The sequence below is a fragment of the Mycobacterium intermedium genome (genome assembly GCF_002086275.1).
Taxonomy (GTDB): Bacteria; Actinomycetota; Actinomycetes; order Mycobacteriales; family Mycobacteriaceae; genus Mycobacterium; species Mycobacterium intermedium.
In genome coordinates this window covers 1-41,891 of record NZ_MVHT01000059.1, presented here as the reverse complement: position 1 = coordinate 41,891, position 41,891 = coordinate 1, and the positions used below count along the sequence as shown (strand labels likewise).

45 protein-coding genes and 1 pseudogene are annotated in these 41,891 nt (G+C 67.4%); 17 read left to right on the top strand and 29 right to left on the bottom strand.

Annotated elements, in window-relative coordinates:
• From BST27_RS32495 to fabH, 3 genes and pseudogenes are all read left to right on the top strand, one after another.
• Positions 1-559, top strand: a pseudogene (locus BST27_RS32495) (PE family protein); the annotation flags it as partial.
• 41 nt (positions 560-600) lie between these two features.
• Entirely contained in the window at positions 601-1,473 is an 873-nt protein-coding gene (locus BST27_RS19725) for a 1,4-dihydroxy-2-naphthoate polyprenyltransferase (RefSeq protein WP_069421146.1), read from the top strand.
• Between the two features lie 84 nt (positions 1,474-1,557).
• On the top strand, positions 1,558-2,574 hold the full coding sequence (gene fabH, locus BST27_RS19720) for a beta-ketoacyl-ACP synthase III (RefSeq protein WP_069421147.1): 1,017 nt from the start codon (positions 1,558-1,560) through the stop codon (positions 2,572-2,574).
• Between the two features lie 30 nt (positions 2,575-2,604).
• Here the strand turns inward: fabH and BST27_RS19715 are convergent, their stop codons facing one another.
• A complete protein-coding gene (locus BST27_RS19715) occupies positions 2,605-2,937 on the bottom strand; it encodes a DUF4229 domain-containing protein (protein ID WP_069421148.1) in 333 nt (110 codons plus the stop codon).
• A 56-nt stretch (positions 2,938-2,993) separates the two neighbouring features.
• On the opposite strand from BST27_RS19715, the gene BST27_RS31500 reads away from it, so the two are divergent.
• Entirely contained in the window at positions 2,994-3,155 is a 162-nt protein-coding gene (locus BST27_RS31500) for a hypothetical protein (RefSeq protein WP_139805254.1), read from the top strand.
• A gap of 17 nt (positions 3,156-3,172) precedes the next feature.
• On the opposite strand, the gene BST27_RS19710 is transcribed toward BST27_RS31500, so the two are convergent.
• The 7 genes from BST27_RS19710 to hemL all read right to left on the bottom strand — a co-directional run bounded on the left by BST27_RS19710 (position 3,173) and on the right by hemL (position 10,656).
• A complete protein-coding gene (locus BST27_RS19710; RefSeq protein ID WP_232007384.1) occupies positions 3,173-4,576 on the bottom strand; it encodes a MinD/ParA family ATP-binding protein in 1,404 nt (467 codons plus the stop codon).
• A 46-nt stretch (positions 4,577-4,622) separates the two neighbouring features.
• Entirely contained in the window at positions 4,623-5,600 is a 978-nt protein-coding gene (gene ccsB / locus BST27_RS19705; protein WP_069421149.1) for a c-type cytochrome biogenesis protein CcsB, read from the bottom strand.
• Positions 5,597-7,213: a cytochrome c biogenesis protein ResB gene (locus BST27_RS19700; protein WP_139805253.1), complete on the bottom strand. Its 1,617-nt coding sequence runs from the start codon at positions 7,211-7,213 to the stop codon at positions 5,597-5,599. The genes ccsB and BST27_RS19700 overlap by 4 nt, the downstream gene beginning before the upstream one ends.
• Positions 7,214-7,314: 101 nt before the next feature.
• Positions 7,315-8,109, bottom strand: coding sequence for a cytochrome c biogenesis CcdA family protein (locus BST27_RS19695; RefSeq protein WP_069421158.1), 795 nt, complete (start codon positions 8,107-8,109; stop codon positions 7,315-7,317).
• 5 nt (positions 8,110-8,114) lie between these two features.
• Entirely contained in the window at positions 8,115-8,726 is a 612-nt protein-coding gene (locus BST27_RS19690) for a TlpA disulfide reductase family protein (RefSeq protein WP_079219845.1), read from the bottom strand.
• A 2-nt stretch (positions 8,727-8,728) separates the two neighbouring features.
• Entirely contained in the window at positions 8,729-9,337 is a 609-nt protein-coding gene (locus BST27_RS19685) for a histidine phosphatase family protein (protein ID WP_069421903.1), read from the bottom strand.
• Positions 9,337-10,656 (bottom strand): glutamate-1-semialdehyde 2,1-aminomutase, encoded by a 1,320-nt coding sequence (gene hemL, locus BST27_RS19680; RefSeq protein WP_069421902.1) that lies wholly within the window; start codon positions 10,654-10,656, stop codon positions 9,337-9,339. The genes BST27_RS19685 and hemL overlap by 1 nt, the downstream gene beginning before the upstream one ends.
• A 58-nt stretch (positions 10,657-10,714) precedes the next feature.
• On the opposite strand from hemL, the gene BST27_RS33195 reads away from it, so the two are divergent.
• From BST27_RS33195 to BST27_RS19660, 5 genes are read left to right on the top strand one after another with little or no spacing between them, the layout of a single operon-like run.
• Complete coding sequence (locus BST27_RS33195) at positions 10,715-10,852, top strand: hypothetical protein (protein ID WP_211285314.1); 138 nt, start codon at positions 10,715-10,717, stop codon at positions 10,850-10,852.
• A 4-nt stretch (positions 10,853-10,856) separates the two neighbouring features.
• Positions 10,857-11,252: a nitroreductase family deazaflavin-dependent oxidoreductase gene (locus BST27_RS19675; RefSeq protein ID WP_069421901.1), complete on the top strand. Its 396-nt coding sequence runs from the start codon at positions 10,857-10,859 to the stop codon at positions 11,250-11,252.
• 17 nt (positions 11,253-11,269) lie between these two features.
• Positions 11,270-11,665 (top strand): nitroreductase family deazaflavin-dependent oxidoreductase, encoded by a 396-nt coding sequence (locus tag BST27_RS19670; RefSeq protein WP_069421900.1) that lies wholly within the window; start codon positions 11,270-11,272, stop codon positions 11,663-11,665.
• A gap of 4 nt (positions 11,666-11,669) precedes the next feature.
• On the top strand, positions 11,670-12,845 hold the full coding sequence (locus BST27_RS19665; RefSeq protein ID WP_069421899.1) for an enolase C-terminal domain-like protein: 1,176 nt from the start codon (positions 11,670-11,672) through the stop codon (positions 12,843-12,845).
• A gap of 9 nt (positions 12,846-12,854) precedes the next feature.
• A complete protein-coding gene (locus tag BST27_RS19660) occupies positions 12,855-13,778 on the top strand; it encodes a ketopantoate reductase family protein (protein ID WP_069421898.1) in 924 nt (307 codons plus the stop codon).
• On the opposite strand, the gene BST27_RS19655 is transcribed toward BST27_RS19660, so the two are convergent.
• Together BST27_RS19655 and BST27_RS19650 are read right to left on the bottom strand one after the other, a co-directional pair.
• A complete protein-coding gene (locus tag BST27_RS19655; RefSeq protein WP_079219846.1) occupies positions 13,779-15,161 on the bottom strand; it encodes an amino acid permease in 1,383 nt (460 codons plus the stop codon).
• Between the two features lie 28 nt (positions 15,162-15,189).
• Positions 15,190-16,332 (bottom strand): LLM class flavin-dependent oxidoreductase, encoded by a 1,143-nt coding sequence (locus tag BST27_RS19650; protein ID WP_069421897.1) that lies wholly within the window; start codon positions 16,330-16,332, stop codon positions 15,190-15,192.
• A 149-nt stretch (positions 16,333-16,481) separates the two neighbouring features.
• Here BST27_RS19650 and BST27_RS19645 point away from each other — a divergent pair, with 149 nt between their 5' ends.
• Together BST27_RS19645 and BST27_RS19640 are read left to right on the top strand one after the other, a co-directional pair.
• On the top strand, positions 16,482-17,351 hold the full coding sequence (locus BST27_RS19645) for an alpha/beta hydrolase (RefSeq protein WP_069421896.1): 870 nt from the start codon (positions 16,482-16,484) through the stop codon (positions 17,349-17,351).
• Between the two features lie 5 nt (positions 17,352-17,356).
• Positions 17,357-19,513 (top strand): acyltransferase family protein, encoded by a 2,157-nt coding sequence (locus BST27_RS19640; protein ID WP_197518199.1) that lies wholly within the window; start codon positions 17,357-17,359, stop codon positions 19,511-19,513.
• Positions 19,514-19,798: 285 nt separating this feature from the next.
• Here the strand turns inward: BST27_RS19640 and BST27_RS19635 are convergent, their stop codons facing one another.
• Together BST27_RS19635 and BST27_RS19630 are read right to left on the bottom strand one after the other, a co-directional pair.
• Positions 19,799-20,488 carry an Rv0518 family GDSL lipase gene (locus tag BST27_RS19635; protein WP_069421895.1) on the bottom strand — a complete coding sequence of 230 codons (690 nt, stop codon included), beginning with the start codon at positions 20,486-20,488 and terminating at the stop codon, positions 19,799-19,801.
• Positions 20,489-20,580: 92 nt separating this feature from the next.
• Positions 20,581-21,837, bottom strand: coding sequence for an acyltransferase family protein (locus BST27_RS19630; RefSeq protein ID WP_069421908.1), 1,257 nt, complete (start codon positions 21,835-21,837; stop codon positions 20,581-20,583).
• 290 nt (positions 21,838-22,127) lie between these two features.
• On the opposite strand from BST27_RS19630, the gene BST27_RS19625 reads away from it, so the two are divergent.
• Entirely contained in the window at positions 22,128-22,568 is a 441-nt protein-coding gene (locus BST27_RS19625) for an STAS domain-containing protein (RefSeq protein WP_069421907.1), read from the top strand.
• Here BST27_RS19625 and BST27_RS19620 read toward each other — a convergent pair.
• The 7 genes from BST27_RS19620 to BST27_RS19590 all read right to left on the bottom strand — a co-directional run bounded on the left by BST27_RS19620 (position 22,565) and on the right by BST27_RS19590 (position 28,824).
• Positions 22,565-22,810, bottom strand: coding sequence for a hypothetical protein (locus BST27_RS19620; protein ID WP_069421894.1), 246 nt, complete (start codon positions 22,808-22,810; stop codon positions 22,565-22,567). The two genes, BST27_RS19625 and BST27_RS19620, sit on opposite strands and share 4 nt — an antisense overlap.
• On the bottom strand, positions 22,807-23,379 hold the full coding sequence (locus tag BST27_RS19615) for a DUF3093 domain-containing protein (RefSeq protein WP_249025708.1): 573 nt from the start codon (positions 23,377-23,379) through the stop codon (positions 22,807-22,809). Before BST27_RS19615 ends, BST27_RS19620 begins: the two co-directional genes overlap by 4 nt.
• Positions 23,376-24,365 carry a porphobilinogen synthase gene (gene hemB / locus BST27_RS19610; protein ID WP_139805251.1) on the bottom strand — a complete coding sequence of 330 codons (990 nt, stop codon included), beginning with the start codon at positions 24,363-24,365 and terminating at the stop codon, positions 23,376-23,378. The genes BST27_RS19615 and hemB overlap by 4 nt, the downstream gene beginning before the upstream one ends.
• An 85-nt stretch (positions 24,366-24,450) precedes the next feature.
• A complete protein-coding gene (locus tag BST27_RS19605) occupies positions 24,451-26,112 on the bottom strand; it encodes a bifunctional uroporphyrinogen-III C-methyltransferase/uroporphyrinogen-III synthase (RefSeq protein WP_069421892.1) in 1,662 nt (553 codons plus the stop codon).
• Positions 26,113-26,134: 22 nt separating this feature from the next.
• Positions 26,135-27,082: a hydroxymethylbilane synthase gene (gene hemC / locus BST27_RS19600; protein ID WP_069421905.1), complete on the bottom strand. Its 948-nt coding sequence runs from the start codon at positions 27,080-27,082 to the stop codon at positions 26,135-26,137.
• Positions 27,083-27,091: 9 nt separating this feature from the next.
• Positions 27,092-28,462 (bottom strand): glutamyl-tRNA reductase, encoded by a 1,371-nt coding sequence (locus BST27_RS19595; RefSeq protein ID WP_069421891.1) that lies wholly within the window; start codon positions 28,460-28,462, stop codon positions 27,092-27,094.
• Positions 28,463-28,515: 53 nt separating this feature from the next.
• Positions 28,516-28,824 carry a glutaredoxin family protein gene (locus BST27_RS19590; protein WP_069421890.1) on the bottom strand — a complete coding sequence of 103 codons (309 nt, stop codon included), beginning with the start codon at positions 28,822-28,824 and terminating at the stop codon, positions 28,516-28,518.
• 143 nt (positions 28,825-28,967) lie between these two features.
• Here BST27_RS19590 and BST27_RS19585 point away from each other — a divergent pair, with 143 nt between their 5' ends.
• The 3 genes from BST27_RS19585 to BST27_RS19575 are packed head-to-tail and all read left to right on the top strand — an operon-like array spanning position 28,968 to position 31,369.
• Positions 28,968-29,873, top strand: coding sequence for an HAD family hydrolase (locus BST27_RS19585; protein WP_069421889.1), 906 nt, complete (start codon positions 28,968-28,970; stop codon positions 29,871-29,873).
• 43 nt (positions 29,874-29,916) lie between these two features.
• A complete protein-coding gene (locus BST27_RS19580; RefSeq protein WP_069421888.1) occupies positions 29,917-30,432 on the top strand; it encodes an FAS1-like dehydratase domain-containing protein in 516 nt (171 codons plus the stop codon).
• 10 nt (positions 30,433-30,442) lie between these two features.
• Positions 30,443-31,369, top strand: a complete 927-nt coding sequence (locus BST27_RS19575; RefSeq protein WP_069421887.1) for a cyclopropane mycolic acid synthase family methyltransferase — start codon at positions 30,443-30,445, stop codon at positions 31,367-31,369.
• A gap of 83 nt (positions 31,370-31,452) precedes the next feature.
• Here BST27_RS19575 and BST27_RS19570 read toward each other — a convergent pair whose 3' ends face one another.
• The 9 genes from BST27_RS19570 to BST27_RS19530 form a co-directional block, all read right to left on the bottom strand.
• Positions 31,453-32,529 (bottom strand): lysophospholipid acyltransferase family protein, encoded by a 1,077-nt coding sequence (locus BST27_RS19570; RefSeq protein ID WP_139805249.1) that lies wholly within the window; start codon positions 32,527-32,529, stop codon positions 31,453-31,455.
• Positions 32,526-33,659 (bottom strand): SDR family oxidoreductase, encoded by a 1,134-nt coding sequence (locus BST27_RS19565; RefSeq protein ID WP_069421885.1) that lies wholly within the window; start codon positions 33,657-33,659, stop codon positions 32,526-32,528. The genes BST27_RS19570 and BST27_RS19565 overlap by 4 nt, the downstream gene beginning before the upstream one ends.
• A gap of 76 nt (positions 33,660-33,735) precedes the next feature.
• Positions 33,736-33,837, bottom strand: coding sequence for a 30S ribosomal protein bS22 (locus BST27_RS19560; RefSeq protein WP_003402602.1), 102 nt, complete (start codon positions 33,835-33,837; stop codon positions 33,736-33,738).
• Positions 33,838-33,976: 139 nt separating this feature from the next.
• Entirely contained in the window at positions 33,977-34,231 is a 255-nt protein-coding gene (locus tag BST27_RS19555; RefSeq protein WP_069421884.1) for a helix-turn-helix domain-containing protein, read from the bottom strand.
• A 138-nt stretch (positions 34,232-34,369) separates the two neighbouring features.
• The gene (gene proC, locus BST27_RS19550; RefSeq protein WP_197518197.1) at positions 34,370-35,248 is read right to left on the bottom strand and encodes a pyrroline-5-carboxylate reductase; all 879 of its coding nucleotides are present in this window, start codon (positions 35,246-35,248) and stop codon (positions 34,370-34,372) included.
• A 36-nt stretch (positions 35,249-35,284) separates the two neighbouring features.
• Entirely contained in the window at positions 35,285-36,157 is an 873-nt protein-coding gene (locus tag BST27_RS19545) for a thioesterase family protein (protein WP_069421882.1), read from the bottom strand.
• Entirely contained in the window at positions 36,157-36,999 is an 843-nt protein-coding gene (locus BST27_RS19540) for a sugar phosphate isomerase/epimerase family protein (RefSeq protein ID WP_069421881.1), read from the bottom strand. Before BST27_RS19540 ends, BST27_RS19545 begins: the two co-directional genes overlap by 1 nt.
• Positions 37,000-37,015: 16 nt before the next feature.
• Entirely contained in the window at positions 37,016-38,068 is a 1,053-nt protein-coding gene (locus tag BST27_RS19535) for a hypothetical protein (protein ID WP_069421880.1), read from the bottom strand.
• Positions 38,065-39,084, bottom strand: coding sequence for a Ppx/GppA family phosphatase (locus tag BST27_RS19530; protein WP_069421904.1), 1,020 nt, complete (start codon positions 39,082-39,084; stop codon positions 38,065-38,067). The genes BST27_RS19535 and BST27_RS19530 overlap by 4 nt, the downstream gene beginning before the upstream one ends.
• A gap of 106 nt (positions 39,085-39,190) precedes the next feature.
• On the opposite strand from BST27_RS19530, the gene BST27_RS19525 reads away from it, so the two are divergent.
• Positions 39,191-39,985: a DUF3109 family protein gene (locus tag BST27_RS19525; RefSeq protein WP_069421879.1), complete on the top strand. Its 795-nt coding sequence runs from the start codon at positions 39,191-39,193 to the stop codon at positions 39,983-39,985.
• Between the two features lie 31 nt (positions 39,986-40,016).
• On the opposite strand, the gene BST27_RS19520 is transcribed toward BST27_RS19525, so the two are convergent.
• Entirely contained in the window at positions 40,017-40,787 is a 771-nt protein-coding gene (locus BST27_RS19520) for a FadR/GntR family transcriptional regulator (RefSeq protein ID WP_069421878.1), read from the bottom strand.
• 90 nt (positions 40,788-40,877) lie between these two features.
• On the opposite strand from BST27_RS19520, the gene BST27_RS19515 reads away from it, so the two are divergent.
• Entirely contained in the window at positions 40,878-41,852 is a 975-nt protein-coding gene (locus tag BST27_RS19515) for a tocopherol cyclase family protein (protein ID WP_069421877.1), read from the top strand.
• Positions 41,853-41,891: the final 39 nt, after the last annotated feature.

The following is a 41,891-nucleotide window of genomic DNA, read 5'->3' as shown; positions in this document are numbered from 1 at the left end:
CGGTGCCGGTGGGGACGGCGCCATCGGCGGCAACGGCGGAGTCGGCGGCTCTGCTACCACCACCGGACAAACCACGCACGTCACAGCCGGCATCGGTGGGCAGGGCGGCACTGGCACAGCCGGCAACGGCGGCAACGGCGGCGACGGCGGCTGGGCGCGCATCGCCAATAGTTTCTCGACGATCGACGCAGTCGGCGCCGACGGCGGCGCCGGCGGCACGGGAACCACCGGCGGCGGCAACGGCGGCGCTGGCGGCGGGGCCAGCACCTTGGGGCTAGGAAACGCGATCGGCGGCAACGGCGGCGCTGGCGGCGTGGCCACCGGCACCGGCAGCGGCGGCAACGGCGGCAAAGGCGGCGAGGGGCGAATTGCCACGGGAACAGCCTTCGGCGGCAACGGCGGGGACGGCGGGGACGCCACCACCGGCGCTGGCGGTAACGGCGGCGACGGCGGCGACGGTCGCAACTACAGCGATGAGCCTTCCGGCTTTGGCGGTAAGGGTGGATCGGGTGGCGCGGGCACACCCCCCGGCTCACCCGGCGCCAAGGGCACACCGTAGCGAGTTTGATCGCGTGCACCCTGCACCGGCAGGATGCCCTGGTGGCCAGTTTCGCGCAGTGGATCGCCGGCGCCCGCCCACGCACCCTGCCGAACGCGGTCGCGCCCGTGGTCGCCGGCACCGGCGCGGCGGCCTGGCTGCACGCCGCCGTGTGGTGGAAGGCGCTGCTGGCGCTGGTCGTCGCGCTGGCGATGATCATCGGGGTCAACTACGCCAACGACTACTCCGACGGCATCCGCGGCACCGACGATGACCGGGCCGGCCCGGTCAGGTTGGTGGGATCACGGTTGGCGACACCGCGCGCCGTGCTCACCGCCGCGGTGGTGTTTCTCCTCGTAGGCGCGGCGGCCGGGCTGGCGCTGTCGCTGGTCAGCGCGCCGTGGCTGATCGCGGTCGGCGGCATCTGCATCGCCGGGGCCTGGCTGTACACGGGAGGCTCCAAGCCGTACGGCTATTCCGGTTTCGGCGAGGTCGCGGTGTTCGTCTTCTTCGGCCTGGTCGCCGTGCTCGGCACCCAGTACACGCAGGCGTTACGGGTCGACTGGGTGGGCCTGGTGCTCGCGGTGGCGATCGGTGCGCTGTCGTCGTCGGTGTTGGTGGCCAACAATCTGCGCGACATCCCGACCGACGCGGTGTCGGGGAAGATCACCCTGGCGGTACGACTGGGAGACGCCCGCACCCGACTGCTGTACCAGGCGCTGCTGGCTACCGCGGGGGTCTTGACGTTGGTGTTGATGTTGGCGACGCCGTGGTGCGCGGCGGGGCTGATAGCCACGCCACTTGCCGTGCGGGCGGCGGCACCGGTGCGTTCCGGACGCGGCGGCCCGGAACTGATCCCGGTGTTGCGTGACACCGGGCTGGCGATGATCGTGTGGGCCATCGCGGTGGCGATCGCTCTGGCATTAGGAAGCTGAGCTAGCTTCTAATGGGTTTTCGGGCGTAGCCGTCGGCAGGTCGGCGCCAAGGGTGCACACTCGACGGAAAGAGATGGGACGAGGATGACTGAGATCGCGACGACCAGCGGCACCAAGAACGTCGGATTGCTCAGTGTCGGGGCCTACCGTCCCGAGCGGATCGTCACCAACGAAGAGATCTGCGAGAAGATCGACTCGTCCGATGAATGGATCTACACCCGTACCGGCATCAAGACCCGACGCTTCGCCGCCGACGACGAATCCGCCGCTTCGATGGCGACCGAGGCTTGTCGACGCGCGCTGGGCAACGCGGACCTGGATCCGTCCGACATCGACGGCGTGATCCTGACGACCAACACCCATTTCCTGCAAACTCCGCCGGCCGCTCCGATGGTCGCGGCGGCGCTGGGCGCCAACGGCATCTTCGGATTCGATCTCTCGGCGGGCTGCGCCGGGTTCGGCTACGCCCTGGGCGTGGCGGCCGACATGATCCGCGGCGGCGGCGCCCGGAGGATGCTGGTGGTAGGAACCGAAAAGCTTTCTCCCACAATGGATATGTACGACCGCGGCAACTGCTTCATCTTCGCCGACGGTGCGGCCGCCGTGGTGGTGGGCGAGACCCCGTTCCAGGGCATCGGACCCACCGTCGCCGGCAGCGACGGCCAACAGGCGCACGCCATCCGTCAGGACATCGACTGGATCACGTTTGCGCAGAACCCGAGTGGGCCTAGGCCATACGTGCGCCTCGAAGGACCATCGGTATTCCGTTGGGCGGCATTCCAGATGGGTGACGTCGGCCGGCGCGCCTTGGAAGCCGCCGAGGTAAAACCCGACGAAATCGACGTGTTCGTCCCGCATCAGGCCAATACCCGCATCAACGACCTGCTGACCAAAAACCTGCAACTGCGACCCGACACCGTCGTCGCCAACGACATCGAGCACGCCGGCAACACGTCGGCGGCTTCCATCCCGTTGGCGATCGCCCAGTTGATGGACACGGGCGCGGCCAAGCCGGGCGACCTGGCGTTGCTGATCGGCTACGGCGCGGGGCTCACCTATGCGGCGCAGGTCGTGCGGATGCCGCTACACAGTGACAACTAGCGGACTGTTGCCGACGGGATAACGCCTCGCTCACGCCTCTTCGTCGCCGTCGGGGAGCGCCTCACCGCGCAAGCGGGCCCGCAACTTCTCACGCTCCTTGCGCCGGCGTTCACCGGCCACCGCCAATGCCGCCGTCGCCCGTCTCCGCAACGGCGTGAAAACCCAGATCCCCAGCGGCATCGCGATGATCAGACCGAACAACGCGGCGACCACCAGCGGGAATTCGGACACCCCGAGTAATCGCGCCACCCCGTAGATAGCGGCACTGACCACGATCGCCAGCAGGAACCGGGCCACCGCGTAAAGCACGACGTAGAGGGTCCCGCGAGTCCCAGTGATGTTGTCCTCGGGCGCTTCCGACACATCTAGAGCCTAGTAGCAGCCCTGTCACGGGTATATTCGCTAGCAGGAGGTGTCGAGTGCTTTACCTGCTCGTCGTCCTGGTGTTGGGGACGCTTATCTATCTAGGCTGGCGCGCTGCGCGAGCGCAGCCGAGCCGGCCGACCACGCGCGTGATCGGCCCCGACGACGATCCAGAGTTCCTGCGCCGGTTGGGTCAGGGCGGACAAGACCCCCGCTAACCGCACTCGGTCCCGCACTAGGTGAAGTTCGGGTTGGCCCTCCGCTGATCGCCTGGAAACCCGTCGGCCACCACCGCCGCCAATTCGGTGAGGGCCTCGCGGGTGTGCCGCTTCAAACGCTCCAGCGAGATCTCCGCGCCTTCCTCGAGGTGCGGGTCGAAGGGCACCAGGTGCACGGCGCGGGAGCGCCGGGCGAAATGGTCGATCACCTTTTGCATGTCGACCTTGCCCGAACGGGGCCGCACCCCGTTGATCACCGTGATCGAATTGCGCACCAAATCCTCGTGGCCGTGCGCTTCCAGCCAGTCCAGCGTTGCCGACGCACTGCGGGCGCCGTCGATGGACCCCGACGCCACCACGATCAGCACGTCGGACTTCTCCAAGATCGCCGACATCGCCGAATGCAGCAGTCCGGTGCCGCAGTCGGTGAGCACCAGGCCGTAGAAACGCTCCAGGATTTCCAGCGTGCGGGAGTAGTCCTCGGCGCTGAACGCCTCCGACACCGCCGGATCGCTGGCCGAGGCCAACACTTCCAGGCCGCTGGGGCCTTGCGAGGTGTAGCCGCGGACGTCGCTGTAGCGCTCGATGCTGGCGGCGTCGCGCAGCAGGTGGCGCACCGTGGCCGGCGTCTCGAGCGGGACCTTCTGGCTCAACGTGCCGCGATCAGGGTTGGCGTCCACCGCGATCACCCGGTCACCGCGCACGTGCGCGAAGGTGGCTCCCAGCGTCGCGGTGATCGTCGTCTTGCCCACGCCGCCTTTCAACGACAGCAGCGCAATCCGGTAGCAGCCGCGCAAGGGCCGGTTGACCTGCGCGACCAGGTCGTTGTACCGGGTCGCTCGGGGCCCTTCGCCGAGGTTGATCAGCTGACCCGACAACACGTAGACCAGCCGGCGCCAGCCTTCCGACGGCGGCGGTTTGACCGGCCGCAGCAACGTGGTGGTGGCCAGTTCGGGGTACGGCGTGTGCGGCAACGGTTCCGGGCGAAACTGGGGCCGTTCGGCCGGCGTTTCGGGCTCGTCTACCAGCCGGTGAGGCTCGGAGTAGTAGGCGCCGTAGGCGGTCGGATCGACCCGTGGCAGGCCGGTGACGGGAGTGGAGTCCCAGGCGGGTGGGCCAGGCGCGGGCCCAGGGCCGGCAGCGGGACTAGGGCCAGGCGCGGGCCCAGGACCGGGCGCGGGCCCGGCGGCGGTGGGCGGCCCGGACGGTGCCGGCGGCGCCGGCGGCCGCCGTTCGGTGCGGAACCCGGCGAAGGCGCGCGTCGGCGACTCGGCTACGGGATCGAAGCCGGACTCGGTGGACGCGTCGCCGGCATGCGGTTGGGTAGAAAACTGTCTGGTCGCACCGTCTGGGTCGCCGTTACCGGCTCCGCCGTCTTGGGTGCGGGGCGCCCCCACGCCCGTCGTTGGCTGCTCGGACACGTAGGCCCTCCCCCTGGTTGCAGATCTCGGGTCGGTTGCTTGACCGTCAGCCCACGCCCGCGTAGGAATGCAGGCCAACTGTCACCAGGTTAACGAAGAACAAGTTGAAGACCATGGCGACGAACCCCGCGACGTTGATCCAGGCCGCCTTGCGGTCCCGCCAACCCGCCGTTGACCTGGCATGCAGGTATGCGGCGTAGACCACCCAGGCGATGAACGAAACGGTCTCCTTGGGGTCCCAGCCCCAGTAACGGCCCCATGCTTCCTCGGCCCAGATGGCGCCGAAGATCACGCCGAAACCGAACACGGGAAAGGCGAAGATCGTGGTTCGGTAGGCGATCCGGTCCAGGGTTTGCGCATCCGGGAGTCGCTGCACCACGCGGGCCCACCGGCCCTCGGCCTCCGGGTCGGACAGGGACGAGGTGCGCAGCAGGAACAGGATGCTGGCGATGCCGGCGACCAGAAAGACCCCGGAGCCGAGGCTGACCACCGAGACGTGGATGGGCAGCCAGTAGGACTGCAGTGCGGGCATCACCGGCGCGGCGTTGGTGTAGAGCCAGCGTCCGGACACCGTGAGCAGCACCAACACCGGAACCAGCAGGAAAACCCACAGCGGACGGTACTGCGGACGCCGCAGCACTATTGCGCCCGCGACCAGTCCGGACATGCAGGTCAGGTTGATGAACTCGTACATGTTGCCCCACGGCACCCGCATGGTGGCCAGGCCGCGCAGCACGATGCACGCCAGCAGCAGGCCGATGCCGAGGTACAGCACGGCCAGGCCGGCCCGCCCCACGCGTTCGTCGAGGCGCCGTTGCGGGGCGTCGACCACGATCCCCGGGGTGGCATCGTCTTTAGACACCGTTCCGGCGGACACCAGTTCGCGCTCCTCGACCTTGCGGCCGCGGACATAGGCCAGCTCGATGGCCAACAGCAGCAGCGCGACCACCAACGCGACCACGGCCGAGGTGAAGGCCCAGTCGGAGTACCTGGCCAGGCCGATGTCGATGTTCGGGGTATTCACGTGACGTCCACCTCAGAGGTCGTTCTGGTGGCTTTTTCGGGAGCTGAGGCCGATTCGCCGATTCCCGCCACTATCTGCTCGGTCAGCCGCTCGAACTCGTCGCCCCACCCGGAGTTGTCGGTGCGCGCCAAGCCGCCCAGCTCGATGCTTACCGTACCTGCAGCGTCAGCGGCGGGCGTAAGCCGAACCCAGACCCGCCGTCGGCGCACCAGCAGGGATACCAGCAGGCCGGCCATCATTGTGATGGCGAACACCAGCACCCAGCCCTGGCCGGGGTCGTGGGAAACCTGCAGATTCACGAACGGCACGGCGCCGTCGAATCGGACGATGGTGCCCGCTCCCGGGCCCTGGTCGATGCGGACCTGTTCCCCGACGCGCAGATTGACCCGCTTCTCCTTGACCAACCGGCCCTGCTCGATCAGCCGGTGATCCAGAGTGAACAGCGACTGCGGACGCCCACTGTCCAGGCCGGTGTCACCGCGGTAGATGTCGACGGCCACCGCGGGAGCGTCGAGCGCCGGAAAGCGCGACGACAGCAGGGTGCCCTCGAGCTGTTCGGTCGGTGCCAGCAGGCCCTGGATGGCGATGGTGTGTTTGCGACGTTCGTCGCCGGTCGGGTAGCTGCCCGCCGGCGGGTCGATGCGGGCCACCCCCGAGGACAGCAGGGTCTGCGGGTTGTCGGGTCGCCACTGCACGGTCGATGTGCGGCTTTGCCCGTTCGGGAACGTGACGGTGAACGTGGGCGCGTAGCCGTGGCCCTGTAGGTAGACACGGTCGCCGCCGATGCGCAGCGGGCGGTTGACCTCGAGCCGGTACGGACGCCAGGTGTTGGACGCCAGATCGTTTCCGGCTTGGTAGTCGATGTCCGACGCGAAGTAGGTGGCCTGGCCGGACGGCAGGTAGTGCGCCTGAAAGTCGTTGACCCGGATGCAGATCGGGTGCAGGGAGGTGCCGTCGACGGTGTTGCCGGCGCGGAACGAGTCGAACGCCGCCGGCGACGCCGAGCAGAACCCGGGACCGCCGTCGGCGATGACGATCACGTTGCCCTCGTAGCCGAACAGCTTCCCGACTGCCACCGCGACCAGCAGGCCGAGCAACGAAAAGTGAAAGACGATGTTGCCGAACTCGCGCAGGTAACCCTTTTCCGCGGAGACCTCTACGGTTTCGGGAACGGTTCCTGAGCCGTGCTGATGCCGGATCGCCGTGCGCCAGCCACGTAGCCGACGGACAATCTTGTTTGCCAGGGCGTTCAGCTCGTGCGGATCGGCGGGTAGCTCGGCGCGGGCGTGCTTGGGCAGCCGGGACAGATTGCGCGGCGCAGCCACCGGCGTGGCGCGCAGGCTGCGCGCGTGTTCGATCATCCGCGGGGTCAGGCAGCCGACGAGCGAGACGAACAGCAGCACGTAGATGGCGGTGAACCAGAAGCTGGAGAACACGTCGAAGGCCTGCAACTCGTCGAGCCACGGGCCGACGGTCGGGTGCGAACTCAGGTACTCGTCGACCTTGCCGGCGTTGAGGCTGCGCTGCGGCAGCAGCGCCCCGGGTATCGCCGCCAGCGCGAGGAGAAACAGCAGCACCAGCGCCGTCCCCATCGAGGTCAACGACCGCCACAAGTTGCGCGCCTTCTGCGCACCTTTTCCCGCGAGCAGACGCAAACTTGTACGAGAACGCCCGGTTTCGTACAAGTTTGCGTCTGCTCGCGCCTCTGGCCGGGTCAAATCGGGAGCCTCACGTCCGAGACGAAGGCGTCGCGCAGCCAGGACACGAAGTCGTTCCACACCCCGCTGACCAGCGCCACGCCGACCACAATCAACAACACGCCACCGAATATCTGAATGGCCCTGGTGTGTCGGCGCAGCCAACCCAGGCCCGCCACCGCCCACGCCGATCCGAACGCCAGCAGCACAAACGGGATCCCCAACCCCAGGCAGTAGGCGATCACCAGCAGGACTCCCCGTACCACGTTGGAACCGTCGGTGGCCGAGGCGACGGTCACCACACCGGTCAACGTCGGCCCCAGACACGGCGTCCAGCCCAGGGCGAAAACGGCACCGAGCAACGGCGCCCCGGCAATCGTCGTCAATTGCCGCGGGCTGAACCGCGCTTGCCGTTGCAGGACGGGAAAGAGCCCGACGAACACCAACCCCATCACGATGGTCAGCACCCCGCCGACCCGTTGCAGCACCACCTGGTTGGTGATCAACGCGTTGGTCATGCCCAGCACGACAACCGTGCCCAGCACGAACACCGTGGTGAACCCCGCCACGAACAGCAAAGCCGACCCGGCCACCCGCCACCGCGCCGCGGGCGGCGCCTTCACACTGCCACCATCGCCGGGGACAGCCGGCCCGTCTTCGGAGACGCCGACGACGGCGGCCAGGTACGACAGATAGCCCGGCACCAGCGGCACCACACACGGCGAGGCGAACGACACCAATCCCGCCAGCATGCACACCGCGAGCGCCACCAACAGTGGCCCCGCTGCGGCGATTTCGGTGAACCCGCTCATCGCGCTCATTGCGGTCCGGGTGTGGCCGAGTCTTCGGCGGCTACCCGCTGGACGACTGGCTGCAGGTCCTCGGCCAGCAGTTCACGCAGGAACACCGCGGCGACCCGGTGCTGCCGGTCGAGCACCAGCGTCGACGGAATGACGGTGGTGGGGTACTTGCCACCGAACGCGATGAGGGTGCGCATCGCCGGGTCGTAGATGGACGGGAACGTCACGTGCCGGTCGGCAACGAAGTCCTGGGCCGCTGCGCGGTTGTTGTCGCGAACGTCGATCCCGAGGAAGGAAACCCCGGTGTCGCGGGTGGCGTCGTACACGCGCTGCAGCTGGGTGACCTCTGCCCGGCAGGGACCACACCACTGACCCCACACGTTGATGACGACGACCCGCCCGGCGAAGTCGTCCAGCGACACCGTGCGCGCCGGATCAGTAAGGTCGGGGCCGGACAATGGCGCCGGACGGCCGCGGTTGGCGGGCGGGTCGTAGAAGATGTCGGTTTTGCCGCCCGGTGAGACGAATTCGAACGTGCCGCCCTGGGCGACGGCGTCACGTCCCGAGCAGCCGGTGAGCAATCCCGTGAACAGGAAAGCCACCGCCGCTGCCGCCAACAACCGCCGCATGATCAAGCGCCGGCCGGTTCGAAATACTCGACGTCCACCAGACGATCACCGTCGTAGATCAGGGAAGTCACCGAAGCCAGGCCGCATTCCCGGCGCCGCGGGTCGTGCCAAAGCCTCCGGCCGGTCAGGTGCAGGCGCAGCGTCCAGACCGGCAACTGGTGGCTGACGCAGACCACCTCGTGGCCGGCGGCGCGGGCCCGCGCCTTCTCGGCCGCCGTCGCCATCCGCCCGGCGATCTCCTGGTAGGGCTCGCCCCAGGACGGGGTGAACGGGTTGCGCAGCTGCCACCAGACCCGTGGGTCCCGCCAGGCGCCGTCGCCCGGGCCGACCCGCCGCCCCTCGAAGAAGTTGGCCGATTCGATCAGATCGGGGTCGGTGTCCACCGGCAGGTCGTGCTTGGCGGCGATGGGCGCGGCGGTCTCCTGCGCGCGCTGCAGCGGTGATGCGATGACCGCGACGACGTCGCGCCCCGCCAGCGCGTCGGCGACCGCGGCGGCCTGGGCCTGGCCTCGCTCGGACAGGCGGAACCCGGGCAGCCGACCGTAGAGGATGCCGGTGGGGTTGTGTACCTCGCCGTGGCGTACCACATGAACTCGGGTTTCTTCGGCCATCAGGGTCTGTCCTCCTGGGCCGCGGCACGCGCCGCGGCAGGTAGCGCGTCGGCGATCCGCTCGAACGCTTTGTCGTCTAGTACCGCCGAGACAAACCATGCCTCGAAGGCGCTGCACGGCGGGTAGACGCCGGCGTCGAGCAGGGCATGGAAGAACGCCGGATAGCGCCAGGTCTCGCTGGCGCGGGCGGAGGCGAAATCGGTCACCGGGGTGTCGGCGAAGAACACGCTCAGCATGTTGCCGGCGCGCGGAATCTGGTGTGGCACGCCGGCTTCGGTGAGGGCAGCGGCGAGCAGCTCGGCCAGGCGGTCGGCGTTGGCGTCCAGCGCGGTGTAGACCGCGGCATCGGCGGCCCGCAGGGTAGCCAGGCCCGCGGCCATCGCCACCGGGTTACCCGACAGCGTGCCCGCCTGGTACACCGGGCCCAGCGGCGCCAGGCGTTCCATCACCTCGACGCGCCCGCCGAACGCGGCCGCCGGCAGCCCGCCGCTCATCACCTTGCCGAACGTGAACAGGTCGGCGTCGACGGGATCGATTCCGTACCAACCGCTTCGGCTGACCCGAAAGCCCGTCATGACCTCGTCGACGATCAACAGGGCGCCGTTTTCCGCGGTGACGGCGCGCAGCGCGGCGTTGTAGCCGGGCGCGGGCGGGACGACGCCCATGTTGCCCGGGCTGGCCTCGGTGATCACCGCGGCGATCTGCTCACCGAACCGGGTGAACGTCTCCCGTAGCGCGTCAATGTCGTTGTAGGGCAACACGATGGTTTCGGCCGCGGCGGCGCCGGTGACGCCGGGCGACGACGGCAATCCAAGCGTGGCGACCCCTGAGCCCGCGTCGGCGAGCAACGAATCCACGTGCCCGTGGTAGCAGCCAGAAAACTTGACGATCTTGGCCCGCCCGGTGAAGCCGCGGGCCAGCCGCACCGCGCTCATGGTGGCCTCGGTGCCGGAGTTCACCAGCCGTAGCCGCTCCACCGGACCCACCCGCTCGATGATCTCGGCGGCCAGCTCGGACTCGGCCGGTGTCGGCGCCCCGAAGGACAGGCCGTTGGCCGCGGCCTTGGCGACGGCGTCGACCACGGCCGGGTGCGCGTGACCCAGGATCATCGGACCCCACGAGCAGACCAGGTCGACGTAGCGGTTGCCGTCGGCGTCGGTGAGCCAGCAGCCGTGCGCTTCGGTGATGAACCGCGGCGTTCCCCCGACCGCGGAAAATGCGCGCACCGGCGAGTTCACCCCGCCGGGAATGCGCGTGCAGGCGTCCGCGAAGAGCTGCGCCGATACCGCTACGGCGCCCGCCTGATCAGTCCTGCTCATGCCGACCAGTGTCCCAGCCCGCGCGCCCCGTTCAACTACAGGGTGTAAGAGTTGGCTGGTGGCACCCCGGACAGCCAACGAAATCGCGCAGGCCAGGGTGGCCGCGGTGCGCGACGACCCGACCGCGCGACTGCCCTGGCACCCAACGCCGTCGCGAGCCGCGCGGCTCGCGATGAAACTACTGCGCGCAGGATAAAGACATGCGACTTCCCCAATGGCTGGCCCGGTTCAACAAATACGTCACCAACCCCGTGCAGCGCCTGTGGGCGGGGTGGATCCCGTTGCACGGCATCCTCTTGCATGTCGGTCGCCGATCCGGCAAGCCCTACCGCACGCCGCTCATCGTGTTCAGCGCGCAAGTCGACGGACAACCCGCGGTGGCGATCATGCTGACTTACGGCCCCAACCGCGACTGGCTGAAAAATCTGAAGGCGGCGGGCGGGGCGAACTTGCAGCGCCACGGGAAGACCTTCGGCGTCGGCAACCCCCAAGTGATGACCAAGGCACAGGCGGCGCAATACGTGACGGGCCCGGTGCGGCGGGTTTTCTCCGTTCTCCCGTTTGAGGAAGCGGTGCTGCTGACGCGAAACTCCTGAGATGTAAGAGTGAACGCATGCAATTTCCGCAACGACTCGCCAGATTCAACCGCCACGTCACCAACCCCATCCAGCGGATGTGGGCAGGTTGGCTACCGCCGTTTGCGATCGTCGAGCATGTCGGACGGCGCTCGGGCAAGAAGTACCGCACCCCGGTCAATGCCTTCTACACCACCGTCGACGGCCGCGTGGGAATCGCGATCCCGCTGGCCTACGGCCCCGACCGGGACTGGCTGAAGAACCTCAAGGCCGCCGGCGGCGGGCAGGTGCAACGCAACACGAAAACATTCGGCGTTGCCGACCCGCGGGTAGTCACCAAAGCCGAAGCGTCGCAGTACGTGCACGGCATCTGGGGACCCATTTTCAAGAACCTGCCGTTCGAGGAAGTGGTGCTGCTCACCAAGACGTCCTGAGACCATGCGGATTACCGGGATCGTCGAGCGCGCGGTCGGACTTGATCACGGCGGAAAGGGCCCGGCCAACGCGCTGGTCAACTTCAGCAGCCATACGGTCTCGCTGGTTGCCCTGATCACCGACGAGCACCGAAACGGCAAGCCCGTCGTCGGGGTGGCGTTCGACTCCATCGGCCGGTTCGCGCAAAGCGGGATCCTGCGCGACCGGATGATCCCCCGCGTACTGAACGCGGCCCCGGACGCGCTGCTGGACGAGTCCGGCGGAATTGACCCGGCCGCCGTCCTGGCGTGCGCCCTGCGCGACGAGAAGCCCGGCGGGCACGGCGACCGCGCCGCGGCCGCCGCAGCCCTGGAACTGGCCTGCTGGGATCTCGCGGCCAAACTCGCAGACGAACCCGCATACGCGACCATCGCTCGTCGTTTCGGACGGAACTCTGCTCCGCAGGTCCCGGTCTATGCCGCGGGCGGCTACTACTACGGCGGGAGCACTGCCGGCAGCGTGGCCGCCCTGCGCGACGAGATGCGCGGCTACCTCGACCTCGGTTATGACGCGGTGAAGATGAAGATCGGCGGCGCGCCGATGCGCGACGACTTGGCCCGGGTCGAGGCCGTCATCGACACCGTCGGCGACGGACGCCGGGTCGCCGTGGACGCCAACGGCAGGTTCGACCGCGCCGCGGCGACGGACTGGGCGGCGGCTTTGGCGCCCTACGGGTTGCGCTGGTACGAAGAGCCCGGAGATCCGCTGGATTTCGAGTGCAACCGGGCGGTGACCGCGTGCTACGACGGCGCCGTCGCCACGGGGGAAAACCTGTTCTCGGTGCCCGACGTGACCAATCTGGTCAGGTACGGCGGCATGCGGCCGGAGCGCGACATCTTCCAGATGGACGCGGGCCTGAGCTACGGCCTGACCGAGTACGTGCGGATGCTCGATGTGCTCGAGACACATGGCTTTGATCGGCGGTTCGCCTTCCCCCACGGCGGCCACCTGATCAATCTGCACATCGCCGCCGGGCTGGGCCTGGGTGGATGCGAGTCTTATCCCGGAGTTTTCCAGCCGTTCGGCGGCTACTCCGCCGGCTGCGCGCTACACGAGGGCACGATCACGCCGACGGACGCTCCAGGCTTCGGCCTGGAGCAGAAGGCCGGCCTCGCCGAGCTGATCACTGACCTTATCTAGGAGCACTGCATGAAGATCGCGATAATCGGTTGTGGCGCAATGGGTTCAGTGTACGCGGCCAAACTCGCCGCCGCGGGTAACGACGTTCTGGCCATTGACCGCCACCAGCCCAGCATCGACCAGATCGCCGCACATGGGCTCCGGGTCACCGGACCAGACTACGACCAGACGGTGTCGTTGCGGGCCAGCACCACCGCCCCCACCGAAGCGATGGACCTGGTGGTGATCGCGGTCAAGGCCGCCGACGTGACAGCCGGTGCGCAGCAGGCGCTTCCGCTGTTGGGCGCGGACACGCCGGTGCTGACGATCCAGAACGGCCTGGGGTCGGCCGAGACGGTTGCGGGCATCGTCGGTGACGGACGGCTTGCGGTCGGGATCGCCAGCGGATTCGGCGCGGCGCAGGTCGCTCCGGGGCATGTGCGTCATAACGCCATGCGCGCCATGCGTTTTGGTGCATATTCATCGCTGCCCTACAAAACGGTCGAGGCGATCGCGCGGGTGTGGGCCGACGCCGGCTTCGACGCCGCCGCGGTCACCGACATCGCCGCCATGCAGTGGGAGAAGCTGATCTGCAACGTGGCCTACAGCGGGCCGTGCGCGTTGACGGGGATGACCGTTGGGCAGGTGATGGACGACGCGGACATGGGCCCGGTCAGTCGGGCCGCGGCGACGGAGGCATTCGCGGTGGCCCGGGCGTCCGGAATCGCGGTTGCCGTCAGCGATCCCGTCGCCCACGTGCGCGCGTTCGGCGCCGGGATGCCCAATGCAAAGCCTTCCGCGCTGCTCGACCACGAGGCGCGCCGGGTCAGCGAGATCGATGTCATCAACGGGGCAATCCCGCGGCAGGGAGCGCGGGTCGGGGTTGATGCGCCGGTGAACGCGACCCTGACCGCACTGGTCAAGGCGATCGAAAAGCGTTGGCAAAGCGGCTGATCACGCCAATTCGGCCTTGGTCCCGCGATTGATCACCTTGGTGACGAGGTACAGCGCGACGACCACCACCCACGACAACAGACTCAGCCACAACTGGCTGCGGGTGTCGACGTCGAACCCCATTTGCACCAGCACGGCGACGATTCCCAGCACAGTGGCGATGGACAACGTCGGAAACAACCACATCTTCACCCGGAGCTTTTCCGCAGACACCCTGCGACGCAGCACAATCTGCGACAGCGCGATGAGCAGGTAGACGAACAGGATGACCGCACCCGACGAATTGAGCAGGAAGAGAAACACGGTGCGGGGGGACAGCCACGCCATGAGCACACACAGAAAGCCAACCACCGACGAGAACAGGATCGCAGTCGCCGGAACCCCGCGCCGGCTGAGCTTGACCAACCGGGCCGGCGCCTCCTTGCGGGCGGCAAGCACGAACAACATGCGCGACGCCGTGTACAGCCCCGAGTTCAAACACGACAACACCGCGGTGAGCACCACCGCATTCATGATCTGATCCGCGCCGGGCAGACCCAGGCGCTTGAGGGCGGCCACGTAGGGCGACGCCCCGAGTTCCACCGAGTTCCAGGGCATGAGCACGACGAGCAAGAAGACCGATCCGACGAAAAAGATCACGATGCGGGCGACCACGGACCTCGTCGCCCGCGCGATGGCGCGCTCGGGGTCGCGACTCTCGGCGGCGGCAATCGTGACGACTTCGGCGCCGACCATGGAGAAGATCACCACCACGATTGCGGCGAAGACGGCGCCCACACCGTGCGGGAAAAATCCGCCCTGCGAGTGCAGGTTGGAGAAATCCCGGGGATGGCCGGGCACCAGGCCAAGTGCGAACACCGCACCCACGGCGAGAAAGATCACGATGACGGCGACTTTGATTCCGGCGAACCAGAATTCGAACTCGCCGAACGAGGACACCGAAAACAGGTTGGTCGCGGTCATCAGCACCATCAGGAACAACGACAACAGCCACAGCGGCGCATTGAACCAATAGTTGAGGACTTTCGCGCCGGCGACCGCTTCGAAGCCGACCACGATGACCCAGAAGTACCAATACAGCCAGCCGACCGAAAACCCGGCCCAGGGTCCCAACGCCTTGGTCGCGTAGTCGGCGAAAGATCCGGTCGACGGATTCGCGGTCGCCATCTCGCCCAGCATCCGCATCACCAGGACGATGAGCAGGCCGCAGATTGCGTAGGTGAGGAATGCCGCCGGCCCGGTCTCCTGAATCACCACACCCGAACCGACGAACAGTCCCGCGCCGATGACGCCGCCGATGGCGATCATGCCGAGCTGCCGTTGGGAAAGTCCCGGGCGCAGTCGCTCGGAGCCCCCCTGGCCTGCCCCGCCGTCGATCCGCATCACCGGACGCTAGCAGCTTGGGCCAAAGCTATTGCGCCGCAGCGACCTGGTACGGCGCCGACGGCGGTTGCGCCGTACTGCCGGGGCGGCGCCACACCCCGCGGCGTTCCAGTAGCGGCAAGACACCTTCGCCAAACCAATAGGCCTCTTCAAGATGCGGATACCCGGACAACACGAAGTGGGTGATGCCCAACCCGGCGTACTCCATCAGCCGGTCGGCAACCTCGGCATGCGACCCGACCAAAGCGGTGCCCGCCCCGGCACGCACCAGACCCACGCCCGCCCACAGATTGGGTGCGAGCAGCAACCGGTCCCGACTGCCACCATGCAACTCCAGCATCCGCCGCTGCCCTTCGGATTCGCTACGCACCAGGCTGGCTTGCACCCGCTCGACGTCCGCTGGATCGACGGCCGCCAGCAGCCGGTCCGCCTCTGCCCACGCCGCGGCGGCGGTGTCGCGGCTGATGACGTGAATCCGCAAGCCGTACTGCAGAACTCGGCCACGATCGGCGGCCAGTCCCCGTATCCAGCTGAGTTTCTCCCCCACCGCCGCCAGCGGTTCGCCCCACGTCAGATAGACGTCGGAGTACGCGGCCGCGACCGGTCCCGCGGGCTCCGACGATCCGCCGAAGAACACCGGGGGCAGCGGGTCGGGCGGGTTGTTCAGGAGCGCGTCCTCGACCCGGATGTGGTTGCCGGCGAACGTCACCGGTTCACGTGAGACCCAGAGCTGCCGCACGACATGCAAGAACTCGGCGGTGCGGGCGTAGCGTTGTTCCTTGTCCAGATAGTCCCCGTACGCGCGCTGCTCGTGGGGTTCGCCGCCGGTGACGACATTGAGCAGCAGTCGACCACCCGAATGGCGTTGGAAGGTCCCGGCCATCTGCGCGGCCAAGGTCGGGCTGATCAGGCCAGGCCGAAACGCAATCAGAAACTTCAGCGTCTGGGTGTCCTCGACCAGCATCGCCGTCGTCAGCCACGCATCCTCGCACCACAAGCCGGTGGGGGTGAGCACCGCCTCGAATCCGTTGGTCTCGGCGGCCGCGCACAACTGACGCAGGTACTTCAGGTTCGCAGGCCGGTCGCCGTGCATCGAGGTCCCGTGCCCACCCGCGACCAAATTGCGCGAATCCCCGTAGGTCGGCAGAAACCAGTGAAAAGCCAGGTTCATGCCCCCCATCGTGAGTGACCGCAATCCGTCGGACCAGGTTTGCAACCTGACAAATCGCATCCCCCTAACCAGCAGGAAATCACGCCGCCATCACGGGTGCCTTGCGATCCGGCGTGGCTCGACGCGAAAAAGACTGTCAGCGCGGCAAAATGCTCTTCGTGGCTGAGCTGAATCGGCGTTCCGTGTTGCGTATGGCCGCCGGCGCCAGCGCAGGAGCCGCAGGCGTGTTCGCGCTCAGTGCACTGCTCGATCCGATGAAGCCGTTAGCGGCGCCGCAGGCTCCCGTGCCGTTCGAACCGCCGAGTGCCGGCAGCACCCTGCCCACCAAGATGACGGGCTCGTTCGTCTCGGCAGCCCGCGGCGGTGTCAAGACCAACTGGGTAATCGTCATGCCGCCGGGCCAGACCAAGATGCTGCGGCCGGTGATCGCCCTGCACGGCAAGGACGGCGACGCGAACATGATGCTCGACGTCGGCGTCGAAGAGGCGCTGGCCCAACTGGTCCATTCCGGCAAGCCGCCGTTCGCCGTGGTCGGGGTCGACGGGGGGCCCAGCTCGTACTGGCACCGGCGAGCGGATGGCACAGATTCCGGCACCATGGTTCTCGAGGAACTGCTGCCGATGCTCGCCTCGATGGGCATGGACACCTCGCGGGTCGGCTTCATGGGCTGGTCGATGGGGGGCTACGGCGCGCTGCTACTGGGCGCGCGACTGGGCCCGGAACGCACCGCCGGGATCTGCGCGATCAGCCCGGCGCTCTACCTGTCCTACCTCGGCAGCGCGCCCGGTGCGTTCGACAGCGTCGAAGACTGGAGTCGCAACACGGTCTTCGGGTTGCCGGTGCTCAACCAGATCCCCATTCGGGTCGACTGCGGCCTGGCCGACCGTTTCTTCTTCTCCTCAACCCAGTTCGTCAGCCAGCTGAAGAAGAAGCCGGCGGGCAGCTTCTCCCCCGGCGGACACGACGTGGACTACTGGCGGCAACAGCTGCCCGGCGAGCTCGCTTGGATGGCGTCTTGACGGAAGTGGACGCGTCTCGCCGGCCCCGCGCAGCGGAGCGGCGCATCCCCCGCCTTTCGTTTCGACCCGACATTGAGGGCCTGCGCGCCATCGCCGTCATAGCCGTCGTGGCGTACCACGCGGGCATACCGGGTGTCGCCGGCGGCTACATCGGCGTGGATGTCTTCTTCGTCATCTCCGGCTTCCTCATCACCGGGTTGCTGTGGCGTGAGGTCAGCACCACCGACACCGTTGCCCTGGGCCGCTTTTACGGCGCCCGGGCCCGCCGCCTGCTGCCGGCGGCAGCGACCGTGGCGGTGGTCACCGCGATCGCGGCGGCCGTCGCGCTGCCGCCGCTGCAGGCACGACGGGTGTTCGTCGACGGCATCGCCAGCGCCCTGTACGTCGGCAACTACCGGTTCGCCATGCAGGGCACCGATTACCTGGTCTCCGATCTCCCGCCGTCGCCGTTTCAGCACTACTGGTCGCTGGGCGTGGAGGAGCAGTTCTATCTGCTGTGGCCGGCGCTGATCATCGGCACCGCCTGGCTGGTGCGACGCGCCGGCAAGGATTCCGGTGGCGCTGCCCCGTACGCCGTCCTGCTGACGGTGGTGACGGCCGCGTCGCTGGGTGCGGCCATGGTGTGGACCCGCACGTCGCCGGCCTGGGCGTTCTTCTCGCTACCCACCCGGGCCTGGGAACTGGCCGTCGGCGGTCTGGTGGCCGTCTCGATCCGCCAATGGCGCCGCCTGCCCTTGCTCCCCGCGGCGATCGTCGGGTGGGGCGGCCTGGCACTGATCCTGCTGACCTGCACCCAACTGGGACCGCACACGCCCTATCCGGGTACCTCGGCCCTGCTTCCCGTGCTTGGCACCGCGCTGGTGATCGGGGGCGGGTCGGTCACCGGCAGCCTGGGTGTCGGGCGGGTGCTGTGCCGGCCGGTGATGCGGGCGATTGGGCGGGTGTCCTACTCGTGGTACCTCTGGCACTGGCCGGTGCTGCTGCTGATGCCGCCGCTCATCGGCGACCCCGGCGGTCTGCCGGGGCGATTGGCCGCGACGACGGTGTCCGCCGGACTCGCGGTGATCACCATGTACGTCGTGGAGAACCCCGGGCGGTTCGCCGCCGCCCTGCGGCAGTCGGCAACGGCCAGCCTGGCCATGGCCGGCGCCGTCACGGGCGTCGCCGCGTGTGCGTGCGCGGTGTTGCTGACGGCCGTGCCCGCCCCGGTGGGACACGGAGCCGCTGCCCCGGAGGCCAGAATCCTGGCGCTGCCGCCGACGCCCGATGCGGAAGCCGTCAGCCCCCAGGAAGCCGCGGTGCGGCAGGCCTTCGCGCAGGTGCGTGACGCGCTCGCGGCGGCCGCGACGCTGCGCGCCGTGCCGTCCAACCTGAACCCGCCGCTGGCCAGCGCGCCCGGCGACAAGGCTCCGGTGTTCGTCAACGGATGCCTGCGGTCCTGGCGCGACGTCGGCCAGAGCGAATGCGCTTCGGTGCCCGGGGAGGCGGGCACCGCGTCGCCGACCGTGGCCCTTCTCGGCGACTCACACGCGGCCATGTGGGACCCGGCCCTGCAGCAGGTCGCCGAGCAGCGCCATTGGCGGCTGGAGACGTTGGCCAAAGTGACCTGCCCCCTGCTCGACATCCCCATCGTCAGTCCCTACCTGGGCCGCAAGTACACCGAGTGCGAACAGTGGCGCGGGCAGATCGTGGCCCGGCTACAGGCGGAGCGGCCGCGGCTGGTGATCTTGAGCATGAGCCGGCGCTACCAGGAAGACTTCAGCTTCGCGTCCTACGACCCCGCCTGGATCGACGCGTTGACCCGCGCCGTGTCGCTGCTGCGCGGCATGGGTTCGACAGTGCTGGTGCTGGGACCCGTCCCCGATCCCCAGTCGTCGGTGCCGACCTGCCTGTCCGCGCACCTGGACGACGCCGGCGCCTGCGCACCGTCCCGAGCCGTCGCCGTCAACGGCGACGGTATTGCCGCGGAGCGGGCGGCGACTGAGGCCGGCGGGGGCCAGTATGCCGACCTGACCGACCTGTTCTGCACGCCGGAGCGCTGCCCGGTGATCGTCGGCAACTCGCTGGTGTTCCGCGACGACAACCACGTGACGACCGGATACTCGCGGCTGCTGGCGCCCGCCATCGGGGCGCTGGTGGACCGTGCTCTGCAAACGCCTTGAGGCGGGCAGAAAACTTATCGGTCACAAAGTGAGCGAAATTCAGCCAAATGAACCACGGAAACCGACGAAACGTGTTACGAATGAATAGGTTTTGGAGGTTGGAGAGATGAGTCCGATGGTGTACCTGTTGCTCACGGCAGCTGCGCCGATCGCCGGGCTCGGTCTGCTGCAATTACAAGCGCGCCTTGAGCGTTGGGACTACGAGCGCCACGCAGAAGACTGAGGCATAAGCCAAACGGCTTGTGCGACAGGCGGTTTCGCGGTAAACATCGGTACCACCTCCGGTTATCGGTATATCTGCGCGCGAATCAGCGGCGCGATCTTGCTCGCCATGTACTCATGCCCCGCGTCGTTGGGGTGGACACCGTCGGATGCGATCAACTCGGGCCTGTCGAAGAACCACCGTTCGACGATCGGATCGACGAAGACCGCGCCTGCCACGTGCGCGGCATTCCTGACCGCATCGCGGACCCGCAACACCGATTCGGGCACGTCGGGGGTTGGCCAGGGCGGCCCGATCACCAGAAATTTCGCCGCCGGGGCGAAGCGACGCGCCAGCGCATAAGTGTCGTGCGCCCGGGCGAACAGGAGTACGGGGTCGACGTCCTGGTCGTTGCGGGAACCGAAGAACACCACGAGAGCGTCGTCGGGTTTGACCACCCTGGCCGTCAGATCCTCGAACACGCTGCCGTGGTCACCGGCCACGCCGTAGCCTGCTCTGCCCTCCGCCGCCACGTCGGCCACGACTCGAACGCCATTCGACGCGAGGGCCTTCCAAGCCAGGCCGGTCCAGGTTTTCGAGCCGAATCCGCCCAGGTCGGTGCCGGTGGTATAGGAGTCACCGATCACGGACAGCTGGGTCACCCGGAAATCCGTGCCCAGCGGCTGGTAAGACCGGGGCGACGCGGGGGGTGCGACGACCAACACGCCGACCAGGAGCCCAAGACTGAGGACCAATGTCACCAGCCGACTCACGACCTACCTCCCTGGTGGACGGCACCTCGTCAACTGTTCGGTGCCACAGACGAACTCACCGAAATAGTACGAGGAACCGCCTGAGTCCGCCGCTAACGGGCGCGGCCAATGCGCGCGGTGCGGATCGGCGAACGTTCCCGCCCACCCTCGATCTGGTGCAGCTTGGGCAGCGCCACTTCGCCCGCCTCGACCGCTGCATCCGGGGGTCTGACGTCCACCATCCGGCGCATCCAACGCCGGGCGGGTTCTTCGACGAAGTGGTACATCAGGGCCGAAAGACCAATCGCGATGGCCAACAGGCCGAGCACGTTCCATTTCCACGGGTTGTCCTGCTCCCATGGCCGCAGCTCGAAATTGACCACAGCCCATCGCCAGACGGTGTGCACCAGCTCATGCACCATGTATAGGCAGAACGAGATCTGCCCGGCGTACACCATCACCCGGGTGGAGAGCAGCCGCGGCAGGCTGCCCACGCCGACCGCGAGGGTCAGCACCAGCGGCACGAACAAGATGTCGACCACGCCGCTGCTGTCCGTCACCCCCTTGATCGGATGCGCGTCGAACCAGTACAGGATGCCGACGATGGCAGCAATGATGACGACGGACAGGTACCCGGCGACCTGCCTGGTGCGCTCGGTCGGCTGCAGCCGGCGCACGGCCGCCGCGGCCAGCGCCCCGGCGGTGAACTGCGTGACGATCCGCGGCAGCCAACTCCACGGCGTGTAGAACTGGCCGGTGGCCAGCAACATCATCAGTGGCGGCAGTGACGCCGCGAATGCCAGCCACATCAGTCCGCGCGCCCGCGTGGCATGCCTCATCCGGTAAATCACCAGCACCAGCCCGCCGAACATCAGGTAGGCCAACCATTCCGCGCTGATCGACCAAGCCGGTCCGTCCCAACTCGAGTCGTCGAAGAACGGCTGGTACCACAGCTGCACCATGAGGACCTGGCGCACGTAGCTGATCGCGGTGAGCCTGCTCGCCTCGGGCAGCGGGGTGTGACCGACGTGCAGACTGAAGATGACCAAGACGGCGGCCAGGTGCAGGGTGACCAGGTACACCGGCCACACCCGGGCCAACCGCAGCCACAAGAAGTGCAGGTGGGCGCGCAACGACCAGGTCGGACCCATCCGCTCGAGATAGTTCCAGGTCAGCACGAAGCCGCTGAGGATGAAGAAAAGGTCCACGCCTTGGGCGCCGCAGTCGAGCAAGGGTGCGAAGTTCTCCCGGAAGTCCGGCGAGATGTCGCTCAGCATCGGCCGGAAGTGAAACATCACCACCCACACCGCGGCGATGATGCGCAGCCCCGTCAGGGCCTTGATGTCTCCCCTGATCTCTGCAGTGCGCACTCGTGCTCTATTCCGTCCGGAGTCTGCCGGCAGCTTCTTCGCCATCTGGTCCCGCCGACCGGGCGACCGCTCCATCCACAAGCCATAATCACCAGCCCCCACTGGCAACCGGCGGCCTTCGGAGCCTAACAGCGATCACCGTGGGTCGTGTATTTGGCGCGCGGCAGCCGACGGCGCGACCTGCCGAATTGCTTCTTAGCAAGAAGTTAGACGCGGCTTTCGGTCCCCTTAGTTTTATCCGGCAGCGTTGACTTCAGATAAACGCCACGGGGGAAGTGGGTAGGTTCAGCATGACTGTCGCGATCGCAAGCCGCCGGGGGAACGGGACGTTCGAGTGTTGCGGCGCCCAAGTGCGCGCCCACAGCCGTCACCTGGCCACAGTGGTGACCGTCCGAGGCGAGATCGACGCCTTGAACGTCGAACCGATCAGCGAGTACGTTCGCCACTTCGTCATTGCGCAATACCCCGTCGTGCTCGACCTGAGCGGCGTCACCTATTTCTCCACCGCCGGGTTTTCGCTGCTGAGCGCGTTGGACGAGGAATGCTACGCCGCCGGCGTCCAGTGGACATTGGTCACGGGCACGGCAGTCAGCGAGGTGCTGGGCGAGGGTAGCGACGACGAGGCCGCGTTCCCCACCGCGCGCTCGGTGCACGCGGCGCTGGGCGGGCTGGCGGATGCCATCACGAGCCGGCGTGAGTTGGTCCTGCCGCTGCTCAAGAAAACGGCTTAAGGCGCCTTCGAGCGGGCGAGCCGGGTCATCCCGACCACGGTGAAGATGCCGGCGATCGTGGCGAACAACAGCGTCAGCACCAATTGCGCCGGGTGATAGACCACTGACGTCGTGGTGGGCTGTCCCTCGAGTACGGGTGCCACGGCCACCGTCGAGCGGGTATGTGCCCAGCTCACGCCCGCCGCCACCAGCGCCGCACACGCGCAGGCCAGTTCGACGAAGGCCCGGTAGCGGGCGATCACAAGTCCGATTCCTTCTCGATCTCTTCGTCTTCGGCTTCCGGAACGAACGGCCCCATCCGCTTCTCGACCAGCGGCGTCAGCGCGTCCCGCAGGTGACGATGCCGACGCGCCCACGCCTGTGCCGTGCGCCCGCCGGTGAGCTTGAGACCGATGCCGCGCCGGCCGCGCGGCACCCCGACCAATTCACCGAGGGCACGCGCCGTCTGCCACTTGGCCAACGGCTTGTCGGACTTGACCGAATTCTCGGCTTCGGGGAACACCTTGACGATCTCGGACACCAGGATGGTCTCGGTGCCCTGACGCAACGAATCCTCGTGCAACTCGACCGAGGTGTGTATACGCGCGGCCTTCACCTGTATGGACACGAACAGACTCACCAGCACCAGGAAGATTCCGGGCACCAGCAGCGAGACCGGCACGTGACTGGACACCTGGATCAAGATCAGCGACGCCGCCGCGGCCGGGCCCGACAGCACCCAGTACCAGCTGGCGCCGGATTCGTAGAACAGTGGCTTGGCGGCGGTTTCTGCCGCGGACCTCTCCCCAGGTCTCATCGATGCCTCCGTCATGAGAGCCAGCTTGCCGCATCGGCGGCCCAATAGGTCAGCACGATGTCCGCTCCGGCGCGCCGGATGCTGGTCAGCGACTCCAGCGCTGCCGCTCGCTCGTCAATCCAGTTGTTCGCCGCCGCGGCACATATCATCGCGTACTCCCCCGAGACCTGATAGGCGGCCACCGGCACGGGAGACGCAGCGGCCGCCGCTGCCACGATGTCGAGGTACCCCAGCGCCGGTTTGACCATCACGATGTCGGCGCCCTCGTCAAGGTCCAGCTCGACCTCGCGCAGCGCCTCCCGGGCGTTACCCGGCTCCTGCTGGTAGGTGCGCCGGTCCCCGGACAGGCTGGAACTGACCGCCTCGCGGAAAGGACCATAGAAGGCCGAGGCAAACTTCGCGGCGTACGCCAGGATCACCACGTCGGTGAACCCCGCGGCGTCCAGGCCGTCCCGGATCGCACCCACCTGACCGTCCATCATTCCGCTGGGCCCGACCACGTGTGCGCCGGATTCTGCTTGCGCGACCGCAAGTTTCACATATGCGGCGACGGTGGCGTCGTTGTCGACCCGACCGCGGTCGTCGAGTACGCCGCAGTGTCCGTGGTCGGTGAATTCGTCCAGACAGGTGTCGGCCATCAACACCGTCGCATCACCGAGGTCTTTGGCCAGGTCCCGTAGCGCGACGTTGAGGATGCCGTCCGGGTGGGCACCGGCGGAACCGGAGGCGTCCTTGTCCTGTTCGCGGGGAACGCCGAACAACATCAACCCGCCCACCCCGGCGGCGACGGCTGCTGCCGCCGCGCTGCGCAGCGAATCCCGGGTGTGCTGCAGCACCCCCGGCATCGAAGCGATCGGCCGCGGCTCGTCGATCCCGTCGGCGACGAACATCGGCAACACCAAATGCCTTGGCTCCAAAGAGGTTTGCGCTACCAGTCGGCGCAGTGCGGGCGTCGAGCGCAGCCGTCGCGGCCGCTGCCGGGGGTACTCGCCCATCCTCACTCCTAGCCGCGTGCGCTGACTCTGCGTTGAGGGCGGAAGTTACTCGCACTCTTGCGCCCCACCCGCAGAGTCAACGCAGAATAAGTCATCGTCTGCGGCTCTTTTTGCGCGGCGGCGGCAGCGCGCCCTCCGCCCGCAACCGGGCAGCGTGTTCGGCCAGCGCATCGACCAGCGGACCCACCGCCGCGGTCTCTGGCTGGACATCCACCCGCAGGCCGAACTCGGCGGCCGTCTCGGCGGTCTTGGGGCCGATGCACGCGATGATGGTCCGCGCGTGCGGCTTGCCCGCGATACCGACCAGGTTCCGCACGGTCGAACTCGAGGTGAAGCACACCGCGTCGAAGCCACCGGTCTTGATCATCTCGCGGGTTGACGCCGGCGGCGGGGCGGCCCGCACGGTCCGGTAGGCGGTGACGTCCTCGATCTCCCAGCCGCGCTCGCGCAGTCCCTCGGCCAACGTCTCGGTGGCAATGTCGGCGCGCGGCAACAACACCCGGTTCACCGGGTCGAAAATGCTGTCGTAGGGCGGGAATTCGTCCAGCAGCCCCATCGACGACTGCTCGCCGGACGGCACCAGCTCGGGGCTGATTCCGAACGCCCGCACCCGGTCCGCCGTCGACTCACCGACGCAGGCGATCTTCACGCCGGAGAACGCACGGGCGTCCAGGCCGAATTCGCCGAACTTCTCCCACACCGCGCGCACGGCGTTGGTAGAGGTGAACACCACCCACTGGAACCGACCGTCGACCAGGCCCTTGACCGCACGCTCCATCTGCGCGGGGCTGCGCGGCGGCTCGACGGCGATGGTCGGCACCTCGATGGGCAGCGCGCCATAGGACGTCAGCCGCTCGCTCATCTCGCCGGCCTGGTCCTTGGTGCGCGGGACCAAAACCGTCCAGCCGTACAACGCCCGGCTCTCCCACCAATTCAGCTTCGCCCGACTGGCCACGGTCTTGCCGATGGTCACCACCAGCGGGCCGGTCAACGGGCTGGCCGGGTCGGTGCCGTTCAAGATGGCGGGGTCGGTCAGTCCCAGCAGCGTGGTCTCGACCGAACGCTGCTGACAAGTGGTGCCCTGCGCGGTCACCACGCACGGCGTCGTGTCCGCCAACTCGTGCTCGATCAGCGTGCGAGCGGCCTCGGCGAGGTGGGAGCCGGTCGCCTGCAGAATCAGCGGCCCGGGCGCAGCGGCCAGCGCCTCCCAGTCCACGTCGCCACGGACGTCGGCCACGGTGTGTGCAGAACCAAGCGGCAGCCCGGCGTACGTCGGCACCGCGCTGCTGGGGGCCAGGCCCGGCACGATCTCGATGTGCATGTGCGTGCGTGCGACGGCGTTCACCTCGGTGATCACCGCGTCCACGGTCAGCGGATCCCCCGCCACCAGTCGCACCACATCGACGCCCGTTCGGGCCTCTGCGGTCAGCATCTTCGCGACGTCGGCCGGGTCGCCCAGGGCCGGGCGAATGTCGGGTCCGCTCGACACCACCGCGGGCGCATTGGGATCCACGTCGGCGGTGCCGCCCGTGTCGTCGCTGCCGGAGGCAGGAGCGGCGGGCGCTGGGCCGGAGACGGGTGGCAAATCCTTGCCGATCAGCGCCAGCACCGGCTCGGGTACGTCAGGGTCGGTGAAAACCAGTGCGGCGTTCGCCAGCACCGTCGCAGCTCGGGCGGTCAGCAGGCCGGGGTCGCCAGGACCCGCCCCCACGAAAATGATGTGGCCGGGCCTCGGCTTACGCCCTCGCGTCATCGTTGTCGCTCCCACGTTTGACTCAACTTCCTGGCGCGGGGTCATGCCGCGCCCCCCTCATCAACTCCGCGGCGCCCAGTTCGAACAGCTCCGCGGCAACCGAGAGCCCCAGCTCCCGAGCCCGTTCGGAGGTGCCGATTCCGGACGCACGGATCACGTCCGATCCGTCGAGTGCCGCCACGCAGCCACGTAGCGACAGCTCTTCGAAGACCCGCCCCTCCTCGTCGATCGACTCGACCACTTCAGCGATCGCGCCCACCGGTGCGGAGCAACCGGCCTCCAGTTCGGCGAGCAGGGCCCGCTCCGCGGTGACCGCCGCCCGAGTGTCGGCATCGTCCAACTCCGCCAGCACCGCCGCCATGCGGCTGTCGTCGGCGCGACACTCGACCGCGAGCGCACCCTGAGCAGGCGCTGGCAACATCTGCACCGGCTCGAGCGTCTCGGTGACATCATCAAGGCGACCCAAGCGGGCTAGACCTGCCCGGGCCACCACGATGGCGTCAAGATCACCACTGCTTACCCTGTTCAACCTGGTATCTAGGTTGCCTCTTAGGGGGCGGATTTCCAAACCGAGACCCAATGCTCTAAGCTGTGCGGCCCGCCGCGGCGATGAAGTCCCCACCAGCGAACCGGCCGGCAACTCCCCCAAGACCAACCCGTCGCGCGCCACAACCGCGTCACGCGGGTCGTTGCGTGGCGGTATGGCCGCCACGATGAAGCGTGGATCGGGGGCGGTCGGCAAATCTTTGTGGGAGTGCACAGCAATGTCGACGCGGCCGTCGTCCATGGCCTCCCGCAGCGCCGTTGTGAACACACCCACACCCAGCGTGTCGATTGGCGCCGACGACCGGTCGCCCACCGTGCTGATCGTCACCAACTCCGCCGGGTGGCCGTTGGCGATGAGGGCGTCTCTGACCGTCGCAGCCTGGGTGGTGGCCAGCAGGCTGCCCCGGGTGCCTATCCGGATCACATGCACCAATCAGCTACTCGGCGATTGAGCGTCGAATTCACTTGGTGCATCTGACAACTCACCCGCGGCGACGGCGGCCACGGAGTCTATGGCGGTCTGGTCCAGTTCGAAGAGCTCGCGCAGCGCCTCGGCGTAGCTGTCGCCGCCGGGGGCACTGGCCAGCTGCTTGATCCGAACGGTAGGCGCATGCAGCAGCTTGTCCACCACCCGCCGCACGGTGCGTGCCACCTCTTCGCGCTCGGAGCTCTGCAGGCCGGGCAACCGGTTCTCCAGTCGGAGCAACTCCGCCTCGACGACGTCGGCGGCTCGCTGCCGCAGCGCGGTCACGGTCGGGGTGACCTCGGCCATCCGCTGTCCGGCCAGGTAGGTGGCAACTTCGGCGGCGACGATGCGCCGGGCGGCATCGACGTCGGAGGCCGCGGCGTGGGCCGACGGTTCGTGTTGCACTCGGTCCACGTCGACCACCAAAACGCCCGGCAATCCGGCCACCGCCGGGTCGACGTCGCGTGGCATGCCCAGGTCGCAGATCACCAGCGGCCTCGCCGATTCGTCGCGCTGGGCGGCGGCCAGCGCGTGGTGCACGTCGGCCAGCGACACGACGGGACGCACCGCGCCGGTGCAGCTCACAACCACGTCGGCGTCGGCCAGCGCCTCGGTCAGGTGTTCCAGCGTCGCCGCCGAACTCTTGACGCCAGACTCGCGAATCTTGCCGGCCAGGCGTTGCGCCCGCGACGACGAGCGATTCAAGACATGGATTTGCTCAATCCCGTGGCGGGTCAGATGCGCCGCCGCCAAGGCGCCCATGGCCCCGGCGCCGATCACCACCGCCGTCTTGCCCGCAAGTCCGCCCAATCTGCGATCGGCCAGGTCGAGGGCTACCGAGACCACCGAGGCGCCGGCGGCGTCTATGGCGGTTTCCGAATGCACCCGCTTACCCACCGACAACGCTCGCTGCGCCAACTCGTGCAGCACGCGGCCCACGGTCCGGTTGGTCTCGGCGGTCGCGTATGCGCGGCGTACCTGGCCGAGCACCTGCTGTTCGCCGACAACCGCCGAATCCAGGCCGCTGGCGACCGCGAAAAGGTGCTCGACGGCCGCCTCGCTGTATCGCACGTACGCGTGCCGGGTCAGCTCACCCATCGGCAGGCCGGAATGCTCGGACAGCAGCTGTCCGATGATGGCCAAACCACCGTGGAAGGCATCGACCACGGCATATACCTCGACCCGGTTGCACGTCGACAGCACCATCGCCTCGGTGACGAGGGGCGATTGCAGCAAACGGTCGACGATCTTGACCTGATCGGACTCGTCGAGACTGAGTTGTTCCAAGACTGAAACCGGCGCGCTGCGGTGCGAAATCCCGAAGAGCAGAATGCTCACAGCATCACCTGGCCAGCTCCCTTGCGTGAAAAGTGACTGCTCTACGGTAACCGTTAGTCAGCTGGGCTACCAAATATCGGACGGGCCAGATCAGCTCGCAGGCGGGGCTCGTCCACCTCCCAATAGCTGTGCTCCTCGCCATCCAACAGGATCACGGGCAAACGATCGCCGAATTCGGCGCGCAACGAGGTATCGCCCGCCGCCGCCGCGACGTCCACGTCCGTCGTTGACAGCTCAAAACCCAGCTCGGCGGCCAGATCAGCCAGTTGAGCCTGCACCCGCAAGCAGACAGTGCAGCCGGCGCGGGTCAACAGCTGCACCTGTCGGCGGGTTGGCTGGGGTCGGGGTTCAGACATATCCATCAGTGTGGTGCATCCGTGTGGCGGTTCTGACACCGAGCGCCGACGGCCCACCGCCCGCGCCCAAGTAGGGTTATAACGGCCTTAGCAACGGCCTGATTCACGGCCTGTACGCACCACGAACACCAGCGATTGGGAGGTTTCTCGTGACTTCCTCCGACCCGGGCAATGCGGACTACGCGCGCCGCATTGACCTGCAGTCGCTGGCCGCCGACGCCAGCGCCGAACGAGCGCTGTTCGACCTGCACACCGGCGCAGACGAAGTCCGTCCGCAACCGCCTGTCGACCTGACCGCCGCGGCGTTTTTCGACGTGGACAACACCCTTGTCCAAGGTTCGTCGGCGGTGCACTTCGGTCGCGGCCTGGCGGCCCGGGAATACTTCACCTATCGCGACGTCTTGGGCTTTATCTACGCGCAGGCCAAGTTCCAATTGCTGGGCAGGGAGAACAGCGATGACGTCGCCGCCGGCCGGCGCAAGGCGCTGGCCTTCATCGAAGGCCGCTCGGTGGAGGAGCTGGTCCGGCTCGGCGAGGAGATCTACGACGAGTACATCGCGGACAAGATTTGGCCGGGTACCCGCGCGCTGACGCAGATGCACCTCGATGCCGGCCAGCAGGTGTGGTTGATCACCGCCACCCCATACGAACTGGCCTGCACCATCGCGCGGCGGCTCGGTCTGACGGGCGCGCTGGGCACCGTCGCCGAGTCGGTCGACGGGATATTCACCGGCAGGCTGGTCGGCGAGATCCTGCACGGCCCGGGTAAGGCGCACGCGGTGCGCTCGCTGGCGATCCGCGAGGGCCTCAACCTCAAACGTTGCACGGCCTATTCCGACAGCTTCAACGACGTACCCATGTTGTCGCTGGTCGGCACCGCGGTTGCGATCAATCCGGACGCCCGCTTGCGCAGCCTGGCCCGAGAACGGGGCTGGGAGATCCGCGACTTCCGCACGGCGCGCAAGGCGGCTCGAATAGGGGTGCCGTCGGCCCTGGCGCTGGGTGCCGCGGGCGGCGCGTTGGCGGCGCTGGCGTCCCGACGCCAATCTCGCTGATAGGCTGCGCCGCTAGCATCTATTTCGATCGGAGAGCCCTCGCATGTCAGTAGTTCCCGAATCGACCAAAGGAATCATCGGCAGCCACTACCGCGGCGAGGATTACTTCGAGGTCGGGCGCGAGAAAATTCGTGAGTACGCGGAAGCGATCAAGGACGACCACCCCTACCACTTCGACGAGTCGGCGGCAGCTGAGGCCGGCTACCCCGGGCTAGTGGCCCCGCTGACGTTCCTGGCGGTTGCGGGCCGGCGGGTGCAGTTGGAAATCTTCACCAAATTCAACGTCCCGATCAATATCGCCCGGGTGATCCACCGCGACCAGAAGTTCAAGTTTCACCGGCCGATTCTGGCCGACGACAGGCTGCACTTCGACACTTATCTAGACTCGGTGATCGAGTCGCACGGCACGGTGCTCGCCGAGATTCGCAGCGAAATCACAGATGCCGACGGCAACCCGGTTGCTACCGGGGTTGTCACGATGTTGGGGGAAGCCGCGAAGCAGGAAGCGGGCGCTGAGGAAACCGTCGCGGCGATTGCATCGATATCTGCCGGAAAGTAGGGTCGCGTTAATGTCAGAAGCTAATAATGGCCGCAGCACTCAGCTGAAGCCGCCGGTCGAAGACGTTCAGTCCCACTACGATCGATCCAACGAATTCTTCAAGCTGTGGCTTGACCCGTCGATGACCTACAGCTGCGCGTACTTCGATGAAAACCCCAATATCGATGAGCCGCAGACGAAAACACTCGAAGAGGCGCAGTTCGCCAAGCGCAAGCTGGCGCTGGACAAGCTCAACCTCGAACCCGGCATGACCCTACTGGACATCGGCTCCGGATGGGGCTCCACGATGCGGCACGCCGTTGAGTACTACGACGTCAACGTCATCGGCCTGACGCTCAGCGAAAACCAGCTCGCGCACTGCGAAGCAAAGTTTGCTGAGATGGACAGCCCGCGACGCAAAGAGGTTCGCCTGCAGGGCTGGGAGGAGTTCGACGAGCCCGTCGACCGCATCGTCTCGCTGGGCGCCTTCGAGCACTTCGCCGACGGGGCCGGCGACGCCGGATACGAGCGCTACGCCACCTTCTTCAAGAAGTACTACAGCTTGCTGCCCGACGACGGCCGGTTCTTGCTGCACTCCATCGTGGTTCCCACCGCCGAAGAGGGTAAGGCGATGGGCCTCAAGACTACGATGAGCCTGCTGCGCTTCATCAGCTTCATCCTCAGGGAGATCTACCCCGGCGGTAAGTTGCCCCAGGTCGAGCAGGTCGACCGCTACTCCACCGAGGCGGGCTTCAAGATCGAGCGCCACCACTTCATCGGCAAGAACTACGTCCCCACGCTGAACGCCTGGGCCGACGCCCTGGAAGCCAACAAGGAAAGGGCCGTGGAGCTCAAGAGTGAGCAGGAGTACGAGACCTTCATGAAGTACTTGCGGGGTTGCTCGGACCTGTTCCGCGACGGCTACACCAACGTTTGCCAGTTCACGCTGGTCAAGTAGTCGACCCCTCGAGACCAAGAAAACTCCCCCGACGCCGGTCCGGCCTCGGGGGAGTTTTGCGTCTGGCCGCTCGCCGGCGCAGCTCAGCCTAGGAAGATGTTGCGCCGCCCGGCCAGCAGCCGGTACAGCGTCTGCTGGATGGTCTCGCGCACCTGATCGGTCAGCTCGAAGGTGACCATCGGGTCCTCGGCGTCGGATGTCGCGTAGTCGGCGGTGTGGATGGGCTCACCGAACGCGATGCGCCACTTGGAGGGCAGCGGCACGACGCCGAGCGGGCCGGCCAACGGGAACAGTGGCGTGACCGGGAAGTAGGGCAGCCCGAACAGCCGCGCCAACAGTTTGACGTCGGTCAACATCGGATAGATCTCTTCGGACCCGATGATCGAGCACGGCACGATGGGCGCCTTGGTGCGTAGCGCCGCCGATACGAAACCGCCCCGACCGAACCGCTGCAGGCGGTAGCGGTCCTCAAAGCGCTTGCCCAGTCCCTTGTACCCCTCGGGGAACACCGCCGTGAGCTCGCCTCTGGCGAGCAACCGGTGCGCGTCCGCCGTGCAGGCCATGGTGTGACCCGCCTTGCGGGCGGTGGAGCCCACCACCGGCAGGTCGAACACCATGTCGGCGGCGAGGAGTCGCAAATCCCGCTGCGCGGGGTGCTCGTCGTGAACCGCGACCGAGAGCATCAGGCCGTCGAACGGCAATACCCCGGCGTGGTTGGCCACCACCAGCGCGGCGCCGTCGTCAGGAATGTTCTCGACACCGCTGACCTCGACGCGGAACCACGACTTGAAGAAAAACCTCAGCAAAGGCCGAACAATCGCATTGTTGAAATGCGGATCGAACCCGAATTCGTCGACGCTGTAGTCGCCGGTCAGCCGTTGCCGCAGGAACTCAGCTACCGCGGCAACGCGCTGTGCCAGATCGTTGAGCGGTTCGTCGGCCGCCGAAGAGACACCCGCCGCACGCCGGTGCTCGTCGATCTCGCGAACGACGGCGGCGATCTGGTCGGCCGATGCACGGCCCGTGGGATCGGACAGCAGCGAGGGATGTTGACGAGATGCCTCGGCCCGCTGTCCCGCGCGCTTCCGTGCTGCTACTCGACCCCGATTGCTGTGCAGGGGAATGACATTCGCTCTGGAATCACCCGCCACTGGAACTATCCAAGTCTATCTACCCCGCCCCATGGAATTAGATTTCGGCTACCCCAGCGCTGCGCTAACGCTATGGCGCGACCCTCCAGGGAGCGTACCCGATTCGGGTCGATTATGGGAGTCAAGCCGCGGCCGCGAACGTAGTCGTCAAACGCCTCCGCCGTCGTCCACTTCGGCTGAAACCCAAGCTCAGTACGCATTCTCGTGGTGTCCATGACGCGCCCGTAACTTAAATAGGCGAATTGTTCCCGGCTGATCTCGGTGTATTTATTAGCTCGCCTCAGCGAATCGAGAGCCCACACTCCAAATCCCGGTACTGGCAACGGAATTCGTCCCGCACGCCGAATCGCCTGCGACAACATGATGATGCCGTCGGCGCCGATGTTGAACGTTCCGGCCTTGCCGGCCATAGCCGCGCGCTCCAGCGCCCCGAGCGCATCCTGCTCGTGCAACAACTGCAGTCGGGCATCGCGCCCGAGCATGGTCGGCACCAACGGTCCGGCCAGATAGCGAGACAGCGACGTATCCATCGCTGGGCCAATCATGTTGGCCAGGCGCAAGATTGTCACCGCGATATCGGGACGCCGCCGGGCCAGTCCGCGCACGTACCCCTCGATGTCGAGGCTGTCCTTGGCGAAACCCTCGCGGAAGGGGCGCCGGCTGCTGCTGTCCTCGGTGAACAGCACCGGGTCGTGCGCGCTCGACCCGTAGACCTCCGACGTCGACTTCAGTACGACGCGACGCACCGACGGCGCCTTCTGGCAGGCGGCGAAGAGTTGCATCGCGCCCATCACGTTCAACTCTTTCAAGGCCGCGCTGCCGCCGGACCGCGGCGCGAAGGACGCCGCAGCAGCATGCACCACGGTGTCGACATCGCCGTTTCGTATCACCTTCGCAATAAAGGGATTCCGAATGTCGGCGCGGACGAACTCGGCTCGGCCCATGCGGCGCAGCATGTCCTTGCTGGGCGCGATGGCGTCCACCGCGATGACGGTGTTGATCATCGGGTTCTGCGCCAGGCGCGCAGTCAGGTAGCCACCCAGAAATCGGCAAGCGCCGGTAACCAGCACGACTTTCGGGTAGTGGACCGTGTCATCGTTGCCGGTGTTACCGCCGTCCCGGTCGTTCGATGGAACCACTACGTCAGCCTAGCCGGGAGCAGCGACGGACGCGTTACGGCTGGGTGACAGCGGGCACGGGGGACGCAGTAAGGGCTTACTTGCCAAGTTTTCTGCGCTGCACCCGGGTACGGCGCAGCAGCTTGCGGTGCTTCTTCTTCGACATACGCTTGCGCCGCTTCTTGATTACTGAACCCATAACTCCGCTATCTAACAGTGACCGCTTTCTACAATGACCCGGTCACTTTACCCAACCGGCCGCACCCAACACCAAACCGGCAGCCGCTCCGGCCGCCCGCGGGCTCGCCGACGCCGGCGTCGGTGCCGGAAGAGGTCGGCTAACCGGCGAAGTACGAGGTCTGCAGCATGTCGTTGACGGCCTTGGCATGCACCCGGAAGGAACGGCCGACCCTAACTGCGGGGAGCTCGCCGTTGTGTACCAGCCGGTACACCGTCATCTTGGAAACCCGCATCAGCGAAGCAACCTCGGCCACGGTGAGAAACTGGGATCCGGCCTGCTGACCTTCACCCGGCCCGGTGTCCCGTCCTTTACCAGCAGAATCGCGTGCCGATGGCCCGTTCGTAGACGTCATCGCAACCCAATCGTGTCAGGCCCGCGCAATGCCAGCGGCTTCCCCTCCGCTGGCCCCACACGTGCTTACACAAGGAGAATAGCGGGACTGATGGGGTTACTGGTACTGGTGTGGGTGAATCAGTTCAAATTTCTCGAATTATTCCGATGTAATTCGCAGCTGCTCAGAGCGGGTTTTTGCGGCCTGCACCGCCGCGTCGACGGTGATCCGAAATCCGCCCCGCTCGAGCTCGCGCAACGCGGCGGCCGTGGTGCCGCCCGGAGATGTCACCGAAGCCCGCAGCTGCGCTGGTGACGTGTCGACCCGCGTTCCCGCCGGCTCCCGGTCGGCTGCGCTTCGGTCCTCGTCCATGCGCTCCAACAACATCGCAGCGGCGCCCGCCATGGTCTGCGCGGCCAGGTCGGTAGCCACCTGACGGCTGAGGCCGGCAGCTACCCCGGCGTCGACCAGCGCCTCCACCAATAGCAAGAAATACGCAGGTCCCGAGCCGGACACGGCCGTCACCACGTCCATCTGCTGCTCGGGGACACTTAGCACGCCCCCGACCGCGTCGAACAGCGCCGAGACCTCCTCGAGCTGATCGGCGCTGACGAACCGGCCCTTGGCCAAGGCCGTGACGCCCGCGCCCACCAGCGCGGCGGCGTTGGGCATCGCCCGGATCACCGGCGTGCCGGCCGGCAGCTTGGATTCGAAGTAGGAGATTGTGACGCCCGCCGCGACGGTGACAAACACCTGCTCGGCACTGTCGTGCTCGGCGGCGGCGGCCGCGGCCGCCAGGTCGCCGATCACGGTTTCGACGTCGGCGGGCTTCACCGCGACGACGATGAAGTGGGCGTTTTCCACCGCGTCTTTGACCGAGGCCGTCACCAACACTCCGTAGGTGTTGGACAGGTACTTGGCTCGACCTGGCAGGCGTTCGGCCACCACCAGGTCTTTCACCTGGCGCCCCGCCCGCAACAGACCCGACAGCAGTGCCTCGCCGATGCTGCCGCCGCCGATGATCGCGATTCTGGCCATGCCGCAAAGCATTGCAGACGGCAGGGCTGACCTGCGCTACTGGGCCAGCGGGGGCGGCACGAGTGCCAACTGGCGCGACTGCGCCACGATGCGGCCGGTGCGGTCCACGACGAGATGGTCTTCGTCGAACCAGTCCTGTCCGATCTCGGTGCAGGTGCAGATCACCCGCAGCCAACCGTCGGCGGGCAGGGCCCGCAGAAACGCGGTGAGCTGCACCGTCGGCGCCCAGCCGGTGCGATCCACTGCGAAGGTCACCGGCGCCGACAGGTCCCCGCACAGCAGGGCGAAGAGGGCATCCGTCGCGACACCGCGCGGGCGAGCCCACATCTGAAATACCGGCGGCTTTCCGTCGGTAACCCGCCCCTGAGTGGACAACAACGGCCGGATGTCGCAGCCCTCGCCCAGATGGACCACCTCCGCCGACGGGTGTCCCGGTCCGATCGGCGCGACGTCATCGGGCGGTTCGGGGGCCATGAGATCGCCGACGGGATTAGCCGACAGCAGTGGCGCGGCCTCGTGTTCCGGTTCGCCCAGGGTGACGACGGCATGCACCGCGGTGCGGTCCCCCTGGTTGAGCTCGACGTCCACCACGCTGATCCGACGGCCACGCTTGCGGATCGACGTGACGAGCCGCATCTCGCCCGGATCCGGTGCCCACAGGAAGTTCGTCGAGACGGCGACCGGTTGCAAGACCGGTTGCAGGACCGATTGCCCGCCGGATTGCGGTTCGCCGCCACCGTGCGCCGTGCGCGCTGCGTTGGCGCACAAGGCCACCATCGCCCCGCCGTGCACCTTGTTCCCAATGGTCCAGTGCTTGTTGAGTTCGGCGTCAAAGACCGCGCCACCCGGGCCGCCGTTGATCTCGTGGACCTGGCGCAGCGTCATCGCCTCGGTAAACAACGCGTCCATCAGCGCAGCAGGTGGGTACGGGCGAACTGCAACGATTCGGCCAGCATGGCCTCGCGCTCGTTCGCGGAACGGGCGCTGGAAGTGGACACTTCCAGCACGACATGGCCGGCAAAGCTGCTGGCGGCCAGCATCTGACACACCTCCGCGGTGGGCTGGCTACCGCGGCCCGGCACCAAATGCTCGTCGGCGGGCAACCCGTTGCCGTCGCACAGGTGCAGGTGCACCAACCCTGGGCCCATCCGCCGCGCCATCTCCATCGCGTCGGTGCCCGCAGTGGCCGTGTGCGAGAGGTCAAGCGTGTAGTGCGCGTGGCCGCCGTCCAGCGGGTCGAACGATGGCGCGAACGCCGAAATCGCCGGGCCTGGCCCGCCGCCGCGCCGCCGCATCCGCTCCAGGGACTGACCTGCTCCAAAGAACCGGTCGGCCCGGAACGGAAACATGTTTTCCACCGCCACCATTACGTTGCTCGACTCCTCCAATGACGCAACTTGCTCGCTGAACCCTTCGGCGTAACGCCGTTGCCACCGGAATGGCGGATGAACCACGACGGTCTGCGCGCCCAGTTGCTCGGCGGCGCGCACGGTGCGGTCCAACTTGGGGATCGGGTTGGCGCCCCACACCCGCTGCGAGATCAGCAGGCAGGGCGCGTGCACCGAGAGCACCGGCACCCGGTAGCGCTCGGACAGCTTCTGGACGGCGTCGATGTCCTGGCTGACCGACTCACCCCAGACCATCAACTCGACCCCGTCGTAGCCGAGTCTGGACGCATACTCGAATGCGGCCTCGGCCCGCAGCGGGTAAACCGAGGCCGTCGAGAGGCCGACTTTGATGGCTGGGCGCACTGTCTGTTGGCGATGCCTATCCCGAATGCAACAACGCCAACGGCCCCAGGGTGATCAGCGCCCCCACGGCAACCGCGATCAACGTACTGGCGATGTCCTCGGTCTTGCGGACGACATGCACGCCGACCACCAGACCAAGGATGACCAGAACCGACAGCACCAACGCGACGATGCTGCTCCATCGCCACAGTTGGTCGAAGGCGATGAACAGGCCGGCGCCGAATAGCACGGCGAGCAACGACTGGAAAACCGTCACAACCACGCGCCACAACGTCGCGAGCTTCCCACCCGAGGGGCGCGGGCCGGCCGCCTCGACGTCAGCGTCTTCGAGGAGCTCCAGCTGCCGCTCCCGGCCGCGGCGTCGGGCGACCTCGTCGGCGATGGATTGCCCCCCGAACAGGGTGTGTTCGGACGCGTCATCCGTCGCGTCTGAGTCCGCGTAGTCGGCGTCGTCGAGCGCGACCTGCGGGGGTTCGGGGACCTCGGAATCCATCACGTCGACCGAGGTGTCCGTGTAGTGGCCCACTGGATCGGGGTTCATGTGCTCGGCGCCGGACTGCACGCCCGCGGTCTCAAGCGCCTCGGTGTGGTGCAGCGGCCGCGGGTATTCACTGCGTTCCGGCCCCTGGGACCGACGGGCCACCGGATCGGATTTTGGCCAGCGCGGCTCGGGTTCCGACCAGTACACGGCCTTCGGCTTGGCGGCCTCTTTCGTTTCTTTTGGAGTTACTTGCCGGGCCGCGTCGGCCGGGGCTTCGGCCACCAGCCCATTGCCCGGTTTGGCTGCGGGCTGCGGGACCGGCGCAGGCGGCGCGGTGGGCACCGAAGGCGCGGGCGGCGTTTTTTGCGCCTCGGGGTGCTCCCGCTCCTCGCGGTAGTCGGCGTGGTCGTCGCGAATGATCGGAATCTCGCCGGTCAGTTCGGCGACCGTGACCGCATCGCTGTCGCCCCGGCGCCGACGCCGGCGCCGTGTCGGCGCGGCGACCGCGCCGTTTCTGGCCAGCAACTCCGCCACCGAGATTTGCGGGGTGTCTCCGGTGTCCGCCGCTTCGGAGTGTGGTCCGCTCATGACTTGTTGCCTCTCGATCGGTTAGCTGCGTTCCGATCAACTAACTGACCTCCAGCATCCCGCACAGAAGTCTCCACGAGGGCGGTTCCATCGGCTTCGCTGTCCAATTTGCGCAAGATCAGACCCTCCCGCAGTGCCCACGGGCAGATGTCGACGGTCTCGATTGCCAGCGCTCGCATGCTTGCCTCCGCCACCAGAGCACCCGCCACGATCTGCGGCGCTCGCTCGGCACTCACCCCTTCTAGTTCTGCACGGTCAGCGGTGGTCATCCTAGATATGAAAGATATGAGTTGTCTGAGGCCGTTAGCTGTGAGCGTCCTCTTCACGCGGGGTCCGGCGGCCGACGGGGCCGCACCGGTAAGGCGCGCCAACGACCGAAAAGTCTTCGATGTCGCGACGGCAAGGTCGGCTTCGCCCGCCTCGAGCACGTTCGCGGCGGCTTCCGCCAATTCGGCGTCCAACCAATCCCGCAGCATCCCGATCCGCCGCCGGCTCGGCGGGTCGTCGGGAAGCCACTCGCGGGTCAGCCGTCCGGCGCCGAGCGGCAGCGACAACGCGACGTCGGGCTCCTCGTCCACGCCGCTGGAGATCTCCAGCGAGCCGCCGCCGATGTCCAGGTTGACGATGCGTCCCGCGCTCCACCCGTACCAACGACGTACCGCCAGGAAGGTCAGCCGCGACTCGTCGACCCCGCGCAGCACTTCCAACGCAACGCCGGTCTCTTTGCGGACCCGCGCGAGCACCTCCTCGGAATTCTCGGCGTCACGGACCGCGGATGTGGCGAAGGCCATCAGTTCGGCGCAGCCGGAGCTCACCGCGATCTTGGCGAACTCGTCGATGGTGGAAACCAACTTGTCCGCGCCGCGTTTGGTGATCTTGCCCGAGCTGTCGGTCGCCTCGGACAGTCGAAGGGTGGCCTTGGTCGAGCTCATCGGGGTGGGATGACCGCCACGGTGAGCATCCACTACCAGCAGATGCACCGTGTTGCTACCCACGTCCAACACGCCCAATCGCACAAACACAAGGTAGCCGGGCGAACAAGGCGACTCGTCGCGACCCGCCTGCGGCGCGCGCCGACGCTTGCCAAGGCAAGGCGGCAAAACGTGGACTAACGTTGCATCCGTGGCAAACTCGCGCCCGACCCAGGTAAACCCGGGGCAAGAAGTCGAACTGGATTTCGCCCGTGAGTGGGTGGAGTTCTTCGACCCGGACAACCCCGAGCACCTGATCGCGGCCGACCTCACCTGGTTGCTGTCGCGCTGGACGTGCGTGTTCGGCACACCCGCCTGCCACGGGACCGTGGCCGGACGTCCACACGACGGCTGTTGCTCGCACGGTGCGTTCCTGTCCGACGACGACGACCGGGCCCGCCTGGACGACGCGGTCAAGAAGTTGACCGCCGAGGACTGGCAGTTCCGCGACAAGGGCTTGGGCCGCAAGGGCTACCTCGAGCTCGACGAGCATGACGGCGAGTCGGCGTACCGCACGCGCAAACACAAGAACGCCTGCATCTTCCTGAACCGGCCGGGGTTCCCCGCGGGAACCGGCTGCGCGCTGCACAGCAAAGCTCTCAAGCTGGGCGTGCCGCCGCTGACCATGAAACCCGACGTCTGTTGGCAGTTGCCCATCCGGCGCAGCCAGGAATGGGTGACCCGGCCCGACGGCACGGAGATCCTCAAAACCACCCTCACCGAATACGACCGCCGCGGCTGGGGCTCCGGCGGCGCCGATCTGCACTGGTATTGCACCGGTGACCCGGGCGCGCACGTGGGCAAGAAGCAGGTGTGGGAGAGCCTCGCCGACGAGCTGACCGAGCTGCTCGGCGAGAAGGCTTATGCGGAATTGGCGGCAATGTGCAAGCGGCGCAGCCAATTGGGGCTCATCGCCGTGCATCCCGCGACACGAGCGGCCGAGTAAGGCCGCCGAGCAGACGCAAACTCGTACAGAATCAACGGTTTTCGTGCAAGTTTGCGTCTGCTGGGCGTGAGGGGTTGGTGTAGGCCACCACCATGCGCAACGCGCTGGCTTGGAGGTACCCCTCGACGGCCGCCGCCGCCCCGCTCGCGTCGTGCGCCGACACGGCCTCGGTGATCGCGCGTAGGTCGGCGACGACGGGTTCGGCGTCGTCGTATGCACCGGTGAGCGCGTGCTCGCGGCCGCCGAAGGCGTGCTCGACCCAGCGATACAGCAACCCCAGGGCCCGGTTGCGGGTGCTGTGAATGAGCACCCGGAAGAAGGCCAGATCTGCCGCCTGACGCGCCGCGGCCGAATCGGCTTCCTGTACCACCAACAGCGCGGCCCGCAGCGCCTCGACATCGTCCGGTCCGCTGCGTTCGGCCGCCAAGCGGCCGAGCAACGGTCCGAGCGCTGCGCGAATCTCCAGCAGTTCGACCAGGAAATCCGGACCGAGTTTGCGGACCAACGCTTCCACCACGGCCGGGTGCGTCAGCCCCTCGGGGTCGCAGACCACGCTGCCGCTGCCCTGTCGGACCTCGATCATGCCCATTTGCTGCAGCCGGGCCAACCCCTGGCGTAGCGAAGTGCGGTTCACGCCGAGCTGTTCCGCTAGTTCCCGCTCGGGCGGCAGCGTCGAGCCGGGTGGAAACACGCCATCGAGGATCGCGTCAGCTATCGACGTGGCGATCTGTTCGTCCACGCGCTGGCGATCCGGTGGCTGGATGGGGGCGGCCCGAAGGTTCCGCCGGGATGATTGGTTCATTGGCTCAACCAATATTGTAGACTAGTTTTCACCGGCTTCACCTTGGACACGCAGCCAGGGACAACGCAGTCAGGCCCGGAGGAGGTCGCAATGGACGAAGAGGCGCGGTCTGCCGTCGCCCCGCGCTGGCGCGGTAAAGCCGGACGGCTGGAGGTCTGGTATGCCACGCTGTCGGATCCCGTGACCCGCGCCGGCCTGTGGGTGCACTACGAGACCGTCGCCCCCACCGCGGGCGCCCCCTACGCGCACGGTTGGGCCACCTACTTCCCCGCCGACGGCACGCCGCGCACCGAGCGATTCGGCCCCGCAGCCACCCAGCCCGCGACCGGTGCCGCCTGGTTCGACAACGCGGGCGGCCGGGTGGCGCCCGAGGAGATGACCGGGCGGGCGCGGTCGCTGGCGTGGAACCTGTCCTGGAAGGACACCGGGGCACCGCTGTGGACGTTTCCCCGCGTGGCTTGGGAACGAGAATTGCTGCCGGGCGCCCAGGTGGTGCTGGCCCCCACCGCCGACTTCGCCGGCTCGCTGACCGTCGACGACACCACCCATTCCGTGGACGGCTGGCGCGGCGGCGTTGCGCACATCTACGGGCACGGTAACGCGAAGCGCTGGGGCTGGATTCACGCCGACCTGGGCAACGGCGACGTGGTGGAGGCCGTCACCGCGGTGTCGCACAAGCCAGGACTCAACCGGCTGGCGCCACTGGCGTTCGTTCGGTTCCGCATCGACGGAAAAGACTGGCCCGCAAGTCCGCTGCCGTCACTGCGGATGCGAACGACGCTCGGCGTCCGGCACTGGCAGCTGGAGGGACGCATCGGCCGCCGCCAGGTGCTGATCCGGGTCGACCAGCCACCCGAGCGTTGCGTGAGCCTGCAGTACACCGACCCCGACGGCGGCACCGTGGTGTGCACCAACACCGAACAGGCCGACATCCACGTCGAGATCGACGACCGGCAGTGGTCGGTCTTAGGCACCGGACACGCCGAGGTCGGCCTGCGTGGCCCCGACGCACCCCCCGTCAATGAGAGGACTCTCAATGAAGATGTCAAGCCGCCGACTGTGTGATTGGGGGTGAGTCGGGTTGCCAGGTGCGGTTGTCACGGA

What these genes read in the sequence shown, in the direction of transcription:
- BST27_RS19675 (WP_069421901.1), top strand. Translation starts at nt 10,857, where the DNA reads ATGCGACTTCCCCAATGGCTGGCCCGGTTCAACAAATACGTCACCAAC.
- BST27_RS19670 (WP_069421900.1), top strand. Translation starts at nt 11,270, where the DNA reads ATGCAATTTCCGCAACGACTCGCCAGATTCAACCGCCACGTCACCAAC.
- BST27_RS19515 (WP_069421877.1), top strand. Translation starts at nt 40,878, where the DNA reads ATGGACGAAGAGGCGCGGTCTGCCGTCGCCCCGCGCTGGCGCGGTAAA.
- BST27_RS19555 (WP_069421884.1), bottom strand. Translation starts at nt 34,231, where the DNA reads ATGACGTCTACGAACGGGCCATCGGCACGCGATTCTGCTGGTAAAGGA.
- BST27_RS19650 (WP_069421897.1), bottom strand. Translation starts at nt 16,332, where the DNA reads ATGAACCTGGCTTTTCACTGGTTTCTGCCGACCTACGGGGATTCGCGC.
- hemL (WP_069421902.1), bottom strand. Translation starts at nt 10,656, where the DNA reads ATGAGCAGGACTGATCAGGCGGGCGCCGTAGCGGTATCGGCGCAGCTC.
- BST27_RS19560 (WP_003402602.1), bottom strand. Translation starts at nt 33,837, where the DNA reads ATGGGTTCAGTAATCAAGAAGCGGCGCAAGCGTATGTCGAAGAAGAAG.
- proC (WP_197518197.1), bottom strand. Translation starts at nt 35,248, where the DNA reads ATGGCCAGAATCGCGATCATCGGCGGCGGCAGCATCGGCGAGGCACTG.
- BST27_RS19535 (WP_069421880.1), bottom strand. Translation starts at nt 38,068, where the DNA reads ATGAGCGGACCACACTCCGAAGCGGCGGACACCGGAGACACCCCGCAA.
- BST27_RS19665 (WP_069421899.1), top strand. Translation starts at nt 11,670, where the DNA reads ATGCGGATTACCGGGATCGTCGAGCGCGCGGTCGGACTTGATCACGGC.
- BST27_RS19520 (WP_069421878.1), bottom strand. Translation starts at nt 40,787, where the DNA reads ATGAACCAATCATCCCGGCGGAACCTTCGGGCCGCCCCCATCCAGCCA.
- BST27_RS19575 (WP_069421887.1), top strand. Translation starts at nt 30,443, where the DNA reads ATGTCAGAAGCTAATAATGGCCGCAGCACTCAGCTGAAGCCGCCGGTC.
- BST27_RS19695 (WP_069421158.1), bottom strand. Translation starts at nt 8,109, where the DNA reads ATGAGCGGGTTCACCGAAATCGCCGCAGCGGGGCCACTGTTGGTGGCG.
- BST27_RS19645 (WP_069421896.1), top strand. Translation starts at nt 16,482, where the DNA reads ATGCTCTTCGTGGCTGAGCTGAATCGGCGTTCCGTGTTGCGTATGGCC.
- BST27_RS19690 (WP_079219845.1), bottom strand. Translation starts at nt 8,726, where the DNA reads ATGCGGCGGTTGTTGGCGGCAGCGGCGGTGGCTTTCCTGTTCACGGGA.
- fabH (WP_069421147.1), top strand. Translation starts at nt 1,558, where the DNA reads ATGACTGAGATCGCGACGACCAGCGGCACCAAGAACGTCGGATTGCTC.
- BST27_RS19655 (WP_079219846.1), bottom strand. Translation starts at nt 15,161, where the DNA reads ATGCGGATCGACGGCGGGGCAGGCCAGGGGGGCTCCGAGCGACTGCGC.
- BST27_RS19590 (WP_069421890.1), bottom strand. Translation starts at nt 28,824, where the DNA reads ATGGATATGTCTGAACCCCGACCCCAGCCAACCCGCCGACAGGTGCAG.
- BST27_RS19545 (WP_069421882.1), bottom strand. Translation starts at nt 36,157, where the DNA reads ATGGACGCGTTGTTTACCGAGGCGATGACGCTGCGCCAGGTCCACGAG.
- BST27_RS19580 (WP_069421888.1), top strand. Translation starts at nt 29,917, where the DNA reads ATGTCAGTAGTTCCCGAATCGACCAAAGGAATCATCGGCAGCCACTAC.
- BST27_RS19625 (WP_069421907.1), top strand. Translation starts at nt 22,128, where the DNA reads ATGACTGTCGCGATCGCAAGCCGCCGGGGGAACGGGACGTTCGAGTGT.
- BST27_RS19685 (WP_069421903.1), bottom strand. Translation starts at nt 9,337, where the DNA reads ATGGCCGAAGAAACCCGAGTTCATGTGGTACGCCACGGCGAGGTACAC.
- BST27_RS19605 (WP_069421892.1), bottom strand. Translation starts at nt 26,112, where the DNA reads ATGACGCGAGGGCGTAAGCCGAGGCCCGGCCACATCATTTTCGTGGGG.
- BST27_RS19615 (WP_249025708.1), bottom strand. Translation starts at nt 23,379, where the DNA reads ATGACGGAGGCATCGATGAGACCTGGGGAGAGGTCCGCGGCAGAAACC.
- BST27_RS19660 (WP_069421898.1), top strand. Translation starts at nt 12,855, where the DNA reads ATGAAGATCGCGATAATCGGTTGTGGCGCAATGGGTTCAGTGTACGCG.